The 57,671-nt window shown below is 61.1% G+C and carries 50 protein-coding genes (2 of these 50 running past the window's edge); 30 read left to right on the top strand and 20 right to left on the bottom strand.

Translation table 11 applies throughout. The annotated features are described in order from the left end of the window. The 5 genes from ACWHXD_RS16545 to ACWHXD_RS16525 all read right to left on the bottom strand — a co-directional run. Positions 1-631 carry the 5' portion of an MDR/zinc-dependent alcohol dehydrogenase-like family protein gene (locus tag ACWHXD_RS16545; protein ID WP_032876099.1) on the bottom strand. Its footprint begins 485 nt before the window's first position, so the window shows 631 of its 1,116 coding nt (coding positions 1-631); its start codon is at positions 629-631; its stop codon lies off the left edge, out of view. A 27-nt stretch (positions 632-658) separates the two neighbouring features. Then, complete coding sequence (locus tag ACWHXD_RS16540) at positions 659-1,414, bottom strand: SDR family oxidoreductase (protein WP_138761531.1); 756 nt, start codon at positions 1,412-1,414, stop codon at positions 659-661. A 153-nt stretch (positions 1,415-1,567) separates the two neighbouring features. Continuing rightward, positions 1,568-2,575: a substrate-binding domain-containing protein gene (locus tag ACWHXD_RS16535; RefSeq protein WP_138761530.1), complete on the bottom strand. Its 1,008-nt coding sequence runs from the start codon at positions 2,573-2,575 to the stop codon at positions 1,568-1,570. Between the two features lie 34 nt (positions 2,576-2,609). Then, positions 2,610-3,587, bottom strand: coding sequence for an ABC transporter permease (locus ACWHXD_RS16530; RefSeq protein ID WP_138761529.1), 978 nt, complete (start codon positions 3,585-3,587; stop codon positions 2,610-2,612). Then, complete coding sequence (locus ACWHXD_RS16525) at positions 3,584-5,071, bottom strand: sugar ABC transporter ATP-binding protein (RefSeq protein WP_138761528.1); 1,488 nt, start codon at positions 5,069-5,071, stop codon at positions 3,584-3,586. The genes ACWHXD_RS16530 and ACWHXD_RS16525 overlap by 4 nt, the downstream gene beginning before the upstream one ends. A 262-nt stretch (positions 5,072-5,333) precedes the next feature. Here ACWHXD_RS16525 and rpiB point away from each other — a divergent pair, with 262 nt between their 5' ends. The 11 genes from rpiB to ACWHXD_RS16470 all read left to right on the top strand — a co-directional run bounded on the left by rpiB (position 5,334) and on the right by ACWHXD_RS16470 (position 16,023). Further along, positions 5,334-5,795 carry a ribose 5-phosphate isomerase B gene (gene rpiB, locus ACWHXD_RS16520; RefSeq protein WP_044274312.1) on the top strand — a complete coding sequence of 154 codons (462 nt, stop codon included), beginning with the start codon at positions 5,334-5,336 and terminating at the stop codon, positions 5,793-5,795. Between the two features lie 63 nt (positions 5,796-5,858). Beyond that, positions 5,859-6,839, top strand: coding sequence for a sugar-binding transcriptional regulator (locus tag ACWHXD_RS16515; RefSeq protein WP_003191835.1), 981 nt, complete (start codon positions 5,859-5,861; stop codon positions 6,837-6,839). A 396-nt stretch (positions 6,840-7,235) separates the two neighbouring features. Continuing rightward, on the top strand, positions 7,236-8,804 hold the full coding sequence (locus ACWHXD_RS16510; protein ID WP_138761526.1) for a TerC family protein: 1,569 nt from the start codon (positions 7,236-7,238) through the stop codon (positions 8,802-8,804). Positions 8,805-9,440: 636 nt separating this feature from the next. Then, a complete protein-coding gene (locus ACWHXD_RS16505) occupies positions 9,441-10,289 on the top strand; it encodes a transporter substrate-binding protein (RefSeq protein ID WP_098951176.1) in 849 nt (282 codons plus the stop codon). Between the two features lie 52 nt (positions 10,290-10,341). After that, positions 10,342-11,004 carry an amino acid ABC transporter permease gene (locus ACWHXD_RS16500; protein ID WP_003191828.1) on the top strand — a complete coding sequence of 221 codons (663 nt, stop codon included), beginning with the start codon at positions 10,342-10,344 and terminating at the stop codon, positions 11,002-11,004. 12 nt (positions 11,005-11,016) lie between these two features. Beyond that, positions 11,017-11,679 (top strand): amino acid ABC transporter permease, encoded by a 663-nt coding sequence (locus tag ACWHXD_RS16495; protein WP_138761525.1) that lies wholly within the window; start codon positions 11,017-11,019, stop codon positions 11,677-11,679. Beyond that, complete coding sequence (locus tag ACWHXD_RS16490) at positions 11,676-12,458, top strand: amino acid ABC transporter ATP-binding protein (RefSeq protein WP_032896879.1); 783 nt, start codon at positions 11,676-11,678, stop codon at positions 12,456-12,458. The genes ACWHXD_RS16495 and ACWHXD_RS16490 overlap by 4 nt, the downstream gene beginning before the upstream one ends. Positions 12,459-12,473: 15 nt before the next feature. Further along, entirely contained in the window at positions 12,474-12,863 is a 390-nt protein-coding gene (locus ACWHXD_RS16485; protein ID WP_032896881.1) for a RidA family protein, read from the top strand. Positions 12,864-13,006: 143 nt separating this feature from the next. Further along, positions 13,007-13,771, top strand: coding sequence for an IclR family transcriptional regulator (locus ACWHXD_RS16480; protein WP_032896883.1), 765 nt, complete (start codon positions 13,007-13,009; stop codon positions 13,769-13,771). Positions 13,772-13,780: 9 nt separating this feature from the next. Then, on the top strand, positions 13,781-14,989 hold the full coding sequence (locus ACWHXD_RS16475; protein ID WP_138761523.1) for an amino acid deaminase: 1,209 nt from the start codon (positions 13,781-13,783) through the stop codon (positions 14,987-14,989). Between the two features lie 128 nt (positions 14,990-15,117). Then, positions 15,118-16,023: a sugar kinase gene (locus tag ACWHXD_RS16470; RefSeq protein WP_138761522.1), complete on the top strand. Its 906-nt coding sequence runs from the start codon at positions 15,118-15,120 to the stop codon at positions 16,021-16,023. Positions 16,024-16,143: 120 nt separating this feature from the next. On the opposite strand, the gene ACWHXD_RS16465 is transcribed toward ACWHXD_RS16470, so the two are convergent. From ACWHXD_RS16465 to ACWHXD_RS16405, 13 genes are all read right to left on the bottom strand, one after another. Next, positions 16,144-16,419 carry a peptidylprolyl isomerase gene (locus ACWHXD_RS16465; protein ID WP_003174397.1) on the bottom strand — a complete coding sequence of 92 codons (276 nt, stop codon included), beginning with the start codon at positions 16,417-16,419 and terminating at the stop codon, positions 16,144-16,146. A gap of 43 nt (positions 16,420-16,462) precedes the next feature. Continuing rightward, positions 16,463-19,000 (bottom strand): hybrid sensor histidine kinase/response regulator, encoded by a 2,538-nt coding sequence (locus ACWHXD_RS16460; RefSeq protein ID WP_499084259.1) that lies wholly within the window; start codon positions 18,998-19,000, stop codon positions 16,463-16,465. Between the two features lie 138 nt (positions 19,001-19,138). Further along, the gene (locus ACWHXD_RS16455) at positions 19,139-21,094 is read right to left on the bottom strand and encodes an acetoacetate--CoA ligase (protein WP_499084257.1); all 1,956 of its coding nucleotides are present in this window, start codon (positions 21,092-21,094) and stop codon (positions 19,139-19,141) included. A 170-nt stretch (positions 21,095-21,264) separates the two neighbouring features. Next, positions 21,265-22,038: a 3-hydroxybutyrate dehydrogenase gene (locus ACWHXD_RS16450; RefSeq protein ID WP_003191811.1), complete on the bottom strand. Its 774-nt coding sequence runs from the start codon at positions 22,036-22,038 to the stop codon at positions 21,265-21,267. A 7-nt stretch (positions 22,039-22,045) separates the two neighbouring features. Next, entirely contained in the window at positions 22,046-23,437 is a 1,392-nt protein-coding gene (locus ACWHXD_RS16445; protein WP_003191810.1) for a GntP family permease, read from the bottom strand. Between the two features lie 293 nt (positions 23,438-23,730). Further along, complete coding sequence (locus tag ACWHXD_RS16440; RefSeq protein WP_138761519.1) at positions 23,731-25,122, bottom strand: sigma-54 interaction domain-containing protein; 1,392 nt, start codon at positions 25,120-25,122, stop codon at positions 23,731-23,733. A gap of 22 nt (positions 25,123-25,144) precedes the next feature. Further along, entirely contained in the window at positions 25,145-26,716 is a 1,572-nt protein-coding gene (locus ACWHXD_RS16435; protein ID WP_138761518.1) for an ABC transporter ATP-binding protein, read from the bottom strand. 10 nt (positions 26,717-26,726) lie between these two features. After that, entirely contained in the window at positions 26,727-27,749 is a 1,023-nt protein-coding gene (locus ACWHXD_RS16430) for an ABC transporter permease (protein ID WP_032896898.1), read from the bottom strand. Further along, a complete protein-coding gene (locus ACWHXD_RS16425) occupies positions 27,749-28,807 on the bottom strand; it encodes a microcin C ABC transporter permease YejB (RefSeq protein ID WP_032876053.1) in 1,059 nt (352 codons plus the stop codon). The genes ACWHXD_RS16430 and ACWHXD_RS16425 overlap by 1 nt, the downstream gene beginning before the upstream one ends. Then, complete coding sequence (locus ACWHXD_RS16420) at positions 28,807-30,666, bottom strand: extracellular solute-binding protein (RefSeq protein ID WP_056788144.1); 1,860 nt, start codon at positions 30,664-30,666, stop codon at positions 28,807-28,809. The genes ACWHXD_RS16425 and ACWHXD_RS16420 overlap by 1 nt, the downstream gene beginning before the upstream one ends. Before the next feature lie 130 nt (positions 30,667-30,796). Continuing rightward, positions 30,797-31,078 (bottom strand): peptidylprolyl isomerase, encoded by a 282-nt coding sequence (locus tag ACWHXD_RS16415; RefSeq protein ID WP_003208024.1) that lies wholly within the window; start codon positions 31,076-31,078, stop codon positions 30,797-30,799. Between the two features lie 108 nt (positions 31,079-31,186). Beyond that, positions 31,187-31,681, bottom strand: a complete 495-nt coding sequence (locus tag ACWHXD_RS16410; protein ID WP_138761517.1) for a DUF1543 domain-containing protein — start codon at positions 31,679-31,681, stop codon at positions 31,187-31,189. 616 nt (positions 31,682-32,297) lie between these two features. Next, positions 32,298-32,813 carry an Hcp family type VI secretion system effector gene (locus tag ACWHXD_RS16405; protein ID WP_138761515.1) on the bottom strand — a complete coding sequence of 172 codons (516 nt, stop codon included), beginning with the start codon at positions 32,811-32,813 and terminating at the stop codon, positions 32,298-32,300. Positions 32,814-33,282: 469 nt separating this feature from the next. Between ACWHXD_RS16405 and tssA the strand changes: the two genes are divergently transcribed. From tssA to ACWHXD_RS16330, 15 genes are read left to right on the top strand one after another with little or no spacing between them, the layout of a single operon-like run. Further along, positions 33,283-34,827 carry a type VI secretion system protein TssA gene (gene tssA, locus ACWHXD_RS16400; protein ID WP_192901623.1) on the top strand — a complete coding sequence of 515 codons (1,545 nt, stop codon included), beginning with the start codon at positions 33,283-33,285 and terminating at the stop codon, positions 34,825-34,827. Positions 34,828-34,852: 25 nt separating this feature from the next. Continuing rightward, positions 34,853-35,350 (top strand): type VI secretion system contractile sheath small subunit, encoded by a 498-nt coding sequence (gene tssB / locus ACWHXD_RS16395; protein ID WP_138761513.1) that lies wholly within the window; start codon positions 34,853-34,855, stop codon positions 35,348-35,350. A gap of 27 nt (positions 35,351-35,377) precedes the next feature. Continuing rightward, positions 35,378-36,856: a type VI secretion system contractile sheath large subunit gene (gene tssC / locus ACWHXD_RS16390; RefSeq protein WP_056788160.1), complete on the top strand. Its 1,479-nt coding sequence runs from the start codon at positions 35,378-35,380 to the stop codon at positions 36,854-36,856. Positions 36,857-36,870: 14 nt separating this feature from the next. Continuing rightward, entirely contained in the window at positions 36,871-37,272 is a 402-nt protein-coding gene (gene tssE, locus ACWHXD_RS16385) for a type VI secretion system baseplate subunit TssE (RefSeq protein WP_032896906.1), read from the top strand. Further along, positions 37,262-39,049 carry a type VI secretion system baseplate subunit TssF gene (gene tssF, locus ACWHXD_RS16380; RefSeq protein WP_138761512.1) on the top strand — a complete coding sequence of 596 codons (1,788 nt, stop codon included), beginning with the start codon at positions 37,262-37,264 and terminating at the stop codon, positions 39,047-39,049. The genes tssE and tssF overlap by 11 nt, the downstream gene beginning before the upstream one ends. After that, entirely contained in the window at positions 39,013-40,035 is a 1,023-nt protein-coding gene (gene tssG / locus ACWHXD_RS16375; RefSeq protein ID WP_138761511.1) for a type VI secretion system baseplate subunit TssG, read from the top strand. The genes tssF and tssG overlap by 37 nt, the downstream gene beginning before the upstream one ends. After that, positions 40,032-41,543 (top strand): sigma-54-dependent Fis family transcriptional regulator, encoded by a 1,512-nt coding sequence (locus ACWHXD_RS16370; protein WP_138761510.1) that lies wholly within the window; start codon positions 40,032-40,034, stop codon positions 41,541-41,543. Before tssG ends, ACWHXD_RS16370 begins: the two co-directional genes overlap by 4 nt. 35 nt (positions 41,544-41,578) lie before the next feature. Beyond that, positions 41,579-41,710 carry a hypothetical protein gene (locus tag ACWHXD_RS16365; RefSeq protein ID WP_032896909.1) on the top strand — a complete coding sequence of 44 codons (132 nt, stop codon included), beginning with the start codon at positions 41,579-41,581 and terminating at the stop codon, positions 41,708-41,710. 11 nt (positions 41,711-41,721) lie between these two features. Further along, positions 41,722-42,918, top strand: coding sequence for a type VI secretion system-associated FHA domain protein TagH (tagH, locus tag ACWHXD_RS16360; protein WP_138761509.1), 1,197 nt, complete (start codon positions 41,722-41,724; stop codon positions 42,916-42,918). Positions 42,919-42,923: 5 nt separating this feature from the next. Beyond that, on the top strand, positions 42,924-43,409 hold the full coding sequence (gene tssJ, locus ACWHXD_RS16355; RefSeq protein ID WP_138761508.1) for a type VI secretion system lipoprotein TssJ: 486 nt from the start codon (positions 42,924-42,926) through the stop codon (positions 43,407-43,409). Position 43,410: 1 nt separating this feature from the next. After that, positions 43,411-44,739 carry a type VI secretion system baseplate subunit TssK gene (gene tssK / locus ACWHXD_RS16350; protein WP_138761507.1) on the top strand — a complete coding sequence of 443 codons (1,329 nt, stop codon included), beginning with the start codon at positions 43,411-43,413 and terminating at the stop codon, positions 44,737-44,739. 5 nt (positions 44,740-44,744) lie between these two features. Next, positions 44,745-45,605 carry a type IVB secretion system protein IcmH/DotU gene (icmH, locus tag ACWHXD_RS16345; RefSeq protein ID WP_138761506.1) on the top strand — a complete coding sequence of 287 codons (861 nt, stop codon included), beginning with the start codon at positions 44,745-44,747 and terminating at the stop codon, positions 45,603-45,605. Positions 45,606-45,621: 16 nt separating this feature from the next. After that, a complete protein-coding gene (gene tssM / locus ACWHXD_RS16340) occupies positions 45,622-48,987 on the top strand; it encodes a type VI secretion system membrane subunit TssM (protein WP_499084252.1) in 3,366 nt (1,121 codons plus the stop codon). Next, positions 48,984-49,715, top strand: coding sequence for a PP2C family protein-serine/threonine phosphatase (locus tag ACWHXD_RS16335; RefSeq protein WP_138761504.1), 732 nt, complete (start codon positions 48,984-48,986; stop codon positions 49,713-49,715). Before tssM ends, ACWHXD_RS16335 begins: the two co-directional genes overlap by 4 nt. Further along, positions 49,712-50,554 (top strand): serine/threonine-protein kinase, encoded by an 843-nt coding sequence (locus ACWHXD_RS16330; protein ID WP_084571061.1) that lies wholly within the window; start codon positions 49,712-49,714, stop codon positions 50,552-50,554. Before ACWHXD_RS16335 ends, ACWHXD_RS16330 begins: the two co-directional genes overlap by 4 nt. Positions 50,555-50,562: 8 nt before the next feature. Here the strand turns inward: ACWHXD_RS16330 and ACWHXD_RS16325 are convergent, their stop codons facing one another. Next, on the bottom strand, positions 50,563-50,892 hold the full coding sequence (locus ACWHXD_RS16325; RefSeq protein ID WP_032896922.1) for a DUF6388 family protein: 330 nt from the start codon (positions 50,890-50,892) through the stop codon (positions 50,563-50,565). 11 nt (positions 50,893-50,903) lie between these two features. After that, positions 50,904-51,158 (bottom strand): hypothetical protein, encoded by a 255-nt coding sequence (locus ACWHXD_RS16320; RefSeq protein WP_238344537.1) that lies wholly within the window; start codon positions 51,156-51,158, stop codon positions 50,904-50,906. Between the two features lie 345 nt (positions 51,159-51,503). On the opposite strand from ACWHXD_RS16320, the gene ACWHXD_RS16315 reads away from it, so the two are divergent. The 4 genes from ACWHXD_RS16315 to purB form a co-directional block, all read left to right on the top strand. Further along, a complete protein-coding gene (locus ACWHXD_RS16315; protein ID WP_138761503.1) occupies positions 51,504-53,573 on the top strand; it encodes an EAL domain-containing protein in 2,070 nt (689 codons plus the stop codon). Between the two features lie 660 nt (positions 53,574-54,233). Beyond that, positions 54,234-55,229 (top strand): HOASN domain-containing protein, encoded by a 996-nt coding sequence (locus tag ACWHXD_RS16310; RefSeq protein WP_098951218.1) that lies wholly within the window; start codon positions 54,234-54,236, stop codon positions 55,227-55,229. A 39-nt stretch (positions 55,230-55,268) separates the two neighbouring features. Next, positions 55,269-56,255: an HOASN domain-containing protein gene (locus ACWHXD_RS16305; protein ID WP_032896929.1), complete on the top strand. Its 987-nt coding sequence runs from the start codon at positions 55,269-55,271 to the stop codon at positions 56,253-56,255. A gap of 30 nt (positions 56,256-56,285) precedes the next feature. Further along, positions 56,286-57,671: the 5' portion of an adenylosuccinate lyase gene (purB, locus tag ACWHXD_RS16300; RefSeq protein WP_138761500.1), read on the top strand. The gene runs 48 nt beyond the window's last position; only the first 1,386 of its 1,434 coding nucleotides appear in the window; it begins with the start codon at positions 56,286-56,288; the stop codon falls past the right edge of the window.

Genomic DNA, 57,671 nt, shown 5'->3' with positions numbered 1-57,671 from the left:
CGATGATGCCCAGGCCCAGGGTGCCGGCGCCGGCGACCACCACGATGTCGTCATGGTCGACGTTGGCACGTTCCGCCGCGTGCAGCGAGCAGGCCAGGGGTTCGATCAGGATCGCTTCATCGGGGGCGATGGATTCCGGCACTTTGTGGATGATGCCTTCCTTGGTGAAGATCATGTACTGGGCCATGGCGCCCTGCACATTGTTCTGGAAGCCATACAGGTCGTGCTTCTGGCACATCCAGTACTGGCCGTGGTTACAGAAGCGGCAGCCCCAGCACGGCACGATCTGCTCGGAGATCACCCGGTCACCCACGGCCACGCCACGCTTTTCGGCGCCCGGGCCAAGGGCGACCACGCGGCACACGAACTCGTGGCCGGGGATCATCGGTGGCTTCACGTAGCGCGGTTGCTCGGCGTCGCCCCAGAACGACGGCGCGCCGCGATAGGTCTTGATATCGCCCATGCAAATGCCGCACAGCTCGACCTTGGTGAGGATCTCGTCGGGGCCGGGGGTGGGCACGTCGACGGTTTCCAGGCGGTAGTCTTCCGGGCCGTGGCAGACCACGGCCTGCATGGTTTTCGGGATGCTTGGGGCGAGTTGTTCAGGTGTGCGTTCGGTGACGGTGGACATGACAAAACCTCACGACATAACGATGAATTACTGAATGCTGTAGCCGCCGTCGATCACCATGTTTGCACCGGTGATCATCTGCGCAGCATCGCTGAGCAGGTACAGCGCCAGCCCGGCGATTTCTTCCGGCTGGGCAAAGCGGCCCGCCGGGATCTGCAATTTGGCCCGCTCACCTACGTCGCCGGCCCAGGCTTTTTTGCCCAGGGCGGTTTCGACGATGGTGGGGGAGATGGCGTTGACGTTCACCTGCGGCGCCCACTCCATGGCCAACACCTTGGTCATGCCGACGATCGCGGCTTTGCTGGCGCAGTAGGCGACGTGACGGTCCAGGCCAATCACGGCGGCCTGGGACGCCAGGTTGACGATGCGGCCGCTGCCTTGGGCGAGCATATGCCTGGCGCAGGCCTGGGCCACGAAGAAACTGGCCTTGAGGTTGATGTCCAGGGTGGTGTCCCAGGCGCTTTCAGTCACCTCAATGGCTTTGTCCAGCAGCACCACACCCGCGCTGTTGATCAGGTAATCCAGGCGTTGGAAGTGGGCGAATACGCGGTCGATGGTGGGTTGTATCTGGCCAATCTGGCCGAGGTCGACGGCGATACCCACGTGCCCGGCCCCCAGGCCGGCGGCCACCTCGACCACGGCCGGGTCGCGGTCCAGCAGCGCCACCCGGGCACCGCGTTCCGCCAGCAAGGTGGCGCAGGCCAGGCCAATGCCGGCGGCGCCACCGGTGATCACCGCGCAACGACCGCTGAGGTCGAAGGCTTGGTTCCAGAAACCAGACATGAATGACTCCCCATACAGATCAAAAGGTAGAACTCGGTCCAATGTGGGAGCTGGCTTGCCTGCGATTGCATCGACCCGGTCTACCTGATGCCCCGAGGTGCCTGCATCGCAGGCAAGCCAGCTCCCACAGTGGACGGTGTTTCAAGCCACTGGCTACTTACCGCCGCTGACTTGCTTGTACAGCGCATCCGCATTGGCATTGGTCACCGGCACCCAGGGCAGGATGTAGTTCTTGGCCGTGCCGTCGGCCCATTTCACATCCTTGCCATAGCGTTCCCAAATCACCGATTGCGGCTTGTAGTCTTTGCCGGCCAGGGCGCGCAGTGCCACGTCCAGCGCGCCTTGAGACTGGGCCTGGGCGTCCTGCAGGAAGGTGGTGACTTCGTCCTTTTTCGCCGCCTGGATCGCATCCGGCATGCCGTCGATAGAGGTCACGGGCACATCCTTGGAAGTGAGGCCATGGGACTTCAGCGCCTGCACGGCGCCCAGGGCCATGTCGTCGTTCTGGGCGATCACACCGTTGATGCCCTTGGGGTGGGCGTTGAGCCAGTCTTCGGTGAGGGTCATGGCCTGGGCGCGGTCCCAGTTGGCGGTTTTCTTTTCGATGATCTTGATGTCCGGGTGTTTGCCCAGCACTTCCAGCTCGCCTTTTTCCCGGTCGATCTGGGCCGACTGGCCAATCGGGCCCTGGATGATCACCACGTTGCCCTTGCCATTGAGCTTGTCGACCATCGCCTGGGCCTGCAGGCGGCCGCCTTCCACGTCGTCGTTACCCACATACGGCACGCTGGCATCGGCTACTTTCGTATTGGAGGCGATGACCACCACGTCGTTGCTCATGGCGGCCTTGACGGTGCCGACGCCGGCCTTGGTATCAATCGGCACGAACAGAATCGCGTCGTAGCGTTGGGTCACCATGTTTTCGATCTGGTTGTTCTGGGTCAGGGCGTCGTAGTTGCCGTCGAATACGGTCAACTGCACGGTGCCATCCTTGACCGCCGGGTGTTCTTTGAGCTCGCGGACCCAGTTCTGCATGAACTGGCCCTTGAGGCCATAGACGGCCGCGCCGATCTTGTAGGGCTTGCCATCGGCGGCCAGGGCGATACTGCTGGCGAGCAGGGAGAGGGCCGCCGCAGCGGCCAGGGTGGTACCCAGTTTCATAAGTAGAACTCCGGTTATTGTTATGGGTCGTTCTTCAGCGTTTCTTCTTGCGCCACACGTCGATCAGGACTGCGAACACGATGATCAGGCCCTTGGCGACCTGCTGGTAATAGGAGGACACACCGAGCAGGTTCAGGCCGTTGTTGATCACGCCGATCAACAGTGCCCCGAACAAGGTGCCGACAATGCTGCCGGTACCGCCCGACAAGCTGGTGCCGCCGATCACCACCGCGGCAATCGCGTCCAGCTCATAGGAAACCCCGGCCTGAGGCAGGGCAGAGGTGGTGCGTGCCGACAGCACCACGCCGGCCAACCCGGCGAGCAGGCCCGAGACCACGTACACCGAGAACATCACCTTGCGCACGCCAATGCCGGAAGTGCGCGCACTTTTTTCATTGCCACCCACCGCGTACACATAACGGCCATAGGTGGTGTAGCGCAGCACCATCCAGAAAATCAGCGCGACCACGGCGAAGATGATGATCGGCAGGCCCACCGGGCCGACCTTGCCGATGCCCAGGGCCAGGTAGGTGTCGGGCAGGTCGGTGATCGGGCTACCGTCGTTGAGGATAAAGGTCATGCCCCGGGCGATACTGAGCATGCCAAGGGTGGCCACGAACGGCGGGATCGACAGGTTGGCGATCATAAAACCATTGACCACGCCGAGCATCGCGCCGGCAAACATCCCCGCGCTGACCGCCGCCAACAGGCCGTAACCCTGGGTGGCGACCATGGCGCTGCACAAGCCGGCGAACGCCAGAATCGATCCCACCGACAGGTCGATACCCTTGGTCAGGATCACGTAGGTCATGCCCACGGCGAGAATGCCGTTGATGGAGGTCTGGCGCAGGATGTCCATCCAGTTGCGCCAGGTCATGAAGTATTCGCTGGAAAACGCCATCACCACGCACAGCAGGATAAACACCAGCGGCAGGCCAAAGCGGTCGAGGGACAGGCGCAGGCGGTTGCGCGGCGAGGCGGTAACGGGGGCGACGATGGTTTTGGCATTCATGAGGCAAGACTCAACAAGGCTTCCTGGGAAAGGGCGGTGTCGGTGCTGATGGTGACCAGTCGGCCGCCTTTGAAGACGGCGATGCGATCACTCAAATGCAGCAGTTCCGGGGCTTCCGACGACACCACAATGGCTGCGCCGCCGGCGCGCACGAACTGGTCGAGCAGGTGGTAGATCTCCTGTTTGGCGCCTTCGTCGATGCCGCGGGTGGGCTCATCGCAGAGCAGGCACACCGGCTCCGTGGACAGGCATTTGGCGAGCACCACCTTTTGCTGGTTGCCGCCGCTCATGGACGCCACCGGCAGCTCCAGGGAGCTGGTCTTGATCTGCAGGCGCTTGACCATCTCCTCGGCCAGCTGCGCTTCCTTGCGCGCATTGATCAGCGACCAACTCGACAGGCGCTTATAGGCCGACAGTGCAATGTTGGACAGGATGCTGCCGGTCAGCACCAGGCCGCTGTCCTTGCGGTCTTCGGTGACCAGCGACATGCCGGCGTCGATGGTTGCCTTGGGCTGCCCGATGGGCATGGGCTTGCCTTGCAAGGTAACGCTGCCGGAGTCCGCCACGGTCAGGCCGTAGATGCAATTGAGGAATTCACTGCGTCCGGATCCCATCAGCCCATAAATGCCGAGGATCTCGCCACGGCGCAGGTGCAGGCTGATGTCGTGGAATTCACCGTTGCGGCTCAGGTGGTCGACTTGCAGGCAGGTGCTGGCCGCACATTCGCGGCCCACTTTGTGGTCGATGCGCGTCAGTTCCTGGCCGACAATGCCGCGCACCAGGTGGTCGCGGTCGATATCGGCCATGCGCCCGCTTTCCACAAAGGCGCCATCACGGAAGATGCTGTAGTCATCGGCGATCTGCGCCAGTTCGCTCAGTCGATGGGACACGTACACGATGCCGGCACCGCGTGCGGTAAGGCGGCGAATGGCCTTGAACAGGGTTTCGGCCTCGCGCTCGCCGATGGCCGAGGTGGGCTCGTCCATGATCATCACCTGGCAGTCATGGCTGAACGCCTTGGCGATTTCCACCAGTTGCATCTGCGCAACGCTCAGACGGTGCATGGGGCTTGTGGCGTCGACGTCGAACTCCAGGCTTTCCAGTAGTTCACGGGTGCGGCGGTTGAGGGCCTTGCTGTCGACGATGCAACCGGCACGGCGTGGTTCGCGGCCCAGCCAGATGTTTTCGGCGACGCTCATGTAGGGGATGGGTTCGAGCTCCTGGGTGATCATCGCGATCCCCGCGGCCAAGGCTTCACTTGGCCGATTGAACTGCACCGGTGCGCCGTTGAGCAGAATGCTGCCAGCGTCACGCTGGGTGATGCCCATCAGGATGCTCAGGAAAGTCGACTTGCCAGCACCGTTGCCGCCGCACAGGGCGTGGACGCTACCGGCGCGCAGAGCAAGGCGCCCGTCACGCAGGGCGGGCACCCCGGCGTAGGCCTTGGCGACGTGTTCAGCCTGGAGCAGTAATGGCGTGGCCATCGGCGTGTCCTCGTGCTGTGAATTCTTATTAGGTCGCACAGTCATGTTTCGCTGTGATCATATGTGTATCAAATGAAATTCTGATCAGTCAATCTCTTTCACTTAAAAGGTGTGATTCTCATCTGTGATGCGATTATTGCCTTTGTATGGGGCTTTGACTGGCAGGTCAGCTAAATCTCGCTTGACAGGAAGGGGTGAATGCTTGCGAAATGCGTGAGAGATATTTCACTAAGTGATCATTTGATCAGTGGAGCCAGGCACCATGAACACACCTTTTCCGGTGGCTATCGGATGCGATGAAGCGGGTTTTGAACTCAAAGAGCTGTTAAAGCGCCACATTGAGGGGTTGGGATACCCGGTGACCGACTTCGGTACGCATTCCATGGCGCCGGTGCTGTACCCGGACATTGCCCTGGCCGTGGCCACTGCCATCAATGCCGGGCAACAGCGCCTCGGCGTGCTGGTGTGCGGCACCGGAATAGGCATGGCCATCTCCGCCAACAAGGTGCTGGGCATTCGTGCGGCCCAGGCCCATGACACCTATTCGGCGGAGCGCGCGCGCAAGAGCAACGATGCGCAAATCCTCTCCATCGGGGCGCGGGTCATCGGGGCGGAGTTGGCCAAAAGTATCGTCAGCGCGTTTTTGGCCTCGGAGTTCGAAGCGGCGCGGTCCGGGGCCAAGGTCGAGCGCATCAATGCGATTGAGCGTGATGGGCATCAGTAGTGGACGGCGCAGGGCAAGAGTCGGGAGAATGCGCCTTTGACGCCGAAACGGAAGCCCGTCCCCATGAGTGACAGTACCCAGCGCATGGCCAGTGATATCGATCAGATGACCGAAGTGGCGATGCTCTATTACCTTGAGAACGTCACTCAGGAGGCCATCGCCAAGCGCTTTGACCTGTCGCGGGCCAAGGTCAGCCGCCTGCTCAAGCGTGCGCGCGATGAAGGGATTGTCGAGGTGCGCGTGTTGCAGCACCCGGCGATGAACAACGAGTTGGAGCGGGCGTTGGTGGAGCGCTTCAAGCTCGACCGTGCCCTGATCGCCGTCGACCACAGCGACCCCGACACCCAGCGCTCGGCGGTCGCCAGCCTGGTGGCCAACTACCTCAACAAGACCCTGGGCGACGGCATGATCGTTGCCGTGGGCATGGGCCGTAACGTCGGCGCGGTGGCCGACAACGTGTTTCTGCCGGTGACCCGCAACTGCACCTTCGTGTGCGCCATCGGCGGTTCGCTCAAGGCTGGCGAGTACATGAACCCTGACCACATCTGCCGACGCCTGGCCCTGCGCTTTGGTGGCGAAAGTGAAAGCCTCTACGCCCCCGCGCTGGTGGCCAACCCGGAACTGCGTGGGGTGCTGATCAATAACGACACGGTGCGTTCGACCCTTGACCGCGCCCGGCGTGCCGATATTGCCCTGATCGGCATCGGCGACATGAGCGAGAACAGCAACATGGTGCGCATGGGCTGGTTCTCGCCCCAGGAAATCGCCCAGGCGCGTTTGTCTGGCACCGTGGGCGACATGATGGGCTATGACTTTATCGACATACACGGCCAGCCGGCGGTCAACGCCATCCAGGGGCGCGTGATCGGGTTGACGGTGCAGGAGCTGTTTCGCATCCCGGATGTGGTGGCGATTGCCAGTGAGAACACCAAGGCGGCGGCGACCCTGGGGGCGTTGCGCTCGGGCGTGATCAATACGCTGGCGACCACCGTCACCAATGCCCACACCATCTTGGCGCTGGATGATGCCACTCGCAAAACCTGATGAGTCGTCTATCTGGCAGGGGGGGCAGGCTTTCTGTGGGAGCTGGCTTGCCTGCGATTGCATCGACCCGGTCTACCTGATGCACCGAGGTGCCCGCATCGCAGGCAAGCCAGCTCCCACAAGAGTTGCTGTGCTTCTGATAGCGGTTTACAGGTTTTGTAATAGTTTTGCGCTGTGGGAAATTTGTATTTCGAATGTAGGATTCAAGTCCTTTTGTCATTTCAGGACTTGCATGAACACCCTCTCGGAGCCTCCCAGTCGTCTTTCCCCAAGACCACCGCTGTCGCTGTTTCCGCTCAAGCACCCCGTATTCCGTCAACTAACCTTGTCCCGGTCTTCTGACCGCACGTTGCCGTGCCTGGCGTTCTGAACCCTTTAAAGACAGAGAATTTATAAATGGAATGGTTAGCGGATCCCACGGCCTGGCTCGGCCTTGCGACCTTGATTGTGCTGGAACTGGTGCTGGGTATCGACAACCTGGTGTTTATCGCGATCCTGGCAGACAAGTTGCCGCCGGAGCAGCGTGACCGTGCGCGGTTGATCGGCTTGTCCCTGGCGTTGTTGATGCGCCTGGGCCTGTTGGCGAGTATTTCCTGGTTGGTGACCCTGACCCAGCCGCTGTTCGAGGTGTTCGACAAGAGCTTCTCCGGGCGTGACCTGATTATGCTGTTCGGCGGTATATTCCTGCTGTTCAAGGCCACCATGGAATTGCATGAGCGCCTTGAAGGCCATGTGGCGCAGCACAAGGGCAACGTCGCTTACGCAATGTTCTGGCCGATCGTCGCGCAGATCGTGGTGCTGGATGCGGTGTTCTCCCTCGACGCAGTGATTACCGCTGTGGGCATGGTCGACGAGCTGGCGGTGATGATGATCGCAGTGATCGTGTCCATCGGCCTGATGATCGTGGCGAGCAAGCCGCTGACCCGTTTCGTCAATGCGCACCCGACCGTGATCATGCTGTGCCTGGGCTTCTTGATGATGATCGGCTTTGCCCTGACCGCCGAAGGCCTGGGCTTCCATATTCCCAAGGGCTACCTGTACGCGGCCATTGGTTTCTCGATTCTGATCGAGGTGTTCAACCAGATCGCCCGCGCCCGTCGCAAAAAATCGGCCCAGGGTGTGTTGCCAGTGCGTGAGCGTACCGCCCACGCGGTGATGCGCTTGTTGGGTGGCCGCAGCCTGGCGGTGGAAGAGGTGGGTGAAGACGTAGCCGACCTGCTGGGTGAGCCGGATGCTGCGCAGGGCCCGCTGTTTGACCGACGTGAACGGGTGATGATCAGCGGCGTGCTGCAACTGGCCGAGCGGCCGATTCGCACCCTGATGACCCCAAGGGCCAAGGTTGACTGCATCGACCTGGCGGACGACCCCGAGGCGACCCGTCTGAAACTGATGCATTCGTCCTACTCGCGTCTGCCGTTGATCCGTAACGGTGCAGTGGATGAGCCCCTGGGTTTTGTGCACAAGAAGGAACTGCTCAAGGAGTACCTGGCCGGCAACGAGCCGAACCTGGAACACCTGGCGCGTCGTGCGATCAACCTGCTGGAGAGTTTTTCGATCCTCAATGCCTTGGAGCAGATGCGCCAGGAGTCCACCCACATCGCCTTCGTGATCAACGAATTCGGCGACTTCATGGGGGTGTTGAGCATGACGGATATCCTGGAGTCCATCGCCGGTGAATTGCCCGATGCCAGCGAAATCGAAGGGCCGGACATTGTCGAGGACGGCGAAGGTTTCCGTGCCAATGGTGCCTTGAACCTTAATCTGGTGCGTCAGCGCACGGGCTTCAAGGCGGTGGCGACCGAGGATTATCAGACCTTGGCGGGTTTGGTGATGAGCCTGCTTGACCGCCTGCCGGTGGTGGGCGATAGCCTGGAGCATGAAGGCTGGCGTTTGACGGTGGCTGAAGTGGAGGAGCGTCGAGTGACGCAGGTGCACTTGCGCCCTTGCTCAGGTCATATCGGTTGAAGATGTCCTTCACGTACTGCTCTTGTTCTTCAAGAGGGCCGAAGCCTTTGTGTTTTTGTTCCAGGGCGCCCTTCAGGTAGATCAGCAGCGTCGGGGTGCCTGTCACGTCAGGGTGCCTCGGCGTATGGGCGCAGTCGAGTAACAGGCTGACGATCCACGGATGCTTCCACGCGGTCTGTTCGAATAAATGGCATGCCTGCGCGCAAGCGGGGCATTGCTCTGAAAAAAACAGAATAAACACTGGGCGGGGCGTGTTCAGCACCCATCCAAACTCTTTGGCGCTGGAAATTCTGCGCGTGGCGACTCCCATGTCGATCCCCCTGCCTGCCGTGTTGGTTTTTGCCCACGCTAGGCCAGTGGGTTGTCACCGTCTACTGTCAACCTTCACAGGTGCGGGGCACTTCGAGGCGACCCGTCTGGGTGCGGCGTAACACCCTTGTGGGGCGTTGCGTAGCACAGCCCTACGATGACGGCGCAACGCTGCTTACCGCTCCAATCACTATCTCCCTGATCCCTAACGCATTTCTTGCCCCCATAGGTTTCCTCCGGCGTCTGTGGCACACTTTCTGCTGTCTATTCCGTTGTTACATACCAAGTTCCGGTATAGCGGAATACACAATCCCTGGAGTGCTTGTCATGCATCACCGACCTTCCGTATTCAAAGCGTGTGTTTTTCTTGTCGCCTCATCGGCTTGCCTCGCCAGCGTGGTGCAGGCGGCGGACAGCAAGCTTGATGATGTGCTCAAGCGCGGGCACTTGATCGTAGGTACAGGCAGTACCAATGCGCCGTGGCACTTCCAGGGAGCGGATGGCAAGTTGCAGGGATTTGATATCGACATCGGCCGCATCGTGGCCAAAGGCTTGTTCAATGACCCGAGCAAGGTGGAGTTTGTGGTGCAGTCGTCCGACGCACGCATTCCCAACCTGCTCACCGACAAGGTCGACATGAGCTGCCAGTTCATCACCGTTACCGCCAGCCGCGCACAGCAAGTAGCCTTTACCCTGCCGTACTACCGTGAAGGCGTCGGCCTGCTGTTGCCCAACAACAGCAAGTACAAGGAAATCGAAGACCTGCAGGCGGCGGGCGATGACGTTACCGTGGCCGTGCTGCAGAACGTGTATGCCGAAGAGCTGGTGCATCAGGCGCTGCCCAAGGCCAAGGTCGACCAGTACGACAGCGTTGATCTGATGTACCAGGCCGTGAACTCAGGCCGCGCCGATGCCGCCGCCACCGACCAATCCTCGGTCAAATACCTGATGGTGCAGAACCCCGGTCGTTATCGCAGCCCCACTTATGCCTGGAGCCCGCAAACCTACGCCTGCGCGGTCAAGCGCGGCGACCAGGACTGGCTGAACTTCGTCAATACCGCGCTGCACGAAGCCATGACCGGTGTGGAGTTCCCCACCTACAAAGCGTCGTTCAAGCAGTGGTTCGGCGTGGACCTGCCAGAACCGGCGATTGGTTTTCCCGTGGAATTCAAGTGACCCGCAACAATAGGGGCGTGCTTGAGCGCGCCCCCTTCAGGTGCTGCTGACCATGAACTATCAGTTGAACTTTGCCGCCGTCTGGCGTGATTTCGACACCTTGCTGGCGGGGCTCGGCCTGGGGTTGCAGTTGGCGTTGCTGTCGATCGCCATCGGCTGCGTGATCGGCCTGTTGATGGCGTTTGCCATGCTCTCCAGGCACCGCGCGCTGCGTATTTTTGCCTCGGTGTACGTGACGGTGGTGCGCAACACCCCGATCCTGGTGTTGATCCTGTTGATCTACTTCGCCTTGCCCTCCCTGGGTATTCGCCTGGATAAGATCCCCTCGTTCATCATCACCCTGTCGCTGTATGCCGGTGCCTACCTCACCGAAGTGTTCCGCGCAGGCCTGGTGAATATTCCCAAGGGCTTGCGTGAAGCCGGCCTGGCCATCGGCCTGGGCGAGTGGCGGATCCGCGCTTACATCACCGTGCCGGTGATGCTGCGCAACGTGCTGCCGGCGCTGTCGAACAACTTTATCTCGCTGTTCAAGGACACCTCTCTGGCCGCTGCGATCGCGGTGCCGGAGCTGACCTATTACGCCCGCAAGATCAACGTCGAAAGCTACCGGGTGATTGAAACCTGGCTGGTCACGACCGCGCTCTACGTGGCTGCCTGTTACCTGATTGCCATGCTGCTCCGTTACCTGGAACAGCGTTTGGCTATCCGTCGCTGAGGAAGGGTCCCCATGTACGAATCCCCCAGTTGGCTGCATGAATTGTGGATTGCCCGCGAGACCCTTTGGGCTGGCTTCCAGGCCAGTGTGGCGGTCTCGGCGCTGGCGATTGTCTTTGGCACCCTGATCGGCATCGTCGCCGGGCTGATCCTGACCTACGGCAAATTCTGGATGCGCGCGCCGTTCCGTCTGTACGTCGATTTGATCCGTGGCGCGCCGGTGTTTGTGCTGGTGTTGGCGTGTTTCTACATGCTGCCGGCCCTGGGCTGGCAAATCAGTGCGTTCCAGGCCGGTGCGGTTGGGCTGACCTTGTTCTGTGGCTCCCATGTGTCGGAAATCGTGCGCGGCGCGCTGCAAGCCATTCCCCGTGGGCAATTGGAAGCAGGCAAGGCGATTGGCCTGACCTTTTACCAGTCCCTGGGCTACGTGCTGTTGCCCCAGGCGCTGCGGCAGATCTTGCCGACCTGGGTCAACTCCTCCACGGAAATCGTCAAGGCCTCCACCTTGCTGTCAGTGATCGGCGTGGCGGAATTGTTGCTCAGTACCCAGCAGGTGATCGCGCGTACCTTCATGACCCTGGAGTTCTACCTGTTCGCCGGGTTTCTGTTCTTTGTCATCAACTACGCCATCGAATTATTCGGGCGCTACATTGAAAAGCGGGTGGCCTTGCCATGAACCAAGCTCAAACCAACCCAGCGCTGCTGGACATTCGTGGCCTGCGTAAACAATACGGCCAGGTGGAAGTGCTCAAGGGCGTCGACCTGACCATGCAGCGCGGCAATGTGGTGACGTTGATCGGCTCCAGCGGCTCGGGCAAGACCACTTTGCTGCGCTGCGTGAACCTGCTGGAAGAGTTCCAGGGCGGGCAGATCACCCTGGACGGCGAGTCCATCGGCTACAGCGATGTCGGCGGCAAGCGCGTACGCCACCCGGAGCGGGTGATCGCCCAGCACCGTGCAATGACCGGCATGGCGTTTCAGCAATTCAACCTGTTCCCGCACTTGACCGCGCTGCAGAACGTTACCCTCGGCTTGCTCAAGGTCAAGAAGATGAGCAAGGATGAGGCGGTAGCCCTGGCCGAAAAATGGTTGGACCGCGTCGGCCTGCTGGAGCGCCGTAATCACTTTCCCGGCCAACTGTCCGGCGGCCAGCAACAGCGTGTGGCGATTGCCCGCGCCATTGCCATGAACCCCAGCCTGATGCTGTTCGACGAAGTCACCTCGGCCCTCGACCCGGAGTTGGTGGGCGAAGTGCTCAGCGTGATCAAGGGGCTGGCAGAGGAGGGCATGACCATGTTGTTGGTCACCCACGAAATGCGCTTTGCCTATGAGGTCTCGGACCAGATCGTGTTCATGAACCAGGGCCGCATTGAAGAGCAGGGCAGCGCGAAGGACATCTTCGAACGGCCGCAGTCGCCGCGCCTGGCGGAATTTCTCAAGAACATTCGTTTTTAACAAGGAGCAACTTTTATGAGCATTACTCGTTACGGCACCGGCAGCACCGCAGGTGGCGGCCAGCCACGTCCATTCGCCCGCGCCGTGGAAGCCGATGGCTGGCTGTACGTGTCGGGCCAGGTGCCTGCGGTGGACGGTGAAATCATCAATGGTGGCATCATCGAGCAAACCCGGCAGACGATGCGCAATGTGGTGGCGATCCTCGAAGAAGCCGGCTACGAACTCAAGGACGTGGTACGGGTGGGCGTATGGTTGGAAGACCCACGGGACTTCTGGAGTTTCAACAAGGTGTTCGGCGAGTACTTCACCCCGGAACACGCCCCTGCGCGCGCCTGCGTGCAGGCCAACATGATGGTCGATTGCAAAGTCGAGATCGATTGCGTGGCCTACAAGAAAAAGGGCTGAATACCCACTTTGATTATTCCCACGCTCTGCGTGGGAATACCGTCTTGGACGCTCTGCGTCCGCGCTTGTGACGCAGAGCGTCACCGCATGCATTCCCACGCAGAGCGTGGGAACGATCATCTGGAACGGGACCGAGTACTGCCATGACCGAAGACACCATCAAACGCCGCGCCAAAGGCCTGGACCGTGCGTTCGATATCCTCGATTTTCTCAAGGAAATCGGCCAGCCCCTGCGCCCGAATGATATTGCCAGCGGCATCGGCAGCCCCAAATCCACGGTCTACGAACTGGTGGCGTCGTTGCTGGAGCGGCGCATCCTGGAGACCGTGGGCAAGGACGGCCACGTGTACCTGGGCCGGCAGCTGTATTTTCTCGGCCAGGCACACTTGCGTCACTTCGACCTGACCCGTGAGGCCGACCACGCCTTGCAGGAGATCGTCAGCCAGACCCACGAAACCGCGCAGATGTGCCTGCTCAACGGGCGCAAATACACGGTGGCGCTGATGCGCGAAGGCCAGCGGCATTTCCGTATTTCTTCGGATATCGGCGAAAACGCGCCCATTCCGTGGACGGCCTCGGGGCGCTTGTTGCTAGGGCATTTGAGCGACCAGCAGATCGTCGACCTGATCGACCCCGACGATTTCATCCTGCCGGACGGCCTGCGCCTGCCGCTGGACACTTTCCTGGCGCAGATCCGCCAGGCCAGCCTGGAGGGGTTCTTCTCCTTCGACAGTGTGGCCGACACCTTCACCCATTGTTTTGCCGCCCCGGTGCGCGATGCCCAGGGCATCAGCATCGCGACCCTGTGCATCGTCGCCCCCCGGGCCGATGCCAGCAAAAACTACCACGACTATCGCCGGGTACTGATCGACAGCGCCAACAGCCTGGCCCGGCGCATCAACGAATAGGAGTTTTCCATGTCTGCCCTCAATGCCGTTGAAAAAGGTGCCGCCGCCGTCGGTGCCCATGTGGTTCGGGATGTCAGCCTGCCGGCCCTGGTGCTGCACCGCGACGCCCTGGAACATAACATCCGCTGGATGCAGGACTTTGTCCGCAGCAGCGGTGCCGAGCTGGCGCCCCACGGCAAGACCAGCATGATGCCCGCACTGTTCCAGCGCCAGATCGCCGCTGGCGCCTGGGGCATCACCCTGGCTACCGCCGTGCAAACCCGTGCCGCCTACGCCAACGGCGTGCGTCGCGTGCTGATGGCCAACCAACTGGTGGGCGCGCCAAACATGGCCTTGATCGCCGACCTGCTGGCCGATAAGGATTTTGACTTCCATTGCATGGTCGATCACCCGGACAACGTTGCCGACCTGGGCCTGTTCTTCGCCGCCCGTGGCCAGCGCCTTAACGTGATGATCGAGTACGGGGTGGTCGGTGGCCGCTGCGGTTGTCGCAGCGAGCAAGAAGTGCGTGAGCTGGCCAAGGCGATCCAGGCCCAGCCGGCATTGGCGTTGACCGGTATCGAGGGTTACGAAGGCGTGATCCACGGCGAGCATGCCGTCAGTGGCATTCGCGACTTTGCCGCCAGCCTGGTGAGCCTGGCGGTCGAGCTGCAAGACAGCGGCCTGTTCGACCTGCCCAAGCCAATCATCACCGCATCGGGCTCGGCCTGGTACGACCTGATCGCCGAGTCGTTCGAAACGCAGAACGCCGCCGGCCGCTTCCTCAGCGTGTTACGCCCTGGCAGTTACGTGGCCCACGACCATGGCATCTACAAAGAAGCGCAGTGCTGCGTACTCGAACGCCGCAGCGACCTCAACGAGGGCCTGCGCCCGGCAATGGAAGTCTGGGCACACGTGCAGTCGCTGCCGGAGCCGGGTTTTGCGGTGATCGCCCTGGGCAAGCGCGACGTGGCCTACGACGCCGGCTTGCCGGTGCCGCTCAAGCGCTACAGGGCCGGGATTGTGCCGGCGCAAGGTGATGATGTGAGCGGGTGCAAGGTCACGGCGGTGATGGACCAGCATGCGTTCATGACCGTGGCGCCGGGGGTGCAATTGCGCATTGGCGACATCCTTTCGTTTGGTACGTCACACCCTTGCCTGACCTTTGATAAATGGCAGGTGGGGTGCCTGGTGGATGAGCAGTTGCAGGTGGTTGAGTCTCTGCGTACCAGCTTCTAGACCGCGTCGCGTCCTTCGCGAGCAAGCCCGCTCCCACATTCGACTGCATTCCTTCAGTTGAAATAGGGTCAACTGTGGGAGCGGGCTTGCTCGCGAAGGGGCCATCAGCCACACCAGAGAGCAAAGGCATGAACACCCACCCCCACATCGCCCTCATCGGCGAATGCATGATCGAACTGCAACACCGCGCCGACGCCAGCCTGCACCAGAGCTTCGGCGGCGACACCCTGAACACCGCGGTGTACCTGCGCCGCGAGCTGGGCGATGCCGGCAGCGTTGACTACGTCACCGCCCTGGGCGATGACAGCTTCAGCGATGCCATGTGTGAGCATTGGCACGCCGAAGGCCTTGGCCTGGGGATGGTCCAGCGCCTGCCTGGGCGCCTGCCGGGCTTGTACTGCATCCAGACTGACGCCCAGGGTGAACGTAAATTCCTCTACTGGCGCAACGAAGCGGCCGTGCGCGACTGCTTCACCACGCCTGCCGCCGAGCCGGTCCTGGCGGCATTGCCGGGCTATGACGTGGTGTATTTGAGCGGCATTACCCTGGCGGTGCTGGGAGACATCGGGCGTGAGCGCTTACGGCAGGCGCTGATCGAAGCCCGCCAGCGCGGGGCCAAGGTGGTGTTCGATAACAACTACCGGCCGCGATTGTGGGCCGATGTGCAAACGGCCCGTGAGGCGTATCGCAGGGTGTTGGCCGAGGTGGACATTGCCTTGCTCACCGAGGATGACGAGCGTGCGTTGTTTAGCTATGAAGATAGCGAGCAGGTGTTTGCGGCGTACCCGTCGATTGCAGAAGTGGTGCTCAAGCGCGGAGCGGATGCGTGCCTGATTCGTTGCGCGGGGGAGCGTTTTGCGGTGCCGGCGTTGAAGGTGGAGAAGGTGGTGGACACCACGGCGGCGGGGGATTCGTTCAGCGCGGCGTATTTGGCTTGTCGGCTCAAAGGTGGCTCGCCGCAAGAAGCTGCCTCGGCGGGGCATCGGTTGGCGAGCCGGGTGATTCAGGTGCCGGGGGCGCTGATACCGAGATGAATGGCCGCCTGCGGCGGTTCGCGAGCAAGCCCGCTCCCACAGTTGATCGTGTTTTAACTGAAGGAGCGCGGTCGAATGTGGGAGCGGGCTTGCTCGCGAAAGCGGTCTGGAGCCAAATGCTCAATCGCGGTAAAACACCTGCACTAGGTGATAGCCAAACTTGCTCTTGATCGGCCCGTGCACCACCTTCACCGGCTTCTTGAAGATCACCGCATCAATGGCCCCCACCATCTGCCCGGGCCGCACTTCGCCCAGGTCACCGCCGCGCTTGCCCGACGGGCAGGTGGAGTACTTCTTGGCCAGCACATCAAAGGCTTCGCCCTTGGCAATGCGCTGCTTGAGTTGTTCGGCTTCTTCGCTGGTTTTCACCAGGATATGACGGGCTTGGGCTTTCATTGGGCTCTACCAGCTGTGCGACGGCGCGCGATTATGCCTGAACTCAGGCCTCGACGCCGATCATGCTACGGATTTTGTTGGCCAACAGGTCAATGGAAAAGGGCTTGGCGACCATGTCCATGCCGTCCTCCAGGAACCCCTGGCGCTCGGCGGCTTTCTCGGCATAACCGGTCATGAACAGCACGCGCAGGCCGGGGCGATGCTGGCGGGCGATTTCCGCCAGTTGCCGGCCATTCATGCCGGGTAGGCCAACGTCGGTCACCAGCAAGTCCACACGTAAGTCCGACTCCAGCAACGGCAGCGCTGCACGGGCATCCGCCGCCTGGTGCGCGGTGTAGCCCAGTTCGTCGAGCACATTGACCACCAGCATGCGCACAGCCGGGTCGTCCTCGACTACCACCACGGCTTCACCGGCCAGGGCCACCGGCGCTTCGGTCAGGTTGGTGGGCAGGCTGCTTTCCAGCGCCGTGCCATACAAACGCGGCAGGTACAGGCGCACGCAGGTGCCCTGGCCGGGTTCGCTCTGGATGGTTACGTGGCCGCCGGACTGCTGGGCAAAGCCGTAGATCATCGACAACCCAAGGCCAGTGCCTTGGCCGATGGGCTTGGTGGTGAAGAACGGGTCGAAGGCCTTGGCGAGGATTTTCGGCGCCATGCCACTGCCGTTGTCGCTCACGCCCAGCATCACATAGTCGCCGGCCTTGACCGGTTCCAGAGTGGTGATGTCGGTGCCGTCCAGGTAACTGTTGGCGGTTTCGATCAGCAACTCACCGCCGTCGGGCATGGCGTCGCGGGCATTGATCACCAGGTTGAGCAGGGCGTTTTCCAATTGGCTGGCGTCAGTGTTCACCGGCCAGATGTCCTTGCCCAGTTGTACCTTGAGTTCGATATGCGCGCCCTTGGTGCGTCGGAACAGGTCTTCCAGGGACGCCACCAGTTGGTTGGGGTCGGTGGGGCGACGGTCCAGCGACTGGCGCCGCGAGAACGCCAGCAGCCGGTGGGTGAGGGCAGCGGCACGGTGGGCGGAGGACACAGCGGCATCGGCAAAACGGCCGATATCGTCGCTGCGCCCGGCGGCAATATAGCGCTGCATCAGGTCCAGGCTGCCGATGATGCCGGTGAGCATATTGTTGAAGTCATGGGCGATACCGCCGGTGAGCTGGCCGACCGCTTCCATCTTCTGCGCATGGCGCAGGGCATCTTCGGCGCGTTCGCGCTCGAACATCTCGTTTTGCAGGCGCTGGTTGGCCTCGGCCAGCGCCTGGGTGCGCTGGGCCACACGTTCTTCGAGGTTTTCGTTGAGGTGGCGCAGGGCTTCTTCGGTGAGCTTGCGTTCGGTCTCGTCGATCACAAAGATGTAGAAACCATTCACCGAGCCGTCATTGCTAAAGCGCGGCAGGTACTTCATCAACGCATGGCGGGGGCGGCCATCGCGATGCGGGGTGACAGTCATGAAACTGCACGCTTTGCCCTTGAGCGCAGCGGCGATCTTGTCTGCGCGCCCGGCATACACCTCGTCGCCGAGCACTTCGCGGATGGTCTTGCCGTACAGTTCCTGGGGCGTCTTGCCGTACCACTCCAGGTAAGCGCTGTTGTTGAGGCGAAAGCGCTGGTCGTGGTCAACGTAGCCGATCAATACGGGCATGGCGTTGATGATCAGTTGCAGCTCGGTCTGGCTCTGGCGCAGGGCCTGCTCGGTGTTTTTGCGCTCGGTGAGGTCCAGCGCGGCGCCGAGGAACCGCGCCGGCCGGCCCTGTTGATCCTTGTAGCAGCGGCCACGGACGAACACCCAGCGCACCTGGCCGTCGGCTTGCTGCAGGCGGTATTCCTCGGCGTATTCGGTGCCATGGGTGATGCAATGCTTGATGCTGCGCGTCACCGTGCCCCGGTCTTCGGGATGCACGCCGTGCAGGTAGGCGCTGATGGGCAGCAGGCTTGAATCGTTGGGGTCGACGCCATGCAGGTAGGCGAAATGGGCGTCGGCAATGAAACGGTCTTCACCGATATCCCAATCCCAGGTGCCCACCGCGTCGGTGGCTGCTAATGCGAGTTGCAGGCGTTGCTCGGTGTTGTGCTGGGCCTTGAGGCTTTCTTCGGAACGCTGTTGCAGTTCGAGGGTTTTACTGCGCCGCTCATTGGTTTCAATGGCCGTGACCAGAATGCCGGCCACCCGGCAGCTTTCATCGCGCACCGGGCTGTAGGTCAGGTCCAGCCAGATTTCGGTATCGCAGCCCTGGCGGTGCAGCACAAAGCGTTGCTCGCTGAAGGTGCGCACCTGGCCGCCGAGCACGGCGTCGTAGACCGGCGCGGCGAAGCTTTCAAGCTCTGGCCAGGTGTGGTGCGCCGGCTGGCCCAAGGCGCCGGGGTGCTTGCTGCCAATCAGGTATGCAAAACCATCGTTATAGAGTTGCGTGAGCTGCGGGCCCCACAGCAGTACCATCGGCATGGGCGAATGCACGACGATATCGACGGCAGTGCGCAGGCTTTGCGGCCACTCACTGGCCTCACCGAGTGGGCTTTGTGCCCAGTCCAGCCGCTTGATCAACGCAGCGGCTTCGCTACCGGTGGATGTTCCATTCATAAAAAGCCCTGAGCATGACGCTTTGAAAAATGACAACACCCATTATCCCAAGGAGTGGCAACGGGTGGCTACCCCGGAAAAATAGCATGCCTTGAGGGTTTTTCTTCAAAGTGCCGTGTCAGCGCTGAAACCTTTCATCTAATAAGCCAGCTCAGCTCTGTCGCGAAATTGCTCCAGTGCCTGGGGGTTGGCCAGGGCATCGGTGTTTTTTACCGGCTCGCCGTGCACCACATTGCGCACCGCCAATTCGACGATTTTGCCGCTGATGGTGCGGGGGATATCCGTGACAGCGAGGATCTTCGCCGGCACGTGGCGCGGTGTGGTGTTGGCGCGAATCACCTGGCGGATCTGCTGTTGCAGCGCCTCGTCCAGTTCAATTCCGTCATCCAGGCGCACAAACAGCACCACGCGCACGTCGTCCTGCCAACGTTGACCAATGGCGAGGCTCTCCAGCACCTGCGGGATTTTTTCTACCTGGCGATAAATCTCGGCGGTGCCAATGCGCACGCCGCCGGGGTTGAGCACCGCGTCTGAACGCCCATGAATCAACAGGCTGCCGTTGGCGCGTTGCTCGGCATAGTCGCCCTGGGCCCACACGCCGGGGAACTGGCTGAAATACGAAGCGCGCAGTTTTTGCTGCTGCGGGTCGTTCCACAACCCGATGGGCATGGCAGGGAAATGCCGGGTGCACACCAGTTCGCCTTTCTCTGCGACCAGAGGCCGGCCCTGGTCGTCCCACACTTCGATGGCCATGGCCAGGCTCTTGCACTGCATCTCACCGCGCCGCACCGGCAGCACCGGGTTGCCGATCACAAAGCAGGAGACAATGTCGGTGCCACCCGACATCGACGACAGGCACAACTGCGCCTTGATCTCGCGGTACACGTAGTCGTAACTCTGGGGCGACAGCGGCGAGCCGGTGGAAATCAGGCCCTTGAGGCTGCCCAGGTCGTGGCTCAAGCGCGGCTGCAACCCGGATTTTTCCAGGGTGGCGAGGAATTTGGGGCTGGTGCCGAACACGCTGATTTTTTCCGCATCGATCAGGTCGATCAAGCGTTCGGGGCCGGGGTGGAACGGTGAGCCGTCATACAGCACCGCGGTGGCGCCGATCGCCAGCACCGACACCAGCCAGTTCCACATCATCCAGCCGCAGGTGGTGTAGTAGAACAGGCAGTCCTCGCGGTTCAGGTCAGCATGCAGGCCGTGCTCCTTGAGGTGCGTCAGCAATACGCCGCCCGTGCCGTGGATGATGCACTTGGGGATGCCGGTGGTGCCGCTGGAATAAAGGATATACAGCGGGTGATCGAACGGCACCGCAACAAATTCGGGTTCGCCACAGGCTTTGTAGAAGTCGTCCCACAGCGCGACGTTGGCGTGAGTGGTGTAGTCCCCAGCCTGCGCTTCGGGCTTGGCGTACGGCACGATGATCAGCTGTTGCAGGGAGGGCAGGCGCTCAAGGATTTCATTGAGCTTGGCGCTCTGGTCGATGCGCTTACCGGCATAGCGGTAGCCTGCGCAGGTGATCAATACCTTGGGCTCGATCTGGCCGAAGCGGTCGATGACGCCCTGGGTGCCGAAGTCTGGCGAGGAGCACGACCAGATAGCACCGAGGCTGGTGGTGGCGAGCATGCCCACCAGGGTTTGCCAGGTGTTGGGCATACACGCGGCCACCCGGTCACCCATGCCGACCCCGGCCGCCCGCAGGCTTTTTTGCAGGCCGGCAACGTGCTCTGCCAGTTGGGCATAGCTCAATTGTTCGCGTTGGCCGTCTTCGCTGACAGCCACCACGGCAGGGTGATCATCGCGGCGGCGCAACAGGTGTTCGGCAAAGTTCAGGGTGGCGCCGGGAAACCATTGGGCGCTGGGCATCTCCACGTCTTCGATCAGCGTGACGCTGGGCGGGCTGCGAAACTGCACGTCAAAGAACGCGACAATCGCCTGCCAGAAGTCCGGGCGCTGGTCGATGCTCCATTGGTGCAGGGCAGGGTAGTCGTGGAGCTGCACGCCGTGCCGTTGGTTGATGAAGCGGCGGAACTGGTCCATGCGCGTGTGGGCGATGCGTTCCGGGGAGGGTTGCCAGAGGATGTCGGACATCGCGAGATCTCTTGTTCTTGTATGAGGTTTGTCAGATAAAACAGGCCCAATGTGGGAGCGGGCTTGCTCGCGAATGCGGTACACCAGTACCGAATAGGCTCATTGACCCACCGCCTTCGCGAGCAAGCCCGCTCCCACCTATAGATCACCTTTGCCGGTGATATTTGGGTTTATTGGGCCAGCCAGCCGCCATCGATGTTCCAGGCCGCGCCGCGCACCTGGGCACCGGCTTCACTGCACAAGAACAACACCAGCTCGCCCAACTGCGACGGCGTCACAAACTCCAGTGACGGCTGCTTCTCCGCCAGCAGATCCTGCTGTGCCTGCTGTGGGTCGACCCCGGTGGCCACACGATCATCAATCTGCTTCTGCACCAGGGGCGTCAGCACCCAGCCCGGGCAGATGGCGTTGCAGGTCACATTGCTGGTGGCGGTTTCCAGGCCCACCACCTTGGTGAGGCCGATCACCCCATGCTTGGCCGCCACGTACGCTGCCTTGCCCACTGAGCCGACTTGGCCGTGCACCGAGGCGATATTGACGATGCGCCCCCAGCCCTTGGCCTTCATGCCCGGCAAGCTCAGCCGAGTGCTGTGGAACACCGAGGACAGGTTGATGGCGATGATCGAATCCCAGCGTTCCACCGGAAAGTCTTCCACCGCTGCCACATGCTGGATACCGGCATTGTTGACCAGGATGTCCACGCCACCGAACTCGCGCTCGGCGTAGGCGAGCATGTCGGCGATCTGCGCGGGGTCGCTGACGTCGGCCGGGTGGTGCCCGACCTTGCCGCCAAACGCCTGCACTTGTGCGATCACAGCGCTGGCGTCGCCAAAGCCGTTGAGAATCAGGTTGGCGCCAGCCTTGGCCAGGCTCAGGGCTATCCCTAAGCCGATGCCGCTGGTGGAACCGGTGACCAAGGCGGTCTTGCCATTCAAAGTCGTCATGAAAACCTCACACAATGCCGGTGGCGTAGAAAGTACCGATCACCACGAACACCGCGAGGGTCTTGATGATCGTGATACCAAAAATGTCCTTGTAGGCTTCGCGGTGGGTCAGCCCGGTGACCGCCAGCAAGGTGATCACCGCGCCGTTGTGGGGCAGGGTGTCCATGCCGCCGCTGGCCATGGCCGCGACCCGGTGCAGCACCTCAAGGGGGATATTGGCCGCGTGGGCGGCTGCAATAAAGCTCTCGGACATCGCCGCCAGGGCGATGCTCATGCCGCCGGAAGCCGAGCCGGTGATACCGGCCAGCAAGGTCACGGTGATCGCTTCGTTGACCAGCGGGTTGGGGATGCCCTTGAGCCAGTCCGCCAGTACCAGAAAACCCGGCAGCGAGGCGATCACGGCGCCAAACCCATATTCCGAGGCGGTATTCATGGCCGCCAGCAATGCACCGCTTACCGCGCTTTTACTGCCTTCAGCCAGCTTGCTCTTGATCGCCGAAAAGCCGAACACCAGCACCACGATAATCCCCACCAGCAACGCTGCCTGCACCGCCCAGATCGCGGTGAGCTTGGCGATTTCGGTGGTCACCGGCGCGCTCATGCCCGGCAGGCTGAGGCTGTGGGTCTTGCCGTACCACTGCGGGATCCAGTGGGTGAACAACAGGTTCATCACCCCCACCAGGATCAGCGGCGACAGCGCGAGCCACGGGTTGGGCAGGCTCAGGTTGTCGGCGGTTTCCGGCTCATTGCGCAACTCGGTGCCATAGCCTTCACCGGCACGCTGGGCCTTGTTGCGCTGGCGTGCGAGGTAGAGCATGCCGGCGCAGAACACGAAGATCGTACCGATCAGCCCCAGCCACGGCGCCGCCCAGGCGGTGGTGTTGAAGAAGGTACTGGGGATGATGTTCTGGATCTGCGGCGTGCCGGGCAGGGCGTCCATGGTGAACGAGAACGCACCAAGGGCGATGGTTGCCGGGATCAGGCGCTTGGGGATATTGCTCTGGCGGAACATCTCGGCGGCAAACGGGTACACCGCAAACACCACCACGAACAGCGACACGCCACCGTAGGTGAGCAGGGCGCAGACCAGCACGATCACCAGCATCGCCTGGCGCGTGCCGAGCAAGCGGATCGCAGCGGCCACGATCGAGCGCGAAAACCCCGACAGCTCAATGAGCTTGCCGAACACCGCACCGAGCAGGAAGACCGGGAAATACAGCTTGATAAAACCGACCATCTTTTCCATGAACACCCCGGTAAAGGCAGGGGCGACAGCGGACGGGTCGGTGAGCAGCACAGCGCCAAGGGCGGCGATGGGGGCGAACAGGATAACGCTATAGCCACGGTAGGCGGCCAGCATCAGCAGCGCGAGCGCGGCCAGGGCAATGATCACACTCATGGTGTGTCTCCATCGGATTGTTATTGTTGTGGGTGACGCTTTGGGAGGGAGCTATAGCCAGATGTGTGCCATATTTATAACTTGTTGATATATAAAGATTTATTGGCTGTTGACGACGGTTTTTCAGAAGACAGTCTCAATCGAGAGACGAGTGGAGATCCTTGTGGGAGCTGGCTTGCCTGCGATAGCGGTGGTTCAGCTGGCTTGTAGGGCACTGTTAGAGCGCTATCGCAGGCAAGCCAGCTCCCACATAAGATTGTCTTGATATTGGGAATGATGTCTCTAATTTGAGACTAGGTTGGTCCAAGCACCAGCATTTTTTTATACAACGTCGACCGCCCAAGCCCCAACCGCTTGGCCGCCTCTACCACATTGCCGTCACAGGCCTTGAGCGCCCCCGCAATCACTTCCCGATCAAAGCGCTCCCGCGCCGCCGCAAAGGTTTCACCCTCGACCGCCGCCACCGCGCCCCGTTGTACCGGGCTGAACGTGCCAATCGCTGCGCGAAGGTCGCTGGCATTGAGCATCAGGTCATCACTCAACAGCGCCGCCCGCTCCAGCACATTGCGCAACTCGCGGATATTCCCCGGCCAGGCGTGCTGGGCCAACAGCGCCAAAGCATCGCGGTCGAGCTCGTGCTGGCTGCGCAACTCCTCAAGGATCGCCTCGCTCAATGCCGGAATATCCTCCAGGCGTTCACGCAACGGCGGTACCTGGATCGGCAATACGTTGAGGCGGTAATACAAATCCGCACGAAACTCGCCACGCTTGATCGCCGCTTCCAGGTCCATGGACGTCGCGGCAATCACCCGCACATCGCTGTGCAGCATCTCGTTGGAGCCTACCGGTTCGAATTCCTTTTCCTGCAACACCCGTAGCAATTTGCTTTGCAGGGGCAGCGGCATATCGCCGATTTCATCGAGAAACAGCGTGCCGCCCTGGGCTATCTGGAACTTGCCGGGGCGACCCTTGCGGTCGGCACCCGTAAACGCACCGGGTGCAGTGCCGAAAAACTCGGCTTCAAGCAGGTCATGGGGAATCGCCGCGCTGTTGATGCTCACAAAGGCTTTGTGCGCCCGAGGCGATGCGCCGTGGATGGCCTGGGCGAGCAGCTCCTTGCCGGTGCCGGTTTCCCCGAGCAGCAACACCGGCGACTCGGCACTCGCACTGCGCCGCGCCCGGCGCTTGACCTCAAGGCTCGCCGCGCTGGTGCCGATAAAGTGCGCGAAGTTGTATTTGCTCTGCCGCGAGCGCAGCAGTGAGCGCGTGGAGGCCAGCTCCTGTTGCATGCTCAGGTAGCGCTCGATCAGCGGCGACAGGTTGCGCAGTTCATCGAACAGCGCAAAGCCAATCGCGCCGATCACCGTCCCGGCCTCGTCGTGGATCGGCAGGCGCATCACCACCAGCGGGCCTTTGGGGGTGTCCTGGATGTCCAGCAGGATCGGCCGGTCATTGCGCACCACCTGGCGCAGCAGGCTGTTGGAAATCACCTGCTCGCACGGCTGGCCGATGGCTTGGTCGGCGCTCTTGAGGCCAAAACGCTTGGCGTAACGCTCGTTCATCCACACGATATTCGCATCGCGGTCGACGATGACCGTGCCTTCGCTGGACTGCTCGATGATCTCGAACAGCGACTGGATGGCCAGGCCGCGAACCTGTTGGTAGTCCTTGAGGCTAGTGCTCATGGAGGCAGAATCCTGTTAATCATCACAAGGGGATGTGCGCTGCAGCCAGCAGTTCTTTGGTGTACGGGTGCTGGGGCGATTCGAACACATGATGGCTCGCGCCACGCTCCACCACCTTGCCATCCTTGACCACGATCATGTCATGGGCCATGGCGCGCACCACCGCCAAATCATGGCTGATAAACAGGTAGGTCAGGCCGTATTTGTCCTGCAGCTCGCGCAGCAGCGCCACCACTTGTTTCTGCACCGTACGGTCCAGGGCCGAGGTGGGTTCGTCGAGCAGCATCAGCGCGGGCTTGAGCACCAGGGCGCGGGCAATGGCGATGCGTTGGCGCTGGCCACCGGAAAACTCATGGGGGTAACGATGCCGGCTGGCAGGGTCCAGCCCCACGTCCTTGAGCACCTGGATCACTTGCGCTTCGCGGTCGGCCAGGCTGCACGGTGCGTGCACTTCCAGGCCCTCGCTGATGATCTGCTGCACCGACATGCGCGGGCTGAGGCTGCCATAGGGGTCCTGGAACACCACCTGCATCTGCTTGCGCCATGGGCGCATCTGCTGATGGTTGAGCGGGTCCAGGGCCTCACCCTGAAAGCGGATGCTGCCGCTGGAGTCGAGCAAGCGCAGGATCGCCTGGCCCAGGGTCGACTTGCCGGAACCGGACTCACCGACAATCCCCAGGGTCTTGCCGCGCTGCACGCTGAGGCTGATGCCGTCCACCGCGCGCAGGTAGGTCTTGGCGCGGAACAGCCCGCCGCCGAGGGGGAATTGCACGCTCAGGTCATCCACTTCCAGTACCGTCTCACGCGGCTCGCTGCACAGCACATCGCCTGAGGGCTCGGCATCCAGCAGCAGGCGGCTGTAGGGGTGCTGCGGTGCGGTGAACAGGGCCTGGCAGTCGGCCTGCTCGACGATTTCCCCGGCACGCATCACGCAGACCCGCTGGGCGATACTGCGCACCAGGTTCAGATCGTGGCTGATCAGCAGCAGCGACATGCCCAACCGCTGTTGCAAAGACTTGAGCAGCAACAGGATCTTGCGCTGCACCGTCACGTCCAGCGCCGTGGTGGGCTCGTCGGCAATCAACAGTTCGGGCTCGCAGGCCAGGGCCATGGCGATCATCACCCGCTGACGCTGGCCGCCGGACAATTGATGGGGGTAGGCCTTGAGCCGTTCCTGGGGTTTCTGGATGCCCACCAGTTCCAGCAGTTCGAGGATGCGCGCCTGCGCCGCCTTGCCGCCAAGGCCCTTGTGCAGCAGCAGGGTTTCGCCGATCTGCTTTTCGATGCTGTGCAGCGGGTTCAGCGAGGTCATCGGCTCCTGGAAAATCATGGCAATGCGGTTGCCGCGCAATTTTTGCAGGGTGCTTGGTGAGGCGCCGATCAGTTCCTGGCCGCGATACTTGATAGACCCCAGGGTTTCGGTGCCGGCTTGCGGCAGCAGTTGCAGGATCGAATGGGCCGTCACCGACTTGCCCGAGCCCGACTCGCCCACCAGCGCCAGGCACTCGCTGGGGCGCACGTCCAGGCTCAGGTTACGCACGACGGTCTGGCCGTTGAAGGCGACGCACAGGTCGCGGATTTCGATCAGGTTCATACGCAGTCACTCATGAGCGGGGGTCGAAGGCATCACGCAGTGCCTCGCCGATAAACACCAGCAACGACAGAATCAGCGCCAAGGTGAAAAACGCCGTCAAGCCCAGCCACGGCGCTTGCAGATTCTGCTTGCCCTGGCCGATCAGCTCACCCAGGGACGCGCTGCCGGCGGGCATGCCGAAGCCAAGGAAATCCAGGGCGCTCAAGGTGGAAATCGCCCCGGTCAAAATGAACGGCAAATAGCTGAGGGTCGCGGTCATGGCGTTGGGCAGGATGTGCCGACGAATGATCTTGCCGTCGCCCAGGCCCAGGGCGCGTGCGGCCTTGACGTACTCCAGGTTGCGCCCGCGCAGGAACTCGGCGCGCACCACGTCCACTAGGGCCAGCCAGGAAAACAGCGCCATGATCCCCAGCAACCACCAGAAATTCGGCTCGACAAACCCCGACAGGATAATCAGCAGGTACAGCACCGGCAGGCCAGACCACACCTCGAGGATGCGTTGGCCGAGCAAATCCACCCAGCCGCCGTAGTAGCCCTGCAACGCCCCGGCGGCAATCCCGATGACGGCGCTGATGGCAGTCAGGGCCAGGGCAAACAGGATTGACACCCGTGCGCCAAAGATCACCCGCGCCAACACATCGCGGGACTGGTCATCGGTGCCCAGCCAGTTCACCGCCGACGGCGGGCTCGGGGCAGGGCGGGTGAGTTCGTAGTTGGGGGTGTCATCGCTGAACGGAATCGGTGGGAACAGCATCCAACCGCCATCCTGCTTGATCAGCTTTTGCACATAGTCACTGCGGTAATCCGCCTGGAACGGCAATTGCCCGCCGAACTGCTGCTCGGTGTAGCGCTTGAACACCGGGAAATACAGCTCGTTCTTGAAACTGAGCACCAGCGGTTTGTCATTGGCGATCAACTCGCCGCCCAGGGTCAGTATGAACAGGCCGATAAACAGCCACAGCGACCACCAGCCACGCCTGTTTTTCTTGAAGCGCTCGAAACGCCGACGGGCCACGGGAGACAGGTTGAGCATCAGGCGTTCCTCGCGGCGAAGTCGATACGCGGGTCCACCAGGGTGTAGCAGAGGTCACCGATGAGTTTTATCAGGAGGCCGAACAGGGTGAAGATAAACAGCGAGCCAAACACCACCGGGTAGTCCCGGGACACCGCCGCCTCGTAGCTCATGCGGCCCAGGCCATCGAGGGAGAAGATCACCTCGATCAGCAGCGAGCCGGCAAAGAACACACTGATAAACGCCTGGGGAATCCCCGAGATCACCAGCAACATGGCATTGCGGAACACGTGACCGTACAACACCCGGCGTTCGCTCAAGCCCTTGGCGCGGGCGGTGACCACGTACTGGCGGGTGATTTCATTGAGGAACGAGTTCTTGGTGAGGATGGTCAAGGTGGCGAACCCGCCGATCACCAGCGCGGTGACCGGTAGCACCAGGTGCCAGAAATAGTCGGCCACCTTGCCCACGGTGCTCAGTTCGGCAAAGTTCTCCGAGACCAGCCCGCGCACCGGGAACCAGTTCAGCGAGGTACCACCAGCGAACACCACGATCAGGAACATCGCAAACAGGAACGCCGGCATCGCATAACCGATGACGATGGCCGTGCTGCTCCACATATCAAAGCTGCTGCCATGGCGCACGGCCTTGCGTATGCCCAGCGGGATCGACACCAGGTAGGTGATCAGCGTGGCCCACAGGCCGAGGGAAATGGTGACGGGCATCTTTTCCAAAATCAGGTCGGTCACCGTCGCGCCGCGAAAGAAGCTGTTGCCGAAGTCCAGTTGGGCGTAGTTCTTGAGCATCAACCACAGGCGTTCCGGCGCGGATTTGTCGAAGCCGTATTGTTTCTCGATGTCCTTGATCAGCTTCGGGTCCAGGCCGCGGCTGGCCCGCGAGCCGCTGATGCCTTCGCCGGATGCGCCCGCCACACCACCGCCGCCAATGCCTTGCAAGTGCGCGATGGCTTGCTCCACCGGCCCGCCGGGCGCGGCCTGCACGATTACGAAGTTCACCAACAGGATGATCACCAGCGTCGGGATGATCAGCAGCAGGCGCCGTACGATATAGGCAAACATCAGTGGGCCTCTCCGCGTTTTTTCAACTCAGCCTGCATTTGTTCGTTCGTCAGCGGGGTGGGGCTGACTTCCCACCAGGTTTCCAGGGCTTCGTCGTTTTTTGCCTCGATGGCCGGGCGCCCGAAACGGTTCCACCACGCGGCCGAGGTGCCCGGTGGGTAATAGTTGGGGATCCACAGGTAGTTCCATTGCAGTACGCGGTCCAGGGCGTGGGCATAGGTGAGCATCTTCGCCTGGGTGTCGGCCTTGACCAGGCCATGGATCAGCGTATCGACGGCCGGGTCCTTGAGCACGATGTAGTTGTTGGCGCCCGAATCGAACGCGGCGGCAGAACCGAAATAGTTATAGAGCTCCATGCCGGGCGAGGTGGTCACCGGGAAGCCCGTGACGATCATGTCGTAGTCGCGGGCCATCAGGCGGTTGACGTATTGCGAGGAGTCGATGCGGCGGATGTTCAGGGTGATGCCGATCTGCGCCAGGTTGCGCTTGTAGGGCAGCAACAGGCGCTCAAGGCCGTTCTGCACATTCAGAAAGGTGAATTCCAGCGGCTCGCCCTGGGCATTGACGAGTTTGTCGCCCACAGGTTTCCAGCCGGCGTCTTCCAGCAGGGCCAAGGCTTGCAGCTGTTTATCGCGGATCATGCCGCTGCCGTCGGTGACCGGGGCCTTGAACACCTGGGTAAACACCTCGTCGGGAACCTGCCCGCGCAGGGGTTCGAGGATCGCCAGTTCTTCCGGAGTGGGTAACTGGCTGGCGGCCAATGGGCTATTGGAGAAATAGCTCTGCTGTCGGATGTACAGGTTGCGCATCATCTGGCGGTTGGCCCATTCAAAATCCCACAGCATCGCCAGGGCCTGGCGCACGCGGCGATCCTTGAACATCGGTTTTTGCACATTGAACACATAACCCTGGGCCGGCTGCGGCATCTCCTTGGCCAGATGCGCGCGCTGCAAGCGGCCATCGTCCAGGGCCGGGCCGTTGTAGCCGATGGAGTAGCCAGTGGCAGAGAATTCACGGTTGAAGTCGTAGGCACCGCCGCGCAGCACCTGGCGTGCCACTTCGGTGTCGCCGAAGTATTCCAGGCTCAAGTGATCGAAATTGTACAGGCCACGGCTGACCGGCAAGTCCTTGCCCCACCAGTCGGGGTCGCGGGTGAAGGTGATGGTGCTGCCGGAGTCGATCTTGCTGACCTTGTAAGGGCCGCTACCCAGCGGGGCTTCGTAGCCGCCGCCGTTGGCAAAGTCGCGAGTCTTCCACCAGTGCTCGGGGAACACCGGCAAGGTGGCGATATCCAGGGGCAGGGTGCGGTTTTCGTTGCTGGAAAAGTCAAAGCGCACCTGGCGTTCGCCTTCGACTTCGACGTGTTTGACGTCGGCAAACAACGTGCGATAGCGCAGGCTACCTTGGGTCATCAGCACGTCAAAGCTGTAGCGCACGTCTTGCGCGGTAATGGGCGTGCCATCGGCAAAACGCGCCTTGGGGTTCAGGTAGAAGCGCAGCGACAGGCCGTCGCCTGCGCGTTCCATCTTTTGCGCCACCAGGCCATAGACAGTGTAAGGCTCATCCAGCGAGCGCAACGCCAAGGGCGCGTACACCCAGCCGTCGACCTGGGACACGCCGATGCCTTTGTCGATATAGGGCAGCACATGGTCAAACCGCCCCACCTCCAGCGCCGAACGCCGCAGGCTGCCGCCTTTGGGGGCGTTGGGGTTGGCGTAGTCGAAATGGCTGAAACCTTCGGCGTACTTGGCGGGCTCGCCGTATACCGTCAAGTAGGTTTGCGGGGCCGCGATCACCGCAGTGCTGGCCATTAGCAAGGCCAGGGTGGAACAGAGCAGAGATGAAAAAGCCAATCGCATTATCAGCCTTGAGCGCCGGGTAAAGAATAATAAGGATTTGTACGCTAACGGCCTGGGCATCGCCAGTCATCAGATGCACAACGGCCCACCAAAGGGCGGGCCGTTGTTTATAGCATCAGCGCAGATTGAATCAATCCTGGCGGCTGGTGACTTCCAGCAGGTGGTAGCCGAACTGAGTCTTCACCGGGCCTTGCACGGTGTTGACCGGGGCACTGAAGACCACGGTGTCGAATTCCTTGACCATCTGGCCTGGGCCGAACGAACCGAGATCACCGCCTTGGCGGCTGGATGGGCAGCTGGAGTTGGCTTTAGCGACTTCTGCGAAATCAGCGCCGCCTTCGATTTGGGCTTTGAGTTCGTTGCACTTGTCTTCAGTGGCAACGAGGATGTGACGGGCGGTGGCTTTGGCCATGGTGAGTAACTCCTAGAGTAAAAAACGGTGAGCGTACCGGATTCAGGCGGTTATTTCTCGGCAAAGTTCCACTGGGTTTTAAGTCGCCACTGTTTAGGTCCTGCCGGTTCAAGGCAGCACGAGATAGTCGTTGCGCTGCACGATCGGTCGGTGCGCCGCTTGCACCAGGTGAATATAGCGGCCGTCCACCAGGTCGATGGGCAGGCAATCGTCGATATCCAGCACCGCGTCGGTGTGGGCCTGGGACCAGTGGCTCTGCATCTGTTGCTTGCCTTTGCGCATGGCCTCTTGTTTGTGATGGGCGACCACCAGCAGGTAGTGATGGGCTTCGCCGAAGCTATTAGCCTCGTAGCCACCGAGGTTGATGAAGTACAAGCGCGGCGCATCGCTGTGGGGCGCCAGGTGGCTCAGTTCAACCTTCCAGCCGTCGACGCCATCGACGGCCATCCATGAATCGATGTGTACGCCTTTGGGGCTGCCAAACCAGGCGTCGCGTAATTGCGGGTAGGTGGCTTGCAGGGTAGCGGCCACTGCGAATACCACATCGTGTACTTCGATCCTGGCCCGCGGGTGCTTGCCCCCGAGCATGACGACAAACAGCATTACCGGTGTTTCCTGGGGAGTGGTGAGAGGGCAACCATACTGCGATTGAGCTGGTTTGTCCGGTTGGGATGGGGCCTTTATGTCGCGACGCTGAACCTGTGGGAGCTGGCTTGCCTGCGATGACGGCCTCCCAGCCGACGCCTATCCACCTGGTACCCCAGGATCCAAATGTGGGCGCTGGCTTGCCTGCGATGCCGGCCTCCCAGCCGACGCCTATCTACCTGACACCCCACAATCCAAATGTGGGAGCGGGCTTGCTCGCGAATGCGGTCTGACAGTCGACGCAGTTATACCGAGTACATATCCATTTCTGCGGTAACGGCCGCTTAGGGTTCCGCCCTGACGGCGGCTCACTTTGCAAAAGCGGCAAAGTAAGCAAAACGCTCTTGCCCCACCACTCGGCACCTCGCTTGGGCTCGGTGTGCCCGAACACAGGCTTGAATCCGTGGGCCGCCGCCACGCGCCATCCATGGCGCGGGGCGGCTAACCCGGCGTCCTGCCGGGTTACCCACGAATTCAAGCCTGCGTTCGGCCAGCGTGGTTTAACGGGGCGCCTAAGATCACAAGCAGATCAAGATCAAGATCAACAGAGGCTCGCTTCGCATCGTGGTTGCCGTTAACCCGTCACTGGGCTGCGCCAGTCATCCGAGCCGGACGTTCCGGCGACTTCGTGAGTCCAGATGATTTTGCGATAGGTGAAGTGCACATCCTCCAGATGGGTGAAGTGGGCGTTGTCTGGCTCTTGGCAGTTGGGCATGCGCGATTGGATGTCGACGATGGTGGCGCCTTCCAGTTCAATCGTGAAGTAGTGCTCCTGGGTTCCGGCCGAGGAGGTGCGCAGCCACTCCAGGCGGCAGGACACTTCTTCGCCGGTGGTCAGGGCGCTGAACAGCAAGGGTGAGGATTTATCGAAAACCTTGCTGATCATCAGCGGTTTATGCACGCGCTGACCGGTCGGCTGGCCCGACTGCGGGTCGCGGGGAATGATTACCTGATGAGCAAACGCCTGCACCAGAATCTGGTCCTCATGGCCTTCCTGATAAATGTTGCCTACCGAGTCCTGGGTAAATGTGCCTGCCGTAATCAAACCTTGTTTGACACCGGTGATGGAGAGGTACGCGGGTGTGGGCATGACGGGTTTCCTTGCCTGATTGAGTAGGTATTGCCGGGCAGCGAGAGCGCTGACCGGGCAGGTTCCTATAACAAGAAGCGTGCCTGAAAGTGTGAGGCTCAATGAAATAAGGGCGAAAAAGACTCAGCATCCTTTATTGATGCGTTTGCTGTAGTGCTGTGGGTTGTTTTTAGTGTCATTAGTTGCACAGATATGCGCATTTAGTTGCTCATGTCATATGTTTGGTAAATGCATGGTTTTAGGCTGTGGATGATGGGTTTCGCTTGGGTGGGCTGCGCAAATAGCTGCGCAGGCCTTTATTTTCAGGCGGTGTAGGATGTTTCTTAAGTTCCGTTCTGTTACTTGCTGATTGTTTTTTTCGTGGCTAAGGTTCGCTCACTTCAATGTGTTTTGAGCGGAAGTTCAAGGGCGGTTTAACAATGATGTTAATTTTGCCTACTTTGCCTTGGATGGTTGTGTGCAGCCCAAAATGGTTTATTCAGAAAAGCAATATGCCTATTACTTAGAACTTGCACGGACAGCGTGCTCGCCAAGCAGTTTTGTTGGCAGTGATATGCGCTATTCAAGTGAGTTTGAAGTGCTGGAAGCCGAGCTGGGCAAGGCGCACTCCATTCATGGGGCGGGCCTGCCGGATTGGCAGAAGATCAGCGAAATCTGTGAGTGCATTCTGCGTGAGCATTCAAAGGATCTGCGCGTCGCCGCCTGGTTGGCCTGGGCCCTGTACCAGCGTGATTCATTTGCTGGGTTGCTGGCGGGACTCGGTGTGTTGCGTGAACTCTGCGAGCATCATTGGGCGCAGGTCTATCCCGTTAAGCTGCGTACCCGCATTGCGGCGTTTGGCTGGTTGGTGTCGCGCCTTGAACAAGCGTGTGCGCATAACGTCCCACTCGAGGATCAACGACCTTTATGCCAAGCGCTGCTGGAACACCTGGAATGTCTTGATCGGCTATGGGGCGAACAGCTTGGCAGCGAGGCGCCGTTGCTGTTGCCGGTTCGCCGGCAGCTGTCGGCGCGTTTGGCCCAGGCTACAGCTGAACCTGGCGGCGTCGCGGGCGTCATTGCCCAGGTCAAGCCAGCGCGAACTGCGCTGCTAGAGCCCGAGCAACCGCTCAATAACGAAAAAGACGCGCACAAACGGCTGCGCGCATTGCAGGAGCAGGCTCGGCCTTTATGTGCCTGGTGGTTGCGTCAGGATGCAACCGACCCGCGTGCCTTGCGCCTGGGCCGAACCCTGGCGTGGTTGATGCTCGTCAATTATCCCGATGCCAATAGTGAGCGGGTCACGGCGCTGCGCCCATTGGCTGGCGACAAGCGCAAGCGCTATCAAGACCGCTTCAGCCAAGGCCATTACGCCGATCTGTTGCTTGATCTTGAGGTCAGCCTGGCCGGTGCGATGTTCTGGTTCGATGGGTTGCGCATGGTCTGGGAGTGCCTGGAGGCCTTGCACGCAGAGCTGGCCATGACCGAACTGGAAATGCAATTCGCTCTGCTGCTGCATCGCCTGCCGAACCTGCCTGAGTATCGGTTCGAGGACGGCACGCCCTTTGCTGACCCCGCGACAGGTGAGTGGATCGCGCTTCACGTGATGCGTCACGTACGCAAGCCTGAGCCCTCCAGTGTTGTCGTCGACAGCGTCGCCCAGCCTTGGGAAGCGGCGTTGCAAGCGGTGATGCCTTGCCTGCGCAAGGACGGCCTCAAGGTTGCAGTGGGTGTGCTCAAGCAAGGGCTGCGGGCGGCGTGCGGTGATCGAGCGCGCTTTCATTGGCACCTGGCGCTGGCCAGGTTGTGTGTGGCGGCCGGCAAGCATGACCTGGCCAGGATCCAGTTGGAACAACTCGACCTGCAGTTACAGCGCACGGGCCTGGAAAGTTGGGAGCCGGAGCTGGCCGTGCAAGTCGGCCAGCTGCTGTATCGCTGCTACGACCTGTTGCCACAAAACCAATCCGTACAAGACGCAAAAGACACCCTGCATCGCCGGTTGTGCCATTTCGACCTGGAAGCAGTACTTGAATAGTGCCTCATCAAAAAGGAAAAGCACCATGGCCAAAGACGGTTCGGTAGCCCCAAAGGAACGCATCAACATTACCTTCAAACCCGCCGTCGGTGGCGCTCAGGAAGACGTCGAACTGCCGTTGAAGCTGCTGGTGCTGGGGGATTTTTCCCAGCGCCCGGACCCGCGCAAACTTGAAGATCGCAAGCCCATCGGCATCGACAAGCACACCTTTGACGAGGTGTTGGCCAAGCAAGCATTGAGCCTGACGCTGAGCGTGCCCAACCGCCTCCAGGAGGCAACCGACGTGGAAGAGTTGCCGGTCCTGGTGCGGATCAGCGCGATGAAGGACTTCAACCCCGCGAACCTGGTGGAACAGATTCCGCAATTGCAAAAGCTGATGGCTTTGCGTGAGGCGTTGGTGGCGCTCAAGGGGCCGCTGGGTAATACGCCCAGCTTTCGCAACGCTATCGAGCGGACGCTGGCCAATGGCGACTCGCGCGCACGAGTGCTCGCCGAATTGGGGCTGGATAGGCCCCAAGCCTGACATTTTCAGTAAAAGGACACTGACACCATGACCACGATTCAACACGGCCCGCAACCCGTACAGGTTATCGAAGGCGGTAGCATCCTCGATAACATCATTTCCCAGACATTGCTCAGCGCCGACGACGAGGCTTATGGCATCGCCAAGCGCGGGGTGTCGGCGTTTATCGCAGAGCTGGTCAAGCCACACAATTGTGACGAACCGGTAAAAAAACGCCTGGTCGACCGGATGATCGCCGAGATCGATACCAAGCTCAGCGAGCAAATGGATGAGATTCTTCACCACCCGGAGTTCCAGGCACTGGAGGCTTCGTGGCGAGGCTTGCAGTTGCTGGTTGAGCGCACCGATTTTCGCGAGAACATCAAGATCGAGCTGTTGAATGTCTCGCGCCAGGACCTGCTGGATGATTTTGAAGACTCCTCGGAAATTACCCAGTCGGGGTTGTACAAACACGTCTACAGCGCCGAATACGGCCAGTTTGGCGGCCAGCCGGTGGGCGCGATCATTGCCAACTACTTTCTTTCGCCCAGCGCACCCGATGTGAAACTGATGCAATACGCATCCAGCGTCGCCGGCATGGCCCACGCACCCTTTATCGCTGCGGCGGGGCCGAGTTTCTTCGGCTTGGAAAGCTTCACCGGGTTACCCGACCTGAAGGATCTGCGGGACCATTTCGAAGGCCCGCAGTTTGCCAAATGGCAAAGTTTCCGGCAGAGCGAAGACGCCCGATATATTGGCCTCACCGTACCGCGCTTTCTGCTGCGCACCCCTTATGACCCCCTTGAGTGCCCGGTCAAGACCTTCGCCTACCAGGAGAATGTGGTTAACAGCCACGAGCATTACTTGTGGGGCAATACCGCCTACGCCTTCGCCACTCGCCTGACCGATAGCTTTGCGCGCTTTCGCTGGTGCCCCAACATCATTGGCCCGCAAAGCGGCGGGGCGGTTGAAGATCTTCCGCTGCATCATTTCCAGAGCATGGGCGAGATCGAAACCAAGATTCCTACGGAGGTGCTGATTTCGGACCGGCGTGAGTACGAACTGGCACAAGAAGGTTTCATCGCCTTGACCATGCGCAAGGGCAGCGACAACGCAGCGTTTTTTTCCGCCAGCTCCGTGCAGAAGCCCAAATCCTTTGGCATCAGTGAGGAGGGCCGGGCGGCAGAGCTGAATTACCGCTTGGGCACTCAATTGCCCTACATGATGGTGGTCAACCGCCTGGCTCATTACCTCAAGGTGCTGCAACGAGAGCAGTTGGGCGCATGGAAAGAGCGCACGGACCTGGAGTTGGAACTCAACAAATGGGTTCGCCAATACGTCGCGGACCAGGAAAACCCCAGTGCCGAGGTGCGTGGGCGTCGCCCCTTGCGTGCCGCGCGCATTGTCGTCAGCGATGTCGAGGGCGAGCCTGGCTGGTATCGGGTCAACGTCACGGTACGCCCGCATTTCAAATACATGGGGGCAGACTTCACGTTGTCCCTGGTCGGCAAGCTCGATAAAGAATGAGCAGAGGCCAGGGCATGCTTGAGCACAACAGCCTTTTCGAACGCCTTGAGCGTGGTGCGTCTAACCCGGGCGCCGCCGTGGCGTCCATCGCCGCACATTTGGGGAAAATGCTCAGCACTCGTGCGGGCAGTGTCCGGACGCTGCCTGATTATGGCTTGCCCGACCTCAACGACATGCGGCTCAGCTTGCATGAATCCTTGAGTCAGTCGCGCTTGCATATCGAACGGTTTATCCAGGCCTATGAGCCGCGGCTGACGAATGTACATGTCAGGCTGCTGCCGGTTGTGCGTGACTCCTTGTCCCTGGCATTCGCCATTGAGGCTGAGCGGATGATTGAGGGTGCCCTGCATCCTGTGGTGTTCCACGCGCGCCTTACCGATACCGGGCGGGTTGAGGTTTGTGCCGATGGCGCTTGACCGTTATTTCCAAAGCGAACTCAGCGCGCTGCGCCAACTGGGGCGGCGTTTTTCCGAGCGTAATCCCGCCCTGGCGCCGTTTCTTGGCGAAGCCGGCCAGGACCCGGATGTCGAGCGCTTGCTGGAGGGCTTTGCATTCCTGACCGGGCGCCTGCGCCAGAAGCTGGATGACGAACTGCCGGAGTTGACGCACTCATTGATGCACCTGCTCTGGCCCCATTACATGAGGCCGATACCGGCCTTCAGCATCCTGCAATTCGACCCGTTGAAACGTGCCGGCCCCAGCGTTCGGGTGGCTCGGGACACTGCTGTGCAAAGCGCCCCCATCCAGGGAGAGCGTTGCCGGTTCCGCACCTGTTATGCCACCGACGTCATGCCGTTGCAGCTCAATGGCCTGGAATACAGATGCCAGGGCGAAGGGGCCTGGTTGGACTTGCGCCTGCGCATGAGTGTCGACGGCAGCTTCAGTGAGTTGATATTCGATTCGCTGCGACTGCACCTGGCCGGTGACCATTACATCAGTCAGGGCCTGTATCTGAGCCTATTGCGCCACCTGGAGGGCATCAGCCTGCAGCTCGTGGATCACGATGGTCTGCCGATCAACGCCGGCGATGGCCAACCCATGACGCTGCGGCTCAATGCCAACCAGGTCCGGCCGGTGGGGTTTGCCCCAGACCAGGCGTTGATTCCTTATCCGCAGAACACCCTGGAGGGGTATCGGCACCTGCAGGAGTACTTCGCGTTTCCCGAGAAGTACCTGTTTGTCGATGTCGTAGGCCTGGAGGTATTGCACACGTTGCCTCACGAGTTACTCCGGCAGGCGCACGGCCTGGTGATGCGTTTCGAACTTCGCACCCAGGGCCGTGAGCCCCTGCGTCCTACCCTGGATAACGTGAAGCTGTATTGCACGCCCATCGTCAACCTGTTTACCCAGGATGCCGTTCCCATTCGCCTGGACGGTAAACAGGACGAGTACCTTCTGGTGCCTGGGGAATACACGCCAGGCAATGCCAGCGTATTTTCCGTGGATAAGGTCACCGGCTGGCGCCCCGGTGGTTTGGGCTATCAAACCTACGTGCCGTTCGAGTCGTTTGAACATGATTGCAACAGTGAGCCTCTGGCGGCACCGCCCAGCTACAGCATTCGACAACGTTCGTCGGTCCAACATGCCGGGCTCGACACCTGGATGGGGTTCGGCAATCGCCGCGAACAGGGCCAGGAAACCCTGTCGGTCGAACTGACCTGTACCAATTGCAACCTGCCACGGCAATTACGTGCAGGCGACATCAACCAGCCAGGCGAACAGACACCGGAGTCGTTGACGTTCCGCAATATCACCGCGCCAACGGCGAGCTACTCGCCGCCCCTGGACCAGAATTTTCTGTGGAAGCTCATCAGCAACATGTCGCTCAACTATTTGTCGTTGACCGATATCAACGCCTTGAAAGTGATTCTCGAAACCTACGACCTGCCGCGTTATTACGATCGCCAGGCGCTGAAGGTCAGCCAGAAAAGACTGGGGGCCTTGCGCGCCATCCGTCATGAGGCGATTGATCGCCTGCATCGTGGGTTGCCCGTGCGAGGTGTGCGGGTCGATCTGACCGTCGATTCCCAGGGCTTTGTCGGTCAGGGCGACTTGTTTGTATTCGCTTCGGTCCTCAATCAGTTCTTTGCGCTTTATGCCAGCCTCAATTCCCATCACGAGTTGCGTGTCATCAGCACACAAGGAGACGTGTATCTATGGCCATCCCGGATCGGGCAGCAACCCCTGCTCTAAATCAACTTTGCCGGGGTATCCGTGAATACACGCTGTTCCAGGCGGTTTTGCAGGTCACCGAGCGATTGCGTGAGGCTCATCCGCTGCTGGATGAGGACGCGCTGTACGACCAGTTGGAGTTCCAGGCCAACCCTGGCTTGGGGTTTGCCGCGCACGATATTGACCGAGTGGAGTTCTTTATGGAACACGGACATTTGCGCGCACGCCTGCGCCTCAATGTGCTGGGGTTATTTGGCGCCGGGTCCCCACTGCCTGCGTTTTATGGTGAGCAGGCATTTGCCGAACAGCCGGGCGGCAACCCGACTCGAGACTTCCTCGATCTGTTCCATCATCGCCTGCACCGGCTGATGCTCCCGATCTGGCGCAAATACCGCTATCGGGCGTGTTTCCGGGCAGGCGCCAATGACGGTTTTTCCGAGCAGATGTTTGCCTTGACGGGGCTGGGTGGTGCCGCGATCCGTGGCGCTTGCCAGCTCGATTGCAAGCGCTTGCTGCCCTACCTGGGCCTGCTGAGTGTGCGTGTGCACTCGGCGGCGTTGATCGAGTCGGTCCTGCGTTACTACTTCAAGCACGACGCGTTGTTTATCGAGCAGTGGGTTGAACGCCAGGTCGAGGTCAGCCAGGTACAGCGCAATGACCTTGGACGGGCCAACAGTGTGCTTGGCGAGGACCTTGTGCTGGGGCGCCGCGTCGCTGACCGCAGTGGCAAGTTCAGGGTGCATGTCCGCGCGTTGGGGTGGCAGCGTTTTCACGACTTCCTGCCCACGGGAAAAGCCTGTGAGCCGCTGCGCTCGCTGGTGCGCCTGACCCTGTGCGATCCGTTGGAATACGACCTGCGTTTGGTAATGGCACAGGGGCAGATCAGAGCCCTGCACATTGGCGAAAACACGGTTTGCCGCTTGGGCTGGACCACCTGGTTGGGGCGCGAGCGGGCCGATGGCGTCGTCACGCTAACCGGCAATTTCATTAGGGATGAATGGACATGATGAACAGGGATTTGCAACACATGATCGACGCACTGTCTGCCTGTTTCGCACGCTTGGGGTTCGAGCGTGATGAACACGCGTTACCTGACGTATGTGTCCGCGCGGTGGCCCGGCTGAGCCAGTGCGACGTCAGCCAGTTGTACCTGCTCGATGAAGTGACCGGCGGGCTTGAACTGATCGCCCAACATCTTGCCCAGGTTCCGTCGCTCGCCGTAGTGCCTTCACGGCCTGGTCAGCATTCCCAACAGTTGCTGCACGACACCTTGACCCAGGGCACAGCGTTGAGCCTGGAGGATGTGCAAGGCAGCGGCCATGACACGGGTTTCCTGCCAGCATTGGCGACACCTTGGCGGGCACTATTAAGCGTGCCGCTGTTCAACCGATGCGAACGCATGACTGGTGTGCTGGTATGCGCCCGCCAACACCCGGCCCAGCTGCAAAGCTACGCTCCCTCCTTGGGGCATTTGGGCAGCTTCGCCGTCAACCAGTTGCGCGCACTGCGCGATGGGCAGCCCAACGCTGGCACGCAGCCCGAATGCAACACACCCTTGGCTGGCGCATACGGCTTGATTGGCACCAGCGCGGCAATGGAGCAGGCGTGCCGGCTGATCAGTAAAGTCTTGAACACCCCTTACACCGTGCTACTGCAGGGCGAGACCGGCACGGGCAAGGAAGTGGTGGCCCGGGCCATTCACGCGGCCGGGCCGCGCAAGGCCAAGGCGTTTGTGGTGCAAAACTGCGCGGCGTTCCCGGAAGGGTTGCTTGAAAGCGAGCTGTTCGGTTACCGCAAAGGCGCGTTCACGGGTGCCGAACGCAATCACGCGGGGCTGTTCGACACCGCACATGGCGGTACGTTGCTGTTGGATGAGATCGGCGATATGCCGCTGCCCTTGCAAGCCAAATTGCTACGGGTATTGCAGGAGGGTGAGGTTCGCCCGCTGGGTGCCAGTGCGGCACACAAGGTCGACGTGCGAATCATTGCCGCGACCCACCGCGACCTCGCGGCGATGGTCGCCGAAGGGCGCTTTCGTGAAGACCTCTATTACCGACTGGCTCAGTTCCCCATCACCTTGCCGGCCCTGCGCGAGCGAGACGGCGATGTGCTGCAACTGGCGCGCCATTTCACGGCCAAGGTGTGCGCAGCGTTGGGCAGGCCACCTGTCGAGTGGTCGAATACCGCCCTCGATCAACTGTCCAGCCACGGTTTTCCCGGCAACGTGCGCGAGCTCAAATGCCTGGTGGAGCGCGCCGTGTTGTTGTGTGACGACCGCGTGATTCGGCCCGAGCACCTGGCGCTGCCCCTGGCACCAAAGCCGGCCACTCCCGATGACGTGACGCTGCGCCAACGTATGGAGCGAGTGGAGCGCACGTTCCTGCTCGACTGCCTGCACAAGAACCACGGCAATCGCACCCGAACCGCGCGGGAGCTTGGGGTCGCCCGGCGTACCCTGCTTTACCGCCTGGCCCGTTTGAACATTCCCTTTGGTGATGCCCGGGAGGAACGCTGAATGACGCACTCGATTTTTACTGGGGGAGAAGCCTGATGCCTGATCGTCCGTGGCACGTCGTCGTGCTGGTGATGTGTTTGTTGGGGGGCTGTAACGCCAACTATGTATTCGATGATGCCGAGTACCACCCCTTGGGTGATCCGCAGGCGATCATTCGTGGCCGCTGAAAGGAGAGGGCATGAAGCTGCAGCTTGTGTTTGAGGTCTGCGCGTGCGAAAGCGACAAGAGCCTACTTTTGGCCCGCAAAGTATTTGACGGTGCAGGCGGCGTGATCGGGCGCGGCCCTGGATGCGACTGGGTGATCCCTGACGCCAGCCGCGTACTCTCCAGCCATCATGGGTTGATCGGTTACCGTGAAGGCCGTTATTTCCTCACGGATATCAGCCGTAACGGTATAGGACTGGCCAACAGTCCCGAACGCCTGCGCAAGGGGCAGGCGCGATTGATCAGTGACGGTGACGTCTTCGAGCTGGGGGTGTTGACGATACGTGCGCGCCTGCGGGAATCGACGCGATCTTGCGACGAGTTGCTGACGCCCGCGGCAGTACCGATCCCCGATGACGCTTTCCTGTCGCTGGACCCGCTGCACGGCTTGGAGCTTGATCGCCAGATGCAGGCCACCTCGGATGATCTGGAGGCCTTGAACACGAGCGCCGATGAGCAAGCGATATGGGCAGATCACTTTGGGGCCGATAGCGAGCACGTGGCCTTGCCGCGTCAGCAAGCCCCTTCGATAGAGGTTGCCGCCGTACCCGCTGTTGCGATGACGCCGTCGACCGACGAGGTGTTCTGGTCACAATTTGCAGCGGTCCTGGGCGTCGACCTTACGGCCCTCGACACGCTGGCCCGGGAGGCACTGGCGATCAAGGTGGCACGCTTGTTTCGGGTGACGATCGAAGGGCTGCAACACGGTTTGCGCACTCGGGAAGAACTGAATAACGAATTGGGTACGGCGGCGTTCGCCAGTCAGGGCATGGGCCAGAACCCCTTGAAAGTGTATCGCGACACCGATGCTGCGTTGGCCGCGATGCTCGATACCCGGGAGTTGGGGCAACTGCCTGCCGTGCGCGCCATTGCCCAGGTGCACCGAGAGCTGCAGGTGCATCAGGTTGCGTTGCTGGCCGCTTGTCGAAGCGCCATACGTAACGCCCGTGCGGCCTTTGAGCCCAGCCACCTGTTGGGGTGCTTTGAGTCCCAGGGCAAATCGGCCGGGTTTTTCCCCGATGGCGGGCATTGGCGGGCCTACCAGCGTCACTACCAGCGTGTAGTGGCGCAAGAACAGCTGAACGATCGCCCGTTGGGCGGCGACTTCGCCAAAGCCTATGAGGAGCAGTTGCGCCTGCTCTCCAGCCTGCACATGGATTTTCCAGGATGATAGTCATGTATCGAGCCACCCTTGTTTCGCTGTTGGTCTTGTGCGGGCTGTTGGCGGGCTGCAGTGCCGTCTCACCATTCTCCATGCTGACCAAGCTGGATGTGGTGCTGACCGCCAGCGAGCACGTCAACCCGGACCTGCACGGTCGTCCTTCTCCCGTGGTGGTGCAGTTGATCGAACTGCGCCATGGCGTCGCCTTTGAACATGCCGACTTCTTCAGCCTGTATGGCAACGCCCAGCAGGCGCTGCCCAAGGACTGGGTCGGCAGCGAGGAGGTTGAACTGCGCCCGGGTGACCGGCTGGCGCTCAAACTGCGCATCGCTCCTGAGAGCCGTTTTGTGGGCGTGCTGGCCGCTTATCGAGACTTGCCCCATGTGCAATGGCGGCGGCTGGTGCCCTTGACGGTGCAGCAACGCAACCGTGCCGAGCTGGTGCTGGACCAGGGCGGTATACGTGTTGCTGAGCCGCTCGCTGCTGCGGAGAAGCAATAACATGCAGGTTCATAAAGTCATCTGGCAGGAAGGCATGCTGTTGCGGCCACAGCACTTGCAGCACAACGACCGTTATTACCAGCAGCAGCTCAATCAGACCCGCCTGCTGGGCAGTGACACCTGGGGTTTGCTCACGCTCGAACTCAATACGCAGTACCTCAAGCTGGGCAAGCTGGTGGTCAACCAAGCCAGTGGCGTGTTACCGGACGGCAGCCTGTTTGAATTGAATGCCGCCATGGAGCCGCTGGTGCTGCAGGTGCCAAAGGATGCAGGCACGCAAGGGGTTTACCTGGCGCTGCCGCTGGCCAGCGGCAGTCACCTTGAGGTCCGCCAGCCTGCGCAAAGCGAGGTGTTGGCGCGCTACCTCAGCTGTGAAGTGGAAGTGGGAGACTCCAACGTGGGCGTGGATACGCGTTGCCGAATCCACTGCGCGCGCCCGGATTTACGTCTTGTGCTGGGTGAACAGCCGGGTGACCAGCACTTCGTCAAGCTCAAGGTGGCCCAGGTACTGGACGCCAGCAGTGAAGGCGGCGTGAATCTGGATACGGCGTTCATCCCGACGTTTATCTTCGTGCAGGAGCACGGGTACGTGGCGTCGTGCCTCAAGGAGGTAATTGGCCTGCTTGCCAGCCGGGGCGATGCCATCGCGGCGCGCATTCGTGGCGAGAGCACAGCCGCAGGCACGCACATCGCCGATTTCCTGATGCTGCAAGTGATCAATCGTAGCGAGCTGGAGCTGCGCCACTGCCTGAGCCAGGCGCGGGTGCGGCCCGAAGCGGTGTTCCGTGCGCTGGTGTCGCTGCTTGGGGAGCTATCAACCTTCACCACTGACAGTAAACGCGCGCAGTTGGATGTTCACTATCAACACGGCGATCAGGGCACCAGTTTTCGCGCTCTGATGGTGCAGTTGCGTATGGCGCTGTCGGTGGTGCTGGAGCAACAGGCGATCGAGTTGACATTGCAGCCACGCCAATACGGCGTTCTGGTATGCCCGGTCAGCGAGTTGAAATTGCTGGGCACCGCCACCTTCATCCTGGCAGCCACTGCGCAGTGTGAGGCGCAGGAACTGCGCCAGCGCCTGCCAGCACACCTGAAAGTCGCGCCGGTTGAGCGCATACGCGAGTTGGTCAACCTGCACTTGGCCGGTATCAAGGTCAAACCCTTGCCAGTGGCGCCGCGACAGATTCCGTTCCATGCCGGCAAGACCTATTTCATGCTCGATATGAGCCCCCGTGATATCGCGCAGCTGGAGCAGTCGGGTGGTTTCGCTTTCCACGTAGGGGGTGAATTCACCGGGCTTGAACTCGACTTCTGGGCCATCAGGAACTGAATGCCATGGACAGTGAATACACCCAGGATGAAAAAACCGTCCTGCTCGACCGGGAGACTCATGAGCCTGCCCAGGGGCCGTTGACGGATTTCCCGTCGCCGCCGCGCTACGAACAGCTGCAAGACCGCATGATCTACGCCGGCCACAGGCTCGATACCCAGAGCTTTCAGGCAGGGCTCAACCCGCTGGTTGCCGCAGCCTGGGCGGTATTGTTTGAAGTTATAGGGCTCAGGGTCTGCTCCGGCCGTGAAAACCTGGGCACGCTCAACGATCGGTTAGCGTTGGCGGTGACTCAGTTCGAAACCCGCGCGTTGCAGGGCGGCGTGGAGAACAGCCAGGTCATGTCGGCGCGCTATGTGTTGTGCAGCGTGATCGATGAGGCGGTGGTGACGACCCCGTGGGGGGCGCAAAGCGAATGGTCGAAGATAAGCCTGTTGAGCCGCTTTCATAACGAAACCTTTGGCGGCGAAAAAGTGTTCCAGTTGCTGGAGCGCCTCACGCGCGACCCGGTGAAGCACCTGGCGATGCTGGAATTGCTGTACCTGTGCCTGTCCCTGGGGTTCGAAGGCAAATACCGGGTGATGGAGCGGGGTGTGCCTCAACTTGAGGCGGTGCGCGATGCGTTGTATCGCCAGATCAGGCATGTACGGGGGGAACCGGCGGCGGTAGCGCTATTGCCTGCCCAGCCAAAGGCCGAACGGCGCAAGCGGGTGCGTGTCATCCCTGCCACCTGGTGGGTCGGCCTCACCTTGGTGTGTGTGCTGGCGATGTACACAGGGTTTGCCTGGGTACTGAGCAACGAGCGTACGCACGCGCTGCAACCCCTTCAACTGTCGGCGTCGGATCTGCTCCGCACGCCTTTGTAAACGCTGGGAGCATTGAATGATCGCATTCTTCAAGGGGATGGGCACCGTGCTGGGCAGGATTTGGGTGTGGAGCCTGTTGCTGGTGCTGTCCTGTGCGGCAATGGTGTGGTTTTTGGGGCCGCTGCTGGCGGTGGATGACCACCGTATCTGGGCCGGGGCGACTGCGCGGCTGGTCACCATCAGCAGTGTGTTCTTGCTATGGGGGCTGGCGATGGCGTTTGCGGGGCCCGGTTTTGCCGCCTGGCGCCAAAGGCCTGAACGCGAGGCGCGTCAGCAGCCGATGACGGGGGTGGAGGACGAACGCCGACACCTGCGCAGTCGGTTCAAGAAAGCCGTGCACCTGCTCAAGACGTCCCGCCATTATGGAGAACGTAACGCGCGTTGGCGTCATGAGTTGCCCTGGTACCTGTTGATCGGCGAGCCGGGCAGTGGCAAGACGCAGTTGTTGGCAGCAGCCGGTTTACCGTTGGCGCTGGACCACGGGCAAAAGCGGCCGACAGGTAGCAGTGCCCATTGTGACTGGTATTTCGGCGACGAAGGCGTTCTGGTCGACACCCCGGGGCGCTACCTTACCCAGCCCGACCGTTCGGTGGACGCCGCAGGCTGGGCTACCTTGCTGCAACTGCTCAGGCGGCGTCGCCGAGTGCGCCCGCTCAGCGGTGTGGTGGTGACGTTATCGGCCGATGCGCTGGCGAGCGCGACTGAATACGACCTGGATCATCATGCCCGCCGTGTACATTCGCGCTTGCAGGAGATCCAACAGACGCTGCATGTGGATGTGCCGATTTATCTGGTGTTGACCCACGCCGACCAGTTGCCGGGATTCGCTGAATACTTCGACTCACCCCTTGGAGAAAGTGCCGACAGCGTGCTTGGGCAGCACCTGCATGCCTGCGCCGAGGGGACTGACACGACGCAGGTTCGTCAGGCGGTCGAGCGATTATTGCAACGCTTGAACAGTGAGCTGATTGGGCGATTGCATCAGGAGCGCAATGTCGAGCGGCGTGGACAGATGCTCGAGTTTCCCCAACAAGCAGCACGAATGGGGGAGCAGGTCAGTCTGTTCGTTGACATGGCGTTTTGCGCTCATCGCTACCAACCCATCAACGGTTTGCGAGGGTTCTTCTTGACCTGCGCCGATGGCAGGCACCCGCGCTTTGTGCAGGGCCTGTTCAGCCAGGTGATCTTCGCCGAGGCCGACCTGGCGGGCTTGCAAGCCCACGAACAGCAACGTTTGCGTTGGCGCCAGGGCGCGCAGGCGATGGCTGCGGCGCTGGTTATTGTCGGTGTCGGCGGGCTGTGGGGGCACAGTTACACCGTCAACCATCAACGCTTGGCGCAATTGTCGGCGCTGACCTCACACCCGCCGCTCGCCCTTGCGGTCAACGATGAAAGCACGGCGCTGTTGGCGCTGTTGGACGCGCGACTGGCGGCGACCCAGGTTTTTCCAGGGCCGGCAGATGTACGCCTGGTGGAGCGCACCGGGCTGTATCAGGGTGAACTGAGCCGTCCCCGCGTCGATCAAGCCTATGAACAGGCGCTGCAACAGCCATTGTTGGCTTGGATAACCCACCAGTTGGAAGAGCAGATAGACGCCAGCCTGGGGGACCGGGAACGACTGCTCGACGACCTGCGTGCCTACCTGATGCTCAATCTGCGCGAGCGCCGTGACACGACCTGGCTGGCAGAACATATCGCAAGCCTTTGGTCGGTGCGGTTTGCCGGGGATATGCCGACACAGAAGCGCCTTAATACGCACCTTGCCCGGCTGCTGGAGCAACCGTTTGTGGCGCCGCTCAACGAAGAGCGGGTGGCGCAGGCCCGTGAAGCGCTGAGGGGCGAATCGTTGGCCGATGGGGTCTATCGGGTATTGCGCGAACAAGCGCGCAGCCTGGAGCCGTTGCGGCTGGCCGAGGGTAAGGTGTTCGCCGCTATCGACCCGCCTGTACCGGGGTTCTATACCAAACGCTATGTGCAGTACTTCGAGGCGCAGGGCCCGCGCTTGGTAAACGCCATCACCCAGGACAACTGGGTGCTCGGGCAGGGCTCCGACCTGGGGCCCCAGGACTTGCGGCGCCTGATGGCTGAACTGCAGCAACGCTATTTCAGCGAGTATGCGGATGCCTGGAGCGATGCGCTTGGGCGAGTCAGGCTGCAAGAGACTGACAGCTTGCGCCAGGATGCCGAGCAACTGATGAACCTGACGTCGGCGCAATCGCCCTTGATTCGTCTGTTGCAACAGGTGCGTGAAAACACGCGTCTGTTGCCAGTCCCTGGGCTGCTGGACAAAGTGGCCCAGCAGTCGGCAGACCTGGGCGAGATGGCCAAGTCGCGGTTGACGGCAGGGCACACGGCTATTGTCGATGCGCCGCGGCGCGCCTTGCAGCGGCGCTTTGAGCCTTTGCATCAATTGCTGGATGAGCAGCACAACCCCGGCGTAGAGCTGACTCAGGCGTTGCGCCTGCTGGATGAAGTACACCTGCAACTGACGGCATTGAACCGTGACAGCGCACCCGAGCAGGCGGCTTTCCTGCGTGCCAGGCAGCGCATGGAGGGCCAGCAGGATGCATTGGGCCATCTGCGAGACGCCGCCGCGCGCCTGCCGCTGCCCGTTGCCGGCTGGCTCGAAGGTGTGGCTGATGACAGTTGGCGGCATCTGCTGGAGCAGGCCTATGTGCACGTCAACCAACGTTATCAGAGCGAGATGCATAGCCTCTACGCCAAGGCCATCGGCCGACGTTACCCATTCAATGCGCACGCCAGCAGTGAGGTCGCCCTTCACGATTTTCAGGAGTTCTTCAAGCCACGCGGGGTGATGGCGCGCTTTTATGAGGGCTACCTGCGGCCTTTTATCAGCGTCGACGGCAGCCGCTATCGACTGCGTGGGCTGGATGGCCAGAGTTTGCCGGTTTCGCGTGCGCTGCTGGAGCAACTGATGAAAACTCAGGTCATCCGCCGCGGCTTTTTTACCGAAGACGCGGGGGAGTTATCTGTTCGATTCACCTTGGCGCCCTACAGCCTGGACCCATCGGTCAGTCGTGCGATCCTGCGGTTTGGCGACCAGCAATTGGAGTATCGCCACGGTCCGATCGTACCCATGGCGTTCCATTGGCCCACCGATGCAGACAATGGGCGCAGCAGCCTCGTTCTGGAGAGAGGCACGGAGCAGCGGCCCTTGGGTATCGAAAAGAACACCGGGGCGTGGTCGTTGTTCCGGTTTCTGGATCTGCTGCAGAAAGAGCCCGCCAGTGGCCGAAATATACAGATCCTCAAGGCAGACCTCGCCGGCCTGCGTGCCAATTACCGGCTCACCAGCCAGCGTACGCCCGGCCCGTTTGACATGGACTCATGGCGCACCTTTCGCCTGCCGGAGCAGCTGTGAACCCGCTGGAGGCCCCGTGGCGCAGCGCCGGGCGCACGCAGCGAGGCCAGGCGCGGTTGCGCAATGAGGATGCGTTCCTGGACAACCCGCGCGCGGGTTGCTGGGCGGTGGCGGACGGCATGGGCGGGTATCGGCACGGGGATGTCGCCAGCCAGTGGGTGATCAGCCAGTTGGCGTCAGTGTCGGCGGACGGCAACCTTGACCAACGTATCCAGGCGGTTCGCCACAGGTTGCAGGACGTCAACCAAGGGGTGAGACGCGCGTGGACAGAGCCTGGCGCAAGCGGTGACGTGACGATGGGCAGCACCGTGGTTGCCCTGTTGCTGGAGAAGGGCCGGGCAGCCTGCCTATGGGCGGGAGACAGCCGTTGCTATTTATGGCGCGACCAGAGCCTTTATCAGTTGTCCAAGGACCACTCGCTGCTGCAGCGCCTTGTGGACGAGCGTCAGTTGAGTGTGGCGCAAGCCCAGGCCTACCCGGGTGCAAGGGCCTTGACCCGGGCCGTTGGCGCGCGTTCGCGTTTGCACCTTGAAGTACTGGAACTGCGCACCCGCCCAGGGGACGTGTTTTTGTTGTGCAGTGATGGCTTGTATCAGGCCCTCAGCCACGTTGACCTGGGGCGGGCGTTGAGCATGGGCACGCCTCAACGGGCAGTGGAACGGCTATTTGCAGGGGCGTTGCGTAGGCCGGTACGTGATGACCTGACCGCGGTCGTGGTGCAGCCTTGAACTCGACAGCTTCATCTTCCCGTTTATTGGCTGGGCGTTATCACCTTGAACGTGTCTTGGGCAGCGGTGGTATGGGCAGGGTGTACCGCGCGCGCGACCTGTTGCACGAGCAGTTGGGCGAACCCTGTTCCAAGGTAGCGATCAAGCTGCTCGACGAACCCATTTCCCAGTGCCCCGACGCGCATGTGTTGTTGTACCGCGAGTTTGCCTTGGCCCGCAGCCTTCGGCATGAACGCGTGGTACGGGTGTTTTCGTTTGAGGTCGATACACACAGCCACGTCGCGTTTTTCACCATGGAGTTGCTGCAAGGGATGACGCTGGACCGCCTGCTGCTGGAGTGCCCCCAGGGCTTGCCCTGGCGGGAGTTGCGCCCCATCGCCTTGCAACTGCTGGATGCGCTGGTTTACACCCACCAGCAAGATGTTCTGCACGGTGACGTCAAACCCGCCAATGTCATGGTGGGCGAGGAGGGCGTGCGCTTGTTCGATTTTGGCCTGGGCCATGCTCAAGCAGAGGCTGCGGTGGGTTTGCCGAGTGTCAGCCGCAGTCGTTTCAATGCCTGGACACCTGCCTATGCCGCCCCGGAACTGTTGGCCGGCGGTGCGCTGACCGCTGCCGCCGACCTGTACGGCGTGGCCTGCATCCTGTACGAATTGGCCCACGGCAGGCGCGTTGGCAAGCGCGCCTCTACAGACCGGCTGCCCCGGCCCGCGCAGTTGCCCAGGCATTGTTGGGCAGCGTTACAGGCCGCGTTGGCGATAGACCCGCGGCACCGAAGCCTAACGGTCGCCGAGTTGCGTCACGTCATGGGGCGCAACCGAGCACGCTGGTGCTTGTAGGGTAAAGGTCAAACGGCCAAGCCGTGCAACTGGCAGTACTGCGCCCAGTCCATGCCGGCCATTTGCGCGACTTCTTTATGCACTTCGCGCCGTTGGGCCTCGAAGGCTTCGGGCGAATCGGCCGTGAGCTTGAGGGTCAATTCCCAGGCGAACAGTTTTTGCTGTTCAGCATGTACTTCGAAAGCCTCATGCAAGCGCTCGGCGCGATACTGCGCCAGGGTTTCGCCCCTGGCCTGGGCTACCAGCGGGTTAAGGCTGTCCAGTTCGGCAGCGACCTGGGGTTGTTCGCGCAGGAATCTGTCCAGGGCGAGTTGGTGAGTATCGTTGGGTGCCGACATAGGTAGACACCTTAATGAGAAGGGTGGGAGCCGCTATCAGACGTGCGTGCGTTGAGGTGATGGCGAGCACGCTTGCGCGACCTGCGCCGCATCCAGTTCTGCAACGGCGCCAGCAAGAAAAACATCAGGTAGGCGACCAGCACCAGGGCCAGGTCTACCCAGGTTTCAGCCACAGGCCCGGTAAACAATTCAATGACGTTCTTGATCACAAACAGCAACACCACGCTGCACAACCACAGCAGGATGGTGACAAATAGAGGACGCATGTTACTTGAGCGCTTGTCTTGCATAGTGAGGTTCTCTCCTTTGGCCTGTTGTCGTTCCAGGCAAGATTCCCTGAGTGCGTACCCATTATCAGACAGGTTGTAACATCGTATAACACGCACAAAACGTGCGGATGATACCGACTCAGACAGCCTTAGGGGATGATTCAAGTCAGAAAGTTCGATAAATCTGTAAGGATTTAGTCTAGCAACCCGGCATTCATTGGCAAAAAAGCCGGGCGGGGACGGGCATAAAGGCTTTCGCTTCGGCTATCAGGGCGTGTAGCGTTAGCGGGTGTTTCCGGCCCTGATCTTCAGCGGCAGTCGGTGACAGGCAGAGGACGGCCCATGGCGCACACCCTGTTCAAACTTTTCCTGACCCAGCGCCTGGCAGTCCTGGCCAGCACGGAGTCGTTGCGTGCGATTCGTGAGGGGCTGCTATGGATCCTGCCGTGCCTGTTGGTGTCCGCCGGTTTCCTGATTCTGTCCGAATGCGCCCAGGCGCTGGGTTTCGATCCGCAGGTGGTGAGTTTCCTGGCGGGGTTGCATAAACAGATCAGTTCGGTGATCCCACTGCTGGTCGCAGCTTCCATCGGTTATATGTTGGCGATTCAACACCGTCTGCCACAACTGCCGGTGGCCTTTTTGTGCCTGGCCCATGTGGTGGTCGCCACCTTCGTGCTGCGTGAGTACCCACGTGCTTCGGCCACGTTTTTATTGTTTATTGCCATTGCTTCGCCCTTGATCAATGTGCCAGCCATTGCCTGGTTGCATCGCTTTCGTTGGACGCGCCTGGTCAACCAAGACCTGGTCGGCCATAACCTCAAGGGCACCATCAACATGGTGGTGCCTGGCGCACTCACAGCCTTGGCGTTGGTGGCGGTGTTGTCGTTGCTGCTGTTGATCCCCCATGTGGCGCAAATTCAGGGGCCGCAGGTGCTTGATGCGTTGCAGGCGCCTTACGGCAGTGGGTTGTTTGTCACCCTGATGAATTCGCTGCTGTGGTTCTTCGGCATTCACGGCGTGTATGCCATGCAGCCGTTATTCGATGCCCTGGACCAGGCGGTGGCGCTCAATGGCGCAGCGTTGGCGGCGGGGGAGCCGGTGCTGTACCTGCTCAACAACGGCTTGCTGGGCAGTTTTGCCTTTATCGGTGGTTCGGGCGCAACCTTATGCCTGCTGTTGGCGATCCTGCTGTTTTCCAAGAGCCAGTCGATGCGCTTGCTGGCGGTGGCCAGTTTGCCGTTGTCGTTATTCAATGTCAGCGAGGTGTTGTTGTTCGGTTTGCCGATCATTCTCAACCCGCGTCTGTTTATACCGTTTCTACTGGTACCGGCGTTCAATGCGATGGTGGCGTTGATGGTGGTGCAATTGGGCTGGGTGTCGCCGGCGGTGGCCAGCGTGCCGTTTACCGCCCCGGTGCTGCTCAATGCCTACCTCAGCACCCACGGCGACGTGGCGGCGGTGGTGTTGCAGATCGTTCTGTTGGGGGCCGGTACGCTGGTGTATGCGCCCTACGTCAGGGCGATTCATCGCCAGTCCAGCGATGGCGGCACGGTGTACCTCAAATCCCTGGACATGACGTTTCGCGGCCTTGAAGAGAAAGGCCGCCTGCTGGAGTTCGACCCGGTGCTGGCCACTCACCAGACCTTGGCCCGCCAGGCCGCTGAGTTGAACCGCATCCAGCAGATCAGTGATTACGAGTTCTACCTTGAGTTTCAACCCCAGGTCTCCACCCGCACCGGTTTGTGCACCGGCTGCGAGGCGCTGATGCGCGCCCGGGACAGCCAGGGCACGGTGCATTCGCCCTGGGAGTTCCTGCAATGGCTGGCGCACGCCAGGCTGATGCCGGACGTGGATGTGTGGGTGGCGTCCCAGGCCGTGCGCCAGTATCAGAAATGGCAGAAGGTGGGTTTTGAACTGCCGATGACCATCAATATTTCCAGCACTACGCTCAAGGACGCGGCCTACGGCGATCGGCTGGTGGAAATTCTGGCCCAGGCCCAAGGGCGGGTGTCAGTGGAAATTACCGAAGACGCGCTGGTCAGTGATATCCCGGCCACTCGCCAGACCATCCAGAAGCTGCAGGCCATGGGGGCCAAGGTCTATCTGGATGATTTTGGCACTGGGTTTTCTGCGCTGAGTTACTTGCACCAGTTTCCTGTGGATTTCATCAAGATTGACCGAAGTTTTGTGGTGGCTCAGCGTGACCCTAAAGGCGCCCAGGTGCTGACTGGTATGTTGCGTTTCTGCGAGGCCTTGGATCTGGGGGTGGTGGTGGAGGGGGTTGAGACGGCTGAGCAGTTGGCGTTTTTGAGTCATGGGCCTGAGTTGTTTATTCAGGGTTGGTATTTCAGCAAGGCACTGCCTGGGGATCAGATGCCACGCTTTGTGCGGGAGCGCAGGGCGTTGGTGTGATGGCCGACGCTTCTCTAACTGACACCTTGCGGTCCAACTGTGGGAGCTGGCTTGCCTGCGATGGTGGCCTCCCAGCAGACGCCTATCCACCTGACACCCCCACAATCCAAATGTGGGAGCGGGCTTGCTCGCGAAGGCGGCCTGACAGTCAACACAGCTGGATTGTGTGCATATCCATTGCTGCGGTAACGGCCACCTAGGGTTCCGCCCGGCGGCTCACTTTTGAAAAGCGCAAAAGTAAGCAAAACGCTCTTGCCCCACCACTCGGCACCTCGCTTGGGCTCGGTGTGCCCGAACGCAGGCTTGAATCCGTGGGCCGCCGCCACGCGCCATCCATGGCGCGGGGCGGCTAACCCGGCGTCCTGCCGGGTTACCCACGAATTCAAGCCTGCGTTCGGCCAGCGTGGTTTAACGGGGCGCCTAAGATCAAAAGCCAGATCAAGATCACAAGCAGAGCAAGATCAAGAGCGGCTCGCTTCGCATCGTGGTTACCGTTGGGGGCTGCAGGGTTGTGTTTATACCTGTGGTTGGGTGGCGCTATCGGCCTATCTCCACGCCTTTGAAAGAATTTTCCTACAGGTGTTGACCTTGCCACTACGGGAACCTTTAGGCTTTTTTCCGAGTACGCCCAACCACAAAAACAAGATTCAGGGGTTATCAATGGATACTGCTGCCCTGCAACAACGCTCGGATTCCGATCTCTTCACCAACGCCTCGCGGCTGATGGCGAATGCCTTGGAACCTGGCGCCAATTACACCCAGGTCACCCGCGCGCTGGAAGCGCTGCTCGCACAGGCTCGGCAAGGCCTGTCGGGAGACGCCGACGCCTACGCGCACTATCAGTCAGCCTTGCTGCAATTGCACATTCCCGGTGACCCGCGCACCGAACCGACCCGGCGCTGGATGGCAAGCGAGGTTTACCGCGTCGAAGATGAGTTCGCCGCCGACGTGCCGGGCTTCACCGCGTTGCCGGTGGAGGAGTTCCGTCAGCAGGTTGACGCTGAAATCGCTGCACGCAGCCGGGTCAATCACCCGATGTCGGTGCATCTGTTCCAAGGGACGCCGCCGGTGCAGGATGTGCGCTTCTTCCTGGAGCATCACTGGACCCGTTCCTACAATTTCTACAGCCTGCTGGCCGAACTGGCCTTTCGCTTCGAAGCCATCGAAGATGCCTCGGTGTTTTACCGCAACCTCTACGGTGAAGCAGGGGCTGAGACGCCGGAGCGTTCGCACCCGGCGATGCTGGCTCATCTGATGGAGTATTTCGATATTCCGCTGGCCATCGACTTTCCCGCGCTGCATCCGTTGGAAAAGGCCTACCTGAATAATCGCATTCGCTGTGTGCGCCACACGGATGTCGCCTGGGGCCTTGCGCTGCTCTATGCGGTCGAGTCCGTCAGTTGCGTCAACCATCGGCGCATCTACGAGCTGTTGCAGCGCCTCGACGTTCCAGAGCAGCCCAGCGAATTCCACCGTTTGCATGGCACCCAGGATGAGATCGACACCGAGGAAATGTGGGCCCTGATTGCCAAGTTCGCCAGCGAGGAGGGCTTTCAACGCACGTTTATGCGTGCACTCAAGCGCCACTTCGAAATCAACAAGGCCTACTTCGACAGCCTGTGGCAACAGATGCAGGCCCAACGCCTGTCTGCCTGAACGACCTGCGATCCCAGAACAAAAATAATGGAGCACATGATGAGCCCACGTAATTTTTCCCTGCCGCAATTGCAGAATATTCACACGGCCGAAGCCCGTCTGTTGGCGGAAGCCTTGAAGCCGGACGCGACGTTCAACCGCATCGAAATTGCCGCCAATATGCTGCGCGCCCTGTGCGAGAGCGGCCAACGTGGCGACGCCGCCAATGCAGCGCAGTGCCAGCAGTTGCTGTATATCCTGTCGCTGAGCGATGACGTGGCCACCGCCTCGACCCGGCGCTGGCTGGCCAATGCCGTCTATAGCGTGCAAGAGCGTTTCATGCCGTCTGCCGACCTGGCATCGCCCTTGTCCGAGGCCGGTTTCCAGCAACGCCTGGAAGAGCAGATTGCCGCGCAGTCGCGGGAAAACCACCCGATGTCGCAGTATGTGTTTGAAGGCAAAGCCTCTCGCGAGCAGCTGCAGGTGTTTTTGCGCCACCAATGGTTCCGTACTTATCGCCTTTACCGGGACGCCGCCGACCTGCTGGTCAACCTGACTGACGTGGACGAGGCGGCTGCCCTGGCGCGTTATCTCTACGGCGAGTTGGGCGAAGAGGATGAGCAGCGTTCCCACCCGAAGCTGTTGGCCAAGCTACTCGCCGCCGTAGGCCTGAATGCCGATTTCGAGGCGCTCTCGACGATGCCTGAGGAAATCGCCTACCTCAACAACCGCGCACGTTGCTTCCGCAACCCCGATGTCGGCTGGGGCCTGGCGGTGTTCTACATCACCGAACTGGTGGTGCCGGGCAACCACGGCAAGTTGTACAACGCCCTGCGCAATGCGGGCTTGAGCCAGGATGACGCGGAGTACTACGAAGTGCATATCAGCCTGGTGCCGCCACGGGCCAAGCGTGAATGGGCGCTGATCTCACGGCGTATTCCGGACCTCGGGTTCCAGAACGCGTTTCTCACGTCCCTGGCCGAGCACTTCCGGCTGGAGCGGGCTTACTACGATGCAGTCTGGGAACAAGTGCAACGCGTGAAGTAGCCCTCCTTAGGACAACGCGAGTAACTCGACATGCCAAGTCATATCACTGAATCCCGTATCCACGGGGGCGCTTACTCGTCCCCGGAATTTGCCGCGATCTTCTCTGATGCCAATCAGGTGCAGAAGTGGCTCGATGTTGAAACTGCGCTGGCGGCGACCCAGGCGCAGATGGGCATCATCCCCCAGGAGGCCGCCCGGGAGATTGCCCGGGTGGCCAGTGTGGAACTGCTGGACCTCGACGCGTTGGGGCGCGAGAGCCTGGAAACCGGGCACATCCTGGTGCCGACCCTACGCGCCTTGCAGCGGTTATGCGCCGATGGGTTGGGTGAGTACGTGCATTACGGCGTCACCACCCAGGACATCCTCGACACCGGCCTCATCCTGCAAATCCGCGATGCCTGGGGCCTGGTGGTGCAGCGTTTGCGCGGGATCCGTGGGCATTTGCTCACGCTCGCCTTGCGCCACAAGCACACGCCGATGGTCGCCAGGACTCACGGGCAGCAGGCATTGCCCACCACGTTTGGCTACAAAGTGGCGGTGTGGGTCGATGAGATTGATCGGCACCTTGAACGCTTTGACGAAGCCTATGCGCGGGTGATGGTCGGTAACCTGACCGGCGCCGTGGGCACCCTGGCCGGGCTTGGCCCGCAGGGTTTGGATGTGCAGCGCCGCACCCTGGAAAGCCTTGGCCTGGCGGCGCCGTTGAGCAGTTGGCACAGTGCCCGCGACCGCATCCTGGAGGCGGCGTGGTTGCTGGTGCAGGCGTCGGCAACCTTGGGCCGTGTCGCCAATGAGATCTACCACCTGCAGCGCACCGAGATCGACGAAGTGCGCGAAGGCCGGCGGGCAGGGCAGGTGGGGAGCAGCACCATGCCCCACAAGCAAAACCCGTCGACGGTGGACCTGATCAGCGCGCTGTCGCGGCTGGTGCGCGCGCAGATGGTTGCGCTGACCGACGCCGCGTTCCAGTTGCACGAGCGTGACGGCACCACCTGGCGCATCGAATGGGCGGCCTTGCCGGAGCTGTTCATTTACGCCGGCGCCTTGCTCGCCCGTATGGAGGGCTTGCTGCTGGCGGGGCTGGAGGTGCGTGAAGCGCGCATGCGCAGCAACCTGGATTTACTGGGCGGGCTGATCCTGTCGGAGCGGGTGATGCTCGCGCTGGCGCCTCGGTGTGGCAAGCAGACGGCCCACCACCTGGTGCACGACATCGCCCTGCAAGCCCAAGACGCAGGCGTCTGCTTTCACGACGCACTGCTTGGCGACTCGCGGCTGCAGGGTTGTTTCAGCCTGCAAACGCTCGATGAGCTGCTTGACCCGACGACCTACACGGGGCTGGCGGCCGAGATGGTCGATTTGGTGGCAACTAAAGCACTGCCTCGCGCTTGCGGCCATGGCCTTGAAGCGACGAAGGCA

Source organism: Pseudomonas fjordensis (assembly GCF_976987115.1).
Note: the sequence above shows the minus strand (reverse complement) of the source record. Positions and strands in the feature narration are given on the sequence as shown.

Excerpts from the sequence above, each read along its gene's own strand:
- ACWHXD_RS16540 (WP_138761531.1), bottom strand. The coding sequence starts at position 1,414 with ATGTCTGGTTTCTGGAACCAAGCCTTCGACCTCAGCGGTCGTTGCGCG.
- ACWHXD_RS16535 (WP_138761530.1), bottom strand. The coding sequence starts at position 2,575 with ATGAAACTGGGTACCACCCTGGCCGCTGCGGCGGCCCTCTCCCTGCTC.
- ACWHXD_RS16530 (WP_138761529.1), bottom strand. The coding sequence starts at position 3,587 with ATGAATGCCAAAACCATCGTCGCCCCCGTTACCGCCTCGCCGCGCAAC.
- ACWHXD_RS16525 (WP_138761528.1), bottom strand. The coding sequence starts at position 5,071 with ATGGCCACGCCATTACTGCTCCAGGCTGAACACGTCGCCAAGGCCTAC.
- rpiB (WP_044274312.1), top strand. The coding sequence starts at position 5,334 with ATGAACACACCTTTTCCGGTGGCTATCGGATGCGATGAAGCGGGTTTT.
- ACWHXD_RS16515 (WP_003191835.1), top strand. The coding sequence starts at position 5,859 with ATGAGTGACAGTACCCAGCGCATGGCCAGTGATATCGATCAGATGACC.
- ACWHXD_RS16510 (WP_138761526.1), top strand. The coding sequence starts at position 7,236 with ATGGAATGGTTAGCGGATCCCACGGCCTGGCTCGGCCTTGCGACCTTG.
- ACWHXD_RS16505 (WP_098951176.1), top strand. The coding sequence starts at position 9,441 with ATGCATCACCGACCTTCCGTATTCAAAGCGTGTGTTTTTCTTGTCGCC.
- ACWHXD_RS16500 (WP_003191828.1), top strand. The coding sequence starts at position 10,342 with ATGAACTATCAGTTGAACTTTGCCGCCGTCTGGCGTGATTTCGACACC.
- ACWHXD_RS16495 (WP_138761525.1), top strand. The coding sequence starts at position 11,017 with ATGTACGAATCCCCCAGTTGGCTGCATGAATTGTGGATTGCCCGCGAG.
- ACWHXD_RS16490 (WP_032896879.1), top strand. The coding sequence starts at position 11,676 with ATGAACCAAGCTCAAACCAACCCAGCGCTGCTGGACATTCGTGGCCTG.
- ACWHXD_RS16485 (WP_032896881.1), top strand. The coding sequence starts at position 12,474 with ATGAGCATTACTCGTTACGGCACCGGCAGCACCGCAGGTGGCGGCCAG.
- ACWHXD_RS16480 (WP_032896883.1), top strand. The coding sequence starts at position 13,007 with ATGACCGAAGACACCATCAAACGCCGCGCCAAAGGCCTGGACCGTGCG.
- ACWHXD_RS16475 (WP_138761523.1), top strand. The coding sequence starts at position 13,781 with ATGTCTGCCCTCAATGCCGTTGAAAAAGGTGCCGCCGCCGTCGGTGCC.
- ACWHXD_RS16470 (WP_138761522.1), top strand. The coding sequence starts at position 15,118 with ATGAACACCCACCCCCACATCGCCCTCATCGGCGAATGCATGATCGAA.
- ACWHXD_RS16465 (WP_003174397.1), bottom strand. The coding sequence starts at position 16,419 with ATGAAAGCCCAAGCCCGTCATATCCTGGTGAAAACCAGCGAAGAAGCC.
- ACWHXD_RS16460 (WP_499084259.1), bottom strand. The coding sequence starts at position 19,000 with ATGAATGGAACATCCACCGGTAGCGAAGCCGCTGCGTTGATCAAGCGG.
- ACWHXD_RS16455 (WP_499084257.1), bottom strand. The coding sequence starts at position 21,094 with ATGTCCGACATCCTCTGGCAACCCTCCCCGGAACGCATCGCCCACACG.
- ACWHXD_RS16450 (WP_003191811.1), bottom strand. The coding sequence starts at position 22,038 with ATGACGACTTTGAATGGCAAGACCGCCTTGGTCACCGGTTCCACCAGC.
- ACWHXD_RS16445 (WP_003191810.1), bottom strand. The coding sequence starts at position 23,437 with ATGAGTGTGATCATTGCCCTGGCCGCGCTCGCGCTGCTGATGCTGGCC.
- ACWHXD_RS16440 (WP_138761519.1), bottom strand. The coding sequence starts at position 25,122 with ATGAGCACTAGCCTCAAGGACTACCAACAGGTTCGCGGCCTGGCCATC.
- ACWHXD_RS16435 (WP_138761518.1), bottom strand. The coding sequence starts at position 26,716 with ATGAACCTGATCGAAATCCGCGACCTGTGCGTCGCCTTCAACGGCCAG.
- ACWHXD_RS16430 (WP_032896898.1), bottom strand. The coding sequence starts at position 27,749 with ATGCTCAACCTGTCTCCCGTGGCCCGTCGGCGTTTCGAGCGCTTCAAG.
- ACWHXD_RS16425 (WP_032876053.1), bottom strand. The coding sequence starts at position 28,807 with ATGTTTGCCTATATCGTACGGCGCCTGCTGCTGATCATCCCGACGCTG.
- ACWHXD_RS16420 (WP_056788144.1), bottom strand. The coding sequence starts at position 30,666 with ATGCGATTGGCTTTTTCATCTCTGCTCTGTTCCACCCTGGCCTTGCTA.
- ACWHXD_RS16415 (WP_003208024.1), bottom strand. The coding sequence starts at position 31,078 with ATGGCCAAAGCCACCGCCCGTCACATCCTCGTTGCCACTGAAGACAAG.
- ACWHXD_RS16410 (WP_138761517.1), bottom strand. The coding sequence starts at position 31,681 with ATGCTGTTTGTCGTCATGCTCGGGGGCAAGCACCCGCGGGCCAGGATC.
- ACWHXD_RS16405 (WP_138761515.1), bottom strand. The coding sequence starts at position 32,813 with ATGCCCACACCCGCGTACCTCTCCATCACCGGTGTCAAACAAGGTTTG.
- tssA (WP_192901623.1), top strand. The coding sequence starts at position 33,283 with ATGGTTTATTCAGAAAAGCAATATGCCTATTACTTAGAACTTGCACGG.
- tssB (WP_138761513.1), top strand. The coding sequence starts at position 34,853 with ATGGCCAAAGACGGTTCGGTAGCCCCAAAGGAACGCATCAACATTACC.
- tssC (WP_056788160.1), top strand. The coding sequence starts at position 35,378 with ATGACCACGATTCAACACGGCCCGCAACCCGTACAGGTTATCGAAGGC.
- tssE (WP_032896906.1), top strand. The coding sequence starts at position 36,871 with ATGCTTGAGCACAACAGCCTTTTCGAACGCCTTGAGCGTGGTGCGTCT.
- tssF (WP_138761512.1), top strand. The coding sequence starts at position 37,262 with ATGGCGCTTGACCGTTATTTCCAAAGCGAACTCAGCGCGCTGCGCCAA.
- tssG (WP_138761511.1), top strand. The coding sequence starts at position 39,013 with ATGGCCATCCCGGATCGGGCAGCAACCCCTGCTCTAAATCAACTTTGC.
- ACWHXD_RS16370 (WP_138761510.1), top strand. The coding sequence starts at position 40,032 with ATGATGAACAGGGATTTGCAACACATGATCGACGCACTGTCTGCCTGT.
- ACWHXD_RS16365 (WP_032896909.1), top strand. The coding sequence starts at position 41,579 with ATGCCTGATCGTCCGTGGCACGTCGTCGTGCTGGTGATGTGTTTGTTG.
- tagH (WP_138761509.1), top strand. The coding sequence starts at position 41,722 with ATGAAGCTGCAGCTTGTGTTTGAGGTCTGCGCGTGCGAAAGCGACAAG.
- tssJ (WP_138761508.1), top strand. The coding sequence starts at position 42,924 with ATGTATCGAGCCACCCTTGTTTCGCTGTTGGTCTTGTGCGGGCTGTTG.
- tssK (WP_138761507.1), top strand. The coding sequence starts at position 43,411 with ATGCAGGTTCATAAAGTCATCTGGCAGGAAGGCATGCTGTTGCGGCCA.
- icmH (WP_138761506.1), top strand. The coding sequence starts at position 44,745 with ATGGACAGTGAATACACCCAGGATGAAAAAACCGTCCTGCTCGACCGG.
- tssM (WP_499084252.1), top strand. The coding sequence starts at position 45,622 with ATGATCGCATTCTTCAAGGGGATGGGCACCGTGCTGGGCAGGATTTGG.
- ACWHXD_RS16325 (WP_032896922.1), bottom strand. The coding sequence starts at position 50,892 with ATGTCGGCACCCAACGATACTCACCAACTCGCCCTGGACAGATTCCTG.
- ACWHXD_RS16320 (WP_238344537.1), bottom strand. The coding sequence starts at position 51,158 with ATGCGTCCTCTATTTGTCACCATCCTGCTGTGGTTGTGCAGCGTGGTG.
- ACWHXD_RS16315 (WP_138761503.1), top strand. The coding sequence starts at position 51,504 with ATGGCGCACACCCTGTTCAAACTTTTCCTGACCCAGCGCCTGGCAGTC.
- ACWHXD_RS16310 (WP_098951218.1), top strand. The coding sequence starts at position 54,234 with ATGGATACTGCTGCCCTGCAACAACGCTCGGATTCCGATCTCTTCACC.
- ACWHXD_RS16305 (WP_032896929.1), top strand. The coding sequence starts at position 55,269 with ATGAGCCCACGTAATTTTTCCCTGCCGCAATTGCAGAATATTCACACG.